The sequence below is a fragment of the Pseudomonas sp. NBRC 111119 genome (assembly GCF_001320125.1).
Taxonomy (GTDB): domain Bacteria; phylum Pseudomonadota; class Gammaproteobacteria; order Pseudomonadales; family Pseudomonadaceae; genus Aquipseudomonas; species Aquipseudomonas parafulva.
This window is the reverse complement of record NZ_BCAV01000032.1, coordinates 1-57,524: the sequence shown is the minus strand read 5'-3', so window position 1 is coordinate 57,524 and position 57,524 is coordinate 1. Positions and strand designations below refer to the sequence as shown.

The 57,524-nt window shown below is 64.2% G+C and carries 48 protein-coding genes and 1 pseudogene (1 of these 49 running past the window's edge); 18 read left to right on the top strand and 31 right to left on the bottom strand.

Going from position 1 to position 57,524, the window contains the following annotated elements; translation table 11 throughout:
- The 4 genes from APH25_RS13765 to APH25_RS13750 form a co-directional block, all read left to right on the top strand.
- On the top strand, positions 1-1,373 hold the 3' portion of the coding sequence (locus tag APH25_RS13765; RefSeq protein ID WP_060482311.1) for a sigma-54-dependent Fis family transcriptional regulator. Its footprint begins 544 nt before the window's first position; only the last 1,373 of its 1,917 coding nucleotides appear in the window; the start codon falls outside the window, past its left edge; its stop codon occupies positions 1,371-1,373.
- Positions 1,374-1,439: 66 nt separating this feature from the next.
- Positions 1,440-2,789, top strand: coding sequence for a UDP-N-acetylmuramate:L-alanyl-gamma-D-glutamyl-meso-diaminopimelate ligase (gene mpl / locus APH25_RS13760; RefSeq protein ID WP_060482310.1), 1,350 nt, complete (start codon positions 1,440-1,442; stop codon positions 2,787-2,789).
- Positions 2,786-3,415 (top strand): flavin prenyltransferase UbiX, encoded by a 630-nt coding sequence (gene ubiX, locus APH25_RS13755; RefSeq protein WP_028633021.1) that lies wholly within the window; start codon positions 2,786-2,788, stop codon positions 3,413-3,415. Before mpl ends, ubiX begins: the two co-directional genes overlap by 4 nt.
- Entirely contained in the window at positions 3,412-3,699 is a 288-nt protein-coding gene (locus APH25_RS13750; protein ID WP_060482309.1) for a YceK/YidQ family lipoprotein, read from the top strand. The genes ubiX and APH25_RS13750 overlap by 4 nt, the downstream gene beginning before the upstream one ends.
- A 3-nt stretch (positions 3,700-3,702) precedes the next feature.
- Here the strand turns inward: APH25_RS13750 and APH25_RS13745 are convergent, their stop codons facing one another.
- The 5 genes from APH25_RS13745 to APH25_RS13725 all read right to left on the bottom strand — a co-directional run bounded on the left by APH25_RS13745 (position 3,703) and on the right by APH25_RS13725 (position 9,450).
- Positions 3,703-4,347 carry an oxidoreductase gene (locus tag APH25_RS13745; RefSeq protein WP_060482308.1) on the bottom strand — a complete coding sequence of 215 codons (645 nt, stop codon included), beginning with the start codon at positions 4,345-4,347 and terminating at the stop codon, positions 3,703-3,705.
- Positions 4,348-4,374: 27 nt separating this feature from the next.
- Positions 4,375-6,108, bottom strand: coding sequence for a C13 family peptidase (locus APH25_RS13740; RefSeq protein WP_060482307.1), 1,734 nt, complete (start codon positions 6,106-6,108; stop codon positions 4,375-4,377).
- 205 nt (positions 6,109-6,313) lie between these two features.
- A complete protein-coding gene (locus APH25_RS13735) occupies positions 6,314-7,420 on the bottom strand; it encodes an acetoin dehydrogenase dihydrolipoyllysine-residue acetyltransferase subunit (RefSeq protein ID WP_060482306.1) in 1,107 nt (368 codons plus the stop codon).
- Positions 7,417-8,439, bottom strand: a complete 1,023-nt coding sequence (locus APH25_RS13730) for an alpha-ketoacid dehydrogenase subunit beta (RefSeq protein ID WP_028633016.1) — start codon at positions 8,437-8,439, stop codon at positions 7,417-7,419. Before APH25_RS13730 ends, APH25_RS13735 begins: the two co-directional genes overlap by 4 nt.
- Positions 8,440-8,472: 33 nt before the next feature.
- On the bottom strand, positions 8,473-9,450 hold the full coding sequence (locus APH25_RS13725; RefSeq protein ID WP_060482305.1) for a thiamine pyrophosphate-dependent dehydrogenase E1 component subunit alpha: 978 nt from the start codon (positions 9,448-9,450) through the stop codon (positions 8,473-8,475).
- 321 nt (positions 9,451-9,771) lie between these two features.
- Between APH25_RS13725 and APH25_RS13720 the strand changes: the two genes are divergently transcribed.
- Positions 9,772-11,625, top strand: coding sequence for a sigma-54-dependent Fis family transcriptional regulator (locus APH25_RS13720; protein ID WP_060482304.1), 1,854 nt, complete (start codon positions 9,772-9,774; stop codon positions 11,623-11,625).
- A gap of 70 nt (positions 11,626-11,695) precedes the next feature.
- Here the strand turns inward: APH25_RS13720 and accC are convergent, their stop codons facing one another.
- From accC to APH25_RS13690, 6 genes are all read right to left on the bottom strand, one after another.
- Positions 11,696-13,051, bottom strand: coding sequence for an acetyl-CoA carboxylase biotin carboxylase subunit (accC, locus tag APH25_RS13715; protein ID WP_060482303.1), 1,356 nt, complete (start codon positions 13,049-13,051; stop codon positions 11,696-11,698).
- A gap of 17 nt (positions 13,052-13,068) precedes the next feature.
- The gene (gene accB / locus APH25_RS13710; RefSeq protein ID WP_060482302.1) at positions 13,069-13,530 is read right to left on the bottom strand and encodes an acetyl-CoA carboxylase biotin carboxyl carrier protein; all 462 of its coding nucleotides are present in this window, start codon (positions 13,528-13,530) and stop codon (positions 13,069-13,071) included.
- A 95-nt stretch (positions 13,531-13,625) separates the two neighbouring features.
- Entirely contained in the window at positions 13,626-14,081 is a 456-nt protein-coding gene (gene aroQ / locus APH25_RS13705) for a type II 3-dehydroquinate dehydratase (protein ID WP_028633011.1), read from the bottom strand.
- Between the two features lie 180 nt (positions 14,082-14,261).
- A complete protein-coding gene (locus APH25_RS13700) occupies positions 14,262-16,046 on the bottom strand; it encodes a protein-disulfide reductase DsbD (protein ID WP_060482301.1) in 1,785 nt (594 codons plus the stop codon).
- Between the two features lie 73 nt (positions 16,047-16,119).
- Positions 16,120-17,967: a methyl-accepting chemotaxis protein gene (locus APH25_RS13695; RefSeq protein ID WP_371262509.1), complete on the bottom strand. Its 1,848-nt coding sequence runs from the start codon at positions 17,965-17,967 to the stop codon at positions 16,120-16,122.
- Between the two features lie 242 nt (positions 17,968-18,209).
- Entirely contained in the window at positions 18,210-19,568 is a 1,359-nt protein-coding gene (locus APH25_RS13690; protein WP_060482299.1) for a diguanylate cyclase, read from the bottom strand.
- A gap of 249 nt (positions 19,569-19,817) precedes the next feature.
- On the opposite strand from APH25_RS13690, the gene APH25_RS13685 reads away from it, so the two are divergent.
- The 4 genes from APH25_RS13685 to speA all read left to right on the top strand — a co-directional run bounded on the left by APH25_RS13685 (position 19,818) and on the right by speA (position 24,081).
- Positions 19,818-20,885, top strand: coding sequence for a DUF2333 family protein (locus APH25_RS13685; RefSeq protein WP_028633007.1), 1,068 nt, complete (start codon positions 19,818-19,820; stop codon positions 20,883-20,885).
- A 1-nt stretch (position 20,886) separates the two neighbouring features.
- Positions 20,887-21,420, top strand: a complete 534-nt coding sequence (locus APH25_RS13680; RefSeq protein ID WP_060482298.1) for an NUDIX hydrolase — start codon at positions 20,887-20,889, stop codon at positions 21,418-21,420.
- Between the two features lie 235 nt (positions 21,421-21,655).
- Positions 21,656-22,027: a translation initiation factor Sui1 gene (locus tag APH25_RS13675; RefSeq protein ID WP_060482297.1), complete on the top strand. Its 372-nt coding sequence runs from the start codon at positions 21,656-21,658 to the stop codon at positions 22,025-22,027.
- A 140-nt stretch (positions 22,028-22,167) separates the two neighbouring features.
- Entirely contained in the window at positions 22,168-24,081 is a 1,914-nt protein-coding gene (gene speA, locus APH25_RS13670) for an arginine decarboxylase (RefSeq protein ID WP_060482296.1), read from the top strand.
- Between the two features lie 80 nt (positions 24,082-24,161).
- Here the strand turns inward: speA and APH25_RS13665 are convergent, their stop codons facing one another.
- On the bottom strand, positions 24,162-25,499 hold the full coding sequence (locus tag APH25_RS13665; protein ID WP_060482295.1) for an MATE family efflux transporter: 1,338 nt from the start codon (positions 25,497-25,499) through the stop codon (positions 24,162-24,164).
- A gap of 181 nt (positions 25,500-25,680) precedes the next feature.
- Here APH25_RS13665 and APH25_RS13660 point away from each other — a divergent pair, with 181 nt between their 5' ends.
- Positions 25,681-30,573: an alpha-2-macroglobulin gene (locus tag APH25_RS13660; protein ID WP_060482294.1), complete on the top strand. Its 4,893-nt coding sequence runs from the start codon at positions 25,681-25,683 to the stop codon at positions 30,571-30,573.
- Between the two features lie 69 nt (positions 30,574-30,642).
- Here the strand turns inward: APH25_RS13660 and APH25_RS13655 are convergent, their stop codons facing one another.
- Positions 30,643-30,936 carry a hypothetical protein gene (locus tag APH25_RS13655; protein WP_028633002.1) on the bottom strand — a complete coding sequence of 98 codons (294 nt, stop codon included), beginning with the start codon at positions 30,934-30,936 and terminating at the stop codon, positions 30,643-30,645.
- Positions 30,937-31,013: 77 nt separating this feature from the next.
- On the opposite strand from APH25_RS13655, the gene pbpC reads away from it, so the two are divergent.
- Entirely contained in the window at positions 31,014-33,368 is a 2,355-nt protein-coding gene (gene pbpC, locus APH25_RS13650; protein ID WP_060482293.1) for a peptidoglycan glycosyltransferase PbpC, read from the top strand.
- 23 nt (positions 33,369-33,391) lie between these two features.
- On the opposite strand, the gene APH25_RS13645 is transcribed toward pbpC, so the two are convergent.
- The 8 genes from APH25_RS13645 to APH25_RS13610 all read right to left on the bottom strand — a co-directional run bounded on the left by APH25_RS13645 (position 33,392) and on the right by APH25_RS13610 (position 39,523).
- Positions 33,392-34,174, bottom strand: a complete 783-nt coding sequence (locus tag APH25_RS13645) for a response regulator (protein WP_371262507.1) — start codon at positions 34,172-34,174, stop codon at positions 33,392-33,394.
- A 113-nt stretch (positions 34,175-34,287) separates the two neighbouring features.
- Entirely contained in the window at positions 34,288-34,758 is a 471-nt protein-coding gene (locus tag APH25_RS13640; RefSeq protein ID WP_028632999.1) for a prepilin peptidase, read from the bottom strand.
- A gap of 183 nt (positions 34,759-34,941) precedes the next feature.
- Positions 34,942-35,511 carry a DUF4136 domain-containing protein gene (locus tag APH25_RS13635; protein WP_060482291.1) on the bottom strand — a complete coding sequence of 190 codons (570 nt, stop codon included), beginning with the start codon at positions 35,509-35,511 and terminating at the stop codon, positions 34,942-34,944.
- A gap of 19 nt (positions 35,512-35,530) precedes the next feature.
- Positions 35,531-36,154, bottom strand: a complete 624-nt coding sequence (locus APH25_RS13630) for a DUF4136 domain-containing protein (protein WP_060482290.1) — start codon at positions 36,152-36,154, stop codon at positions 35,531-35,533.
- Positions 36,155-36,174: 20 nt separating this feature from the next.
- Positions 36,175-36,924: a methyltransferase domain-containing protein gene (locus tag APH25_RS13625; protein ID WP_060482289.1), complete on the bottom strand. Its 750-nt coding sequence runs from the start codon at positions 36,922-36,924 to the stop codon at positions 36,175-36,177.
- Positions 36,921-37,226 (bottom strand): MazG-like family protein, encoded by a 306-nt coding sequence (locus tag APH25_RS13620; protein ID WP_028632995.1) that lies wholly within the window; start codon positions 37,224-37,226, stop codon positions 36,921-36,923. The genes APH25_RS13625 and APH25_RS13620 overlap by 4 nt, the downstream gene beginning before the upstream one ends.
- Positions 37,227-37,316: 90 nt before the next feature.
- The gene (locus APH25_RS13615; RefSeq protein ID WP_060482288.1) at positions 37,317-38,168 is read right to left on the bottom strand and encodes a MaoC/PaaZ C-terminal domain-containing protein; all 852 of its coding nucleotides are present in this window, start codon (positions 38,166-38,168) and stop codon (positions 37,317-37,319) included.
- Between the two features lie 2 nt (positions 38,169-38,170).
- Positions 38,171-39,523, bottom strand: a complete 1,353-nt coding sequence (locus APH25_RS13610; RefSeq protein WP_060482287.1) for a 3-oxoacyl-ACP reductase — start codon at positions 39,521-39,523, stop codon at positions 38,171-38,173.
- 117 nt (positions 39,524-39,640) lie between these two features.
- Here APH25_RS13610 and APH25_RS13605 point away from each other — a divergent pair, with 117 nt between their 5' ends.
- Positions 39,641-40,918, top strand: coding sequence for an acetyl-CoA C-acetyltransferase (locus tag APH25_RS13605; protein WP_060482360.1), 1,278 nt, complete (start codon positions 39,641-39,643; stop codon positions 40,916-40,918).
- Positions 40,919-40,978: 60 nt separating this feature from the next.
- A complete protein-coding gene (locus APH25_RS13600; protein ID WP_028632991.1) occupies positions 40,979-41,758 on the top strand; it encodes a helix-turn-helix transcriptional regulator in 780 nt (259 codons plus the stop codon).
- A gap of 58 nt (positions 41,759-41,816) precedes the next feature.
- On the opposite strand, the gene APH25_RS26275 is transcribed toward APH25_RS13600, so the two are convergent.
- The 5 genes and pseudogenes from APH25_RS26275 to APH25_RS13580 all read right to left on the bottom strand — a co-directional run bounded on the left by APH25_RS26275 (position 41,817) and on the right by APH25_RS13580 (position 47,172).
- On the bottom strand, positions 41,817-42,545 hold the full coding sequence (locus APH25_RS26275; protein WP_371262508.1) for a methyl-accepting chemotaxis protein: 729 nt from the start codon (positions 42,543-42,545) through the stop codon (positions 41,817-41,819).
- Between the two features lie 129 nt (positions 42,546-42,674).
- Positions 42,675-43,562, bottom strand: a pseudogene (locus APH25_RS26270) (sensor histidine kinase); the annotation flags it as partial.
- 313 nt (positions 43,563-43,875) lie between these two features.
- Entirely contained in the window at positions 43,876-44,337 is a 462-nt protein-coding gene (gene cueR / locus APH25_RS13590) for a Cu(I)-responsive transcriptional regulator (RefSeq protein ID WP_060482285.1), read from the bottom strand.
- Complete coding sequence (locus tag APH25_RS13585; RefSeq protein WP_060482284.1) at positions 44,334-46,733, bottom strand: heavy metal translocating P-type ATPase; 2,400 nt, start codon at positions 46,731-46,733, stop codon at positions 44,334-44,336. The genes cueR and APH25_RS13585 overlap by 4 nt, the downstream gene beginning before the upstream one ends.
- A 52-nt stretch (positions 46,734-46,785) precedes the next feature.
- Complete coding sequence (locus APH25_RS13580) at positions 46,786-47,172, bottom strand: hypothetical protein (RefSeq protein WP_060482283.1); 387 nt, start codon at positions 47,170-47,172, stop codon at positions 46,786-46,788.
- A gap of 132 nt (positions 47,173-47,304) precedes the next feature.
- On the opposite strand from APH25_RS13580, the gene APH25_RS13575 reads away from it, so the two are divergent.
- The 3 genes from APH25_RS13575 (at position 47,305) to APH25_RS13565 (ending at position 50,080) form a co-directional block, all read left to right on the top strand.
- The gene (locus tag APH25_RS13575) at positions 47,305-47,502 is read left to right on the top strand and encodes a heavy-metal-associated domain-containing protein (RefSeq protein ID WP_060482282.1); all 198 of its coding nucleotides are present in this window, start codon (positions 47,305-47,307) and stop codon (positions 47,500-47,502) included.
- Between the two features lie 96 nt (positions 47,503-47,598).
- Positions 47,599-48,780 carry a multidrug effflux MFS transporter gene (locus APH25_RS13570; RefSeq protein ID WP_060482281.1) on the top strand — a complete coding sequence of 394 codons (1,182 nt, stop codon included), beginning with the start codon at positions 47,599-47,601 and terminating at the stop codon, positions 48,778-48,780.
- A gap of 586 nt (positions 48,781-49,366) precedes the next feature.
- The gene (locus tag APH25_RS13565) at positions 49,367-50,080 is read left to right on the top strand and encodes a helix-turn-helix transcriptional regulator (RefSeq protein ID WP_060482280.1); all 714 of its coding nucleotides are present in this window, start codon (positions 49,367-49,369) and stop codon (positions 50,078-50,080) included.
- A 7-nt stretch (positions 50,081-50,087) separates the two neighbouring features.
- Here the strand turns inward: APH25_RS13565 and APH25_RS13560 are convergent, their stop codons facing one another.
- From APH25_RS13560 to APH25_RS13540, 5 genes are all read right to left on the bottom strand, one after another.
- Positions 50,088-51,035 carry an adenosine deaminase gene (locus APH25_RS13560; RefSeq protein ID WP_060482279.1) on the bottom strand — a complete coding sequence of 316 codons (948 nt, stop codon included), beginning with the start codon at positions 51,033-51,035 and terminating at the stop codon, positions 50,088-50,090.
- 85 nt (positions 51,036-51,120) lie between these two features.
- A complete protein-coding gene (locus APH25_RS13555) occupies positions 51,121-51,807 on the bottom strand; it encodes an SDR family oxidoreductase (protein WP_060482359.1) in 687 nt (228 codons plus the stop codon).
- 396 nt (positions 51,808-52,203) lie between these two features.
- Positions 52,204-52,788, bottom strand: coding sequence for a YigZ family protein (locus APH25_RS13550; protein ID WP_028632982.1), 585 nt, complete (start codon positions 52,786-52,788; stop codon positions 52,204-52,206).
- A gap of 9 nt (positions 52,789-52,797) precedes the next feature.
- Positions 52,798-53,460, bottom strand: a complete 663-nt coding sequence (locus tag APH25_RS13545; protein WP_060482278.1) for a TetR/AcrR family transcriptional regulator — start codon at positions 53,458-53,460, stop codon at positions 52,798-52,800.
- A gap of 90 nt (positions 53,461-53,550) precedes the next feature.
- Positions 53,551-54,471 (bottom strand): LysR family transcriptional regulator, encoded by a 921-nt coding sequence (locus APH25_RS13540; protein WP_177331181.1) that lies wholly within the window; start codon positions 54,469-54,471, stop codon positions 53,551-53,553.
- A gap of 115 nt (positions 54,472-54,586) precedes the next feature.
- Between APH25_RS13540 and APH25_RS13535 the strand changes: the two genes are divergently transcribed.
- Both APH25_RS13535 and APH25_RS13530 read left to right on the top strand, forming a co-directional pair.
- On the top strand, positions 54,587-55,933 hold the full coding sequence (locus APH25_RS13535) for an aspartate aminotransferase family protein (protein WP_060482276.1): 1,347 nt from the start codon (positions 54,587-54,589) through the stop codon (positions 55,931-55,933).
- A 61-nt stretch (positions 55,934-55,994) separates the two neighbouring features.
- Positions 55,995-57,488: a CoA-acylating methylmalonate-semialdehyde dehydrogenase gene (locus tag APH25_RS13530; protein ID WP_028632978.1), complete on the top strand. Its 1,494-nt coding sequence runs from the start codon at positions 55,995-55,997 to the stop codon at positions 57,486-57,488.
- Positions 57,489-57,524: the final 36 nt, after the last annotated feature.

Here is a 57,524-nt window from a genome sequence, read left to right as displayed (position 1 = left end):
CGCGGCCCGATGTTTCGCGCCAAAGCGAATTCCACACCATGGCCATGGTCACCCTGTCGGCCAAGATGATCGAGAGTTGCTATTTCCTGCGCCAGTTCGAGCAGTACTGGCTGCTGCGTTTTCATGTCCAGGCCGAATCGGTCGGGCTGTTCAGCGAAGGGCTGCTGGCGGTGGAGGGGGATGGGCGCATCTGCGCTGCCAACCAGAGCGCGCTCAACCTGCTGGGGCGCGTGCGCGGGGACGTAGTCGGCCAGTCACTGGAAGACTTTTTCACCTGCCGCCACGACGAGGTATTCAGCCGAGCCACCCCGGGCGGCAGTGCGGTGTGGCCGCTGCACACCGTCGATGGCCGGTTGGTGTTTGCCAGCCTGCGTGGTCAGGCGCCCGCGCCGGTGTGGTCGGTGCCTGCGGCTCAGCCGCTGCCGGTGCCCGAGGTGCAGCCGCAGGTGTGCCTGCTGGACCCTGCGTTGCAGAACCACTTCCGCCGTAGCGTGCGGGTGTTCGAGCGCAATGTGCCGTTGCTGCTGCGCGGGGAGACCGGTTGCGGCAAAGAGGCCTTTGCCCTCGCCGTGCACCAGGCCAGCGGGCGACGCGACAAACCGTTCGTGGCCATCAACTGCGCATCCATCCCCGAAAGCCTGATCGAAAGCGAGCTGTTTGGTTACCGCGGCGGCAGTTTCACCGGCGCACGCAAGGAAGGCATGCGCGGCAAGCTGCTGCAGGCCGATGGCGGCACCTTGTTGCTGGACGAGATTGGCGACATGCCGCTGGACCTGCAGACGCGCCTGCTGCGGGTGCTGGAGGAACGCCAGGTGGTGCCGATTGGCGGCGAGCCCCAGGCGGTGGACGTGCGGATCATCAGCGCCACCCACCGTGACTTGCTGCAACGGGTGGAGCAGGGCACCTTCCGCGAAGACCTCTACTACCGCCTCAATGGCCTGGAGGTAGCACTGCCTGCGGTACGCGAGCGCAGCGACAAGGCCCAGTTGCTGGACTTCTTGTTCCGCGAGGAGGCCAAAGGCCAGTTGATCGACATCGCACCCTGCGCGCGCCAGGCGCTGCTGGCTTTCGCCTGGCCCGGCAACGTGCGGCAGATGCGTAACGTGCTGCGCACCCTGGTAGCGCTGTGCGAGCACACCCACATCGCTTTTGCCGACCTCCCAGACATCATCCGCGAGGGCTCGCACTTGCGTGCAGGTGCTGGCTTGCCCGCGTCAGGGCCCGACGCCCTGAAAGATGCCGAATGCCAAACACTCCTGGCCGCCCTGCAAGCAAAACACTGGCACCTCACCCGGGTTGCCGAGTACTTGGGCATCAGCCGCAACACCTTGTACCGGAAACTGCGCAAGCACGACCTCAACCGACCAGCCTGAGCGAAACAGCGGGTGCGATTTATCGCGCCCTGGGCTACCCTGCCTCGATGTTTTGCGAGGTCGACCATGCATATTCACATTCTCGGTATTTGCGGCACCTTCATGGGCTCGCTGGCGGTGCTGGCCAAGGAACTTGGCCACCGCGTCACGGGCTCCGACGCCAATGTCTATCCGCCCATGAGCACCCAGCTTGAAGCCCAGGGCATCGAGCTGACCCAGGGCTACGACCCTGCGCAACTCGACCCGGCGCCAGACCTCGTGGTCATCGGCAACGCCATGTCCCGCGGCAACCCGGCAGTGGAGTACGTGCTGAACAAGGGCTTGCCCTATGTGTCTGGCCCGCAGTGGCTGGCCGACCATGTGCTGCAGGGGCGCTGGGTACTGGCGGTAGCGGGTACCCACGGCAAGACCACCACCAGCAGCATGCTGGCCTGGGTGCTGGAACACGCTGGCATGAGCCCGGGTTTCCTGATTGGCGGCGTGCCGCAGAATTTCTCGGTGTCGGCCCGCCTGGGCGCGACGCCCTTCTTCGTGGTAGAGGCTGACGAATACGACAGCGCGTTCTTCGACAAACGCTCCAAGTTCGTGCATTACCACCCGCGCACCGCCATCCTGAACAACCTGGAATTCGACCACGCAGATATCTTCCCGGACCTGGCGGCCATCGAGCGGCAGTTCCATCACTTGGTGCGCACCATCCCCAGCGAAGGCCTGGTGATTCACCCCACCTCCGAACAGGCGCTGGAGCGGGTGATTGGCATGGGTTGCTGGACGCCGGTACAGACCACGGGCGATGGCGGGCAGTGGCAGGCGCGCCTGCTTAGCCCGGACGGCTCGCGCTTTGAGGTGCTGTTCGAAGGCCAGGTGCAGGGCGTGGTGGACTGGGCCCTGACTGGCCAGCACAACGTGGCCAATGCCCTGGCTACCCTGGCGGCAGCACGCCATGTGGGCGTGGTGGCCGCCATGGGTATCGAAGGCCTCAGCGCATTCAAGAGCGTTAAACGGCGCATGGAAAAGGTCGCTGAAGTCCAGGGTGTAACCCTCTACGACGACTTCGCCCATCACCCTACCGCCATCGCCACCACCCTGGACGGCCTGCGCAAGCGCGTAGGCGAGGCGCCGATCATTGCGGTGATCGAGCCACGCTCCAATTCCATGAAGCTGGGGGCGCACCGCGACGGCCTGCCCGAAAGCGTCAATGATGCCGACCAGGTCATCTGGTACGCGCCTGCCAACCTGGGCTGGGACCTGGCGGGCACTGCCGCACAGTGCACGGTACCGAGCACGGTGGCGGATAGCCTCGAGGCGATCATCGAGCACATCAAGGGCCAGGCCCGCCCAGGCACCCACGTGGTGATCATGAGCAACGGCGGCTTTGGCGGCCTGCACGGCAAGCTGGCAGAGGCCCTGAAGTGAGCGGGCCGCAGCGCATCACCCTGGCCATGACGGGGGCCTCGGGCGCCCAGTATGGCCTGCGCCTGCTCGACTGCCTGGTGCGCGAGGACCGCGAGGTGCACTTTCTGATCTCCAAGGCCGCACAACTGGTGATGGCCACCGAGACCGACGTGCTGCTGCCGGCCAAGCCTCAGGCCATGCAGGCGTTCCTTACCGAGTACACCGGCGCCGCCGCCGGGCAGGTGCGGGTGTACGGCAAGGAAGACTGGATGTCGCCGGTTGCGTCGGGCTCCGGCGCGCCCGCTGCCATGGTGGTAGTGCCCTGTTCGACGGGCACGTTGTCTGCCATTGCCACTGGCGCCTGCAACAACCTGATCGAGCGGGCTGCCGATGTGACCCTCAAGGAGCGTCGCCAGCTGATCCTGGTGCCGCGCGAAGCGCCGTTCTCCACCATTCACTTGGAGAACATGCTCAAGCTCTCGCAAATGGGTGCGGTGATTTTGCCTGCCGCGCCCGGGTTCTATCACCAGCCGCAGACCATCGATGACTTGGTGGACTTTGTGGTGGCGCGCATTCTCAACCTGCTGGACATCCCGCAGGACATGCTGCCGCGCTGGGGTGAGCATCACCTTGGGGTGGATGATTGAAGCGAGCGTTGGCCTGCCTGATGGCAGTGGCTGCGCTGGGCGGCTGCGCCACGGTGCGTACACTGGATGCGAATGTGCCTGGGGCCCCGGTGGTGTATGCCGGGACCCGGCTGGACTGGTACGTGATCAATGGCGGCTGCTGCCCGCGGGATCGGTTCGGTGCTGAGGCGCCCTATTTTGCAAAGGCTGACCTTGTGCCCAGCATGCTCCTCGATACCCTGCTGCTGCCACTCTCCCTGCTGACCGCAGCGGGTATCGAGTACAGGGCCTCGGGCGGCCTTTGACGGCTACTGCTTGCCCAGTTTTCGCAACTCGTCCGATTCGACGACGCGCACCCCGTCCTGTTCTTCCAGCGCCAGGCGCCACAGCGCCCTGGCCAAGGTGCAGGCCTCGATACCCCGGTATTTGCCCGGTATCAGCTTGGAAAACGGCGCCGCGAGTTTTTCTGTAAGGCGCGGGTGGCTGCGCTCGCCCAGTAGCAACGAGGGGCGCACGATGGTGAGCTGTGGCCAGTCCTGGGCCTTCAATGCGTCCTCCATCTCGCCCTTGACTCGGTTGTAGAAAATCGAGGATTTCGGGTCTGCGCCCAGCGCGCTGATCACCAACAGGTGACGGGCGCCCATTTCCCGCGCCCGCTTGCTGAAGGCCACTACCATGTCCAGGTCCACTGCCCTGAACGCAGACTCGGAGCCCGCCTGTTTCAGCGTGGTACCCAGGCAGCAATAGGCGATGTCGACACGCCCACCCAGCTGTGGCAAGAACACCGCCGGGTCGCCGACGGGGTTCTCCAGGTGCGGATGTTCGGCCAGTGGCCGCCGGGTCGGTGCCAGCACCCGGGTGATGGTCGGCTCGTTGAGCAGGCGGTCGAGCAGGTGTTCACCGGTCAGGCCGGTCGCTCCGGCAAGCAGGACATGCTGAGGCGTCAAGTACATGATGTCTCTCCCTTGTTACACCCAAGCTTAGTGGTTGCGCGGCGTTTTTGCCTGGGCCCCCACCTTGGCATGCGTGGCATTGCGCAAGGCTTCTTCGGCTTGCTGGCTGCGCAGCCGCTGCCAGTGTTCCAGCACCTTGGGCGGCGCCCACAGCTGCGGTTCAGACGCCTCGAAGCCTTCCCTTCGTTCCCGTTCGGCAACACTGTCACGCGCCAGTTCAAACGCCTGTTTCAGGTCGTCGGTCTGGTTCAGTGCCTGGGCGAACAGGGCATCGCCAAAGTAGGTGAAGTCGGCTTCTTCCGAGCAGCCGAACGACACCCGGTCAGCCCGCGCTGCGGTCATGATCACGGTGCGCTCGTCCTTCAGGCCGGCGATGTAGCCACCGGAATAACAGGCAGAGATGACGATTACCTTGTCCCGGTCCTTGAGCGGTGCCAGGGCGCTGGCCAGCTCGTCGGCAGACAGGTCCGCCAGCTGCAGCCGTGGCTGGTCCAGCACCAGCTGGTGATCCTCGCTGCCGTGACTGGTGAGGTAGATGAACAGGAGGTCTTGCGGGCCGCTGCGTTCTGCCAGTGCCTGGGCCGCGCGGGTAATGCTCTGGCGGGTGGCCATGGGGCGTGTGGCCATGAAGTCGCGGTGATTGACCAGGGTGACCTGGCCACGGGCACCGAAGCGTACCTTCAGCAGGTTGCTGACGTAGTCGGCCTCATGCAGGAACACGCTCTGCTGCCCATCCCCGGCCACCACCAGGCTGTACAGCTGGATGGGCGCCAGCGAGCGCGGCACTGCCGCCAGCGCTTCGTCCAGCAGCCGGCCCTGGTTGAGCAGGGCGAGGTCGAGAGGGTCGGGCAGCAGCTTGCCGTGCTGGTCGCGCACGCGCACGCCGTTGGCCCAGACCCCGCTTTGCACCTGGCCGTTGGCCAGGGTCAGGCGCCCTTGGCCGTGGTAGGCATCGTTGAGCAGGTTACCCACGTACTGGCTGCCATCGGCCAGTTGCAGGCTGCCGTGGCCAGACATGCGCCAGTCGACGAAAGCGCCTTTGTAATGGCTGCCATCGCTGCCGAGCATTTCGCCTTCGCCCACCAGCGCGCCGTCCTTGAACTGGCCGATCCACACATCACCGTCGGCATTTTCATAGCGGCCCCGGCCTTCCAGGCGGTTGTCCTTGAATTCACCGATGTACTGCTCGCCGTCGACGCTGTCGTAAGTACCGGTGCCTTGCAATTGGCCGTCCACGAAGCGCCCGCTGAACTGGTTGCCGCTGGCGTCGCTGCGTACCCCGGCGCCGTTGGGTTTGCCTTTGGCGAACAGGCCCTGGTAGCGGCTGCCGTCGGCCAGCTCCAGCTGGCCGGCGCCTTCGTACTGGTCGTCCTTGAACTGGCCACGGTAGGTCTGGTCGGCCTGCTTGAGGGTGCCTTCACCGTCACGGCGGCCGTGGCGGAAGGTGCCGGCGTAGTGGCTGCCGGGGGTGACCAGGTCGCCCAGGCCTTCGAACAGGCCATCCTTGAACTGGCCACGGTACACCTCACCGTTCTGGCCATGCCATTCACCCTGGCCGTGCCACTGGCCATTCTTGAAGGTGCCGGCGTACCAGCTGCCGTTGGGGTAGTCGATGCGCCCTTCGCCCTGCAGAAGGCCATCGACCACCTGGCCTCGGTAGCGGCCGCCATCGGGCAGGCGGGCATCCGGCGGCAACAGGGATTCGCCATCGCCACAAGCGGTAAGCAGCAGAAGCAAGGTAAAAGGCAGCAGTGGACGCATGGCGATGACCGGGCAATAAGTTTGCCGAGTATGACGCAGATTGGGTGAGCGACGGTAGGAGAGAGGGAGGGCTTGGAGGTGCCCCCCTGATGATTTTTTTCACCGGTGAAACCGAGCGCCCCCCGCTCCTACACTGGAATAATTGCTCCCAACAAATGTAGGAGCGAGCGCAGCTCGCGATGGGCTGCATAGCAGCCCCAGTCCTTCAGGCGCTGCGCAAAAACGCCAGCATGCTGCGATTCACCGCTTCGGCAGCCTCCATCTGCACCATGTGACCAGCCTCAGGCACCAGCAGCACTTCAACATCGAGGCCTTCGGCATGGCTGGCCGGGATGATCGCGTCCTTGCCGCCCCAGATCACCAGCGCCGGCTGCTGGGCAAGTACATGGCGCAGGTCGTGGCGCTGGGTGTCGCCCTCGGCAAGGGCCGAAGCCAGCTGGCGCAAGGCACTGTCCACGCCCTCCAGCCGCTTGAACCTGAGCATGTCTTCCAGCATCTGCCGGGTCACCAGCGCCGGGTCGGCGAACAGCTGAGCCATTTGCGGTTTCAGGGCATTGCGGTTGGCGGCAGCCACGAAGCCTTGCAGGTACTGCCCATTGATACGCTCGCCCAGGCCCACGCTGGCGATCAGGCTCAGGCTTGCCACCCGCTGCGGGGCCATGCGCGCAATGTTCAGGCACACTGCGCCGCCCGTCGAGTGGCCAGCCAGGTGAGCCTTGGCGATGCCCAGGTGGTCAAGCAAGGCCAACACGGTTTCGGCCAGCTCACCCAGGTCGCCGCGTTGCAGGGCTTTGGCCGACTCGCCGTGGCCTGGCAGGTCGAGGGCGATCACCCGGCGCTCGGCGGCCAGGGCGGGGTGGTTGAACAACCAGTTGTTGAGGTCGCCGCCAAAGCCGTGCACCAGCACCAGCGGCGTACCCCCTTCGCCCAGCTCGAACCAGCGTAGCAGTTGCCCGGCCACCTCGGCCCTTTGCGGGGCGGGCCCCTGGGCTTGGTCGGCGTTGCCCTCTGCGACGAACTCGGCCTGGAACCGCTGTACCACGGCCTCGATTGCGGCCTCGTCAGCCTCGCCTTCGACCACCACCGCCAGCAGCGCCCCCACCGGCAGGGTTTCATCGGGTTTGGCCACCACGCGGCGCAGCACCCCGCTGAAAGGCGCCTCGACGCTGCTGCTGATCTTGTCGGTCTCCACGTCCAGCACTTCATCGCCCTTGCTGATCGGGTCACCTTCCTGCTTGAGCCAGGTGTCCACCCGGCCTTCGGTCATCGACAGGCCCCACTTGGGCATGGTCAGGGTATGGATCTGGCTCATGCGGCGCTCCTTTTAGCGTCGATCACCTTGCGTACGGCGGCCTCGACCTTGGCTGCGTCAGGGATGTACAGGTCTTCCAGCGCATCGGAGAACGGCACGGGGGTATGCGGTGCGGTCACCATCTCGATCGGCCCCTTGAGTGCGGCAAACGCCTTTTGTGCAACGAGCGCGCTGATGTCGGTGGCCACGGAACAACGCGGGTTGGCTTCGTCGATGACGACCAGGCGCCCGGTTTTTTCTACGCTTTCCAGAATGCTGTCCTCATCAAGCGGGCTGGTGGTGCGCAGGTCCAGTACCTCGCAGTCGATCCCCTGGCGGGCAAGGTTGTTGGCGGCCTCAAGTGCCACATGGACCATGCGGCCGTAGGTCACCAGGGTCACATCGTCACCGTCGCGCAGGTAGTTGGCCTCGCCGAACGGTACGCTGTACACCTCTTCCGGCACCTCGCCCTGCAGGCTATACAGCAGTTTGTGCTCGCAGAAGATTACCGGGTCGTTGTCGCGAATGGCCTGGATCAGCAGGCCCTTTGCGTCGTAGGGCGAAGACGGGCACACCACCTTCAGCCCAGGAATGTGCGTCCACAGCGAGGTGAGCATTTGCGAGTGCTGGGCAGCGGCACGCAGCCCGGCACCGTACATGGTGCGCATTACCAGCGGGGTGACCGCCTTGCCACCGAACATGTAGCGAAACTTCGCGGCCTGGTTGAGTATCTGGTCCAGGCAGCAGCCGGCGAAGTCGACGAACATCAGCTCGCAGACCGGGCGCAGGCCCTGGGTCGCGGCGCCCACCGCCGCCCCCACATAGCCAAGCTCGGACAACGGCGCGTCCAGCACCCGCCCGGGGAACTGGTGGTACAGGCCTTTGGTAACCCCCAGTACGCCACCCCAGGCGTCATCCTCGCCCGGTGCGCCGGCGCCGCCGGCGACGTCTTCGCCAATGATGAAAACGCTCTCGTCGCGGCGCATTTCCTGGGCCAGGGCTTCGTTGATGGCCTGCTGGTAGCTGATCTTTCTTGCCATGGTGATTCTCCTGTCGTTCTTGTTATGGGCAGCTCAGGGGTAAGCGACGTAGACGTCGGTCAGCAGGTCGGCAGGTTGCGGTTTGGGGTCGGCCTTGGCGCGCTGCACGGCGTCCTCGATCAGGTCTTCGATGCGCGCATCGATAGCGTCAAGTTGTGCGACGCTCAGCCAGCCCGCCCGCGTGGTCTTGTCGCGAAATTGCATCAGGCAGTCGCGGGTCTCGCGCAGGTTCTTTACCTCGTCGGGCGCACGGTAGGTTTGTGCGTCGCCTTCGAAGTGGCCGTAGTAGCGGGTGAGCTTCACCTCGACCAGCGAGGGGCCCTGGCCACTGCGGGCGCGTTCGACGGCGGCGCCGGCAGCTTCGTGCACGGCAAAGAAGTCGAAGCCATCAATGGTCACCCCTGGCATGCCGAAGCCTGCCGCGCGGTCGGCGATGTGCTTGCAGGCCACCGACCAGTTCGAGGCGGTGGCTTCGGCATAGCCGTTGTTCTCGGCCACGAAGATGCAGGGCAGCTTCATGATCGCCGCCATGTTCATGGCCTCGAACACTGCACCCTCGTTGGAGCCGCCGTCGCCAAAGAACACCACCGCCACATCGTCACGGCCCTTGAGCCTGGCCGCCAGCGCGGCGCCGGCCACAAGCGGTGCGCCTGCGCCGACGATGCCGTTGGCCCCGAGCATGCCTTTGCCCAGGTCGGCGATGTGCATCGAGCCGCCCTTGCCGCCGCACACACCGGTCTTCTTGCCGTAGATCTCGGCCATCATGCCGTACACATCCACGCCCTTGGCGATGCAGTGGCCATGGCCACGGTGGTTGGAAGCGATGCAGTCGCTGTCGCGCAAGTGCGCCATGACGCCGGCGGCCGAGGCTTCCTCGCCGGCATAAAGGTGGACAAAGCCGGGTATCTCGCCGGTGGCGAATTCGACATGCAGGCGTTCTTCGAACGCGCGGATGGTGCGCATCACCTGGTAGGCATGCAGCAGTTGTTCGGTGCTCAGTTGATTGGACATGTTGTTGTTCTCCGGGGTGTCTCAACGGTTCACAGCGTGCAGGCCCATCGCACGTGCTTGCCTGGGCTGGAGCAAGGCCGGTGCCAGCTTTATGCAGGCTGCCGGAAAGGCTCGTTGCAGAGCGGCCCTGCATGTATTTCGCGATCAGCCTCGCCAGGCAGGCTGAGACGCCCGGTGCCGGCGCGCGGCTGCGGCCGGTGAGACGTTGAGACGCTGCGTCTCACGCCTGCCGATAATCACCCCGTGCTTGTCGGGGCATGCCAGCGGGCGCTTAATGGCAGCACAACCATAAAAAGCTGTAACGAGAACCGGAGGGCCTGAATGCTTGCCGCGAACTCCCGAGCCCATGTCGACTGCGTCAGCCGGGTGCTGAAAAATGCCGACCGCCTGCCCCAGGCGCCGGTGCCACCGCTGATCCTGGATTCATGGCGCCGCTCCATGGAGCTATACCGCCTGGACCCTGCCTCCCAACAAGGGCCGCGGGTGCTTTCACCCAGCCTGCTGAACGAATGCCGCGAGCGTGCCGAGCTGTTTTTGCGCATTGCCAGCGATGCGGTGGCACGCCTGCATGAACGGGTGCGTGGCGCCGACTACTGTGTGCTGCTGACTGATGCCCAGGGCCGTACCATCGACTACCGTGTCGAGTCAGCCATCCGCAAGGACTGCCGCAAGGCCGGGCTCGACCTGGGCACCTGCTGGTCGGAGGGCGTGGAGGGCACCTGCGGGGTGGCCGCGGTGCTGACCAGCAGGGCCCCGGTCACGGTGCACAAGCGCGACCACTTTCGTGCGGCCTTCATCGGCCTGACGTGCACGGCGGCGCCGGTGTTTGACCCGCAAGGCGAGGTGCTGGGCGTGTTGGATGTATCGGCCCTGCAGTCGCCGGATGACCGTCGCAGCCAGCACCTGATCCGCCAACTGGTGGAGCAGACCGCGCGCGAGATCGAGAACGCGGTATTCATGCACAGTGCGCAGGGGCACTGGGTGATGCGTGCCCATGGCACCCCGGGCTACGTGGAAAGCCAGCCCGACTATCTGCTGGCCTGGGACACCGATGGGCGCCTGCAGGCGCTCAACAGCCTGGCACGAGAGCACCTGGCGCAAAGGCTTGGGCGCTTGCCGGCGCACATCGGCGAGCTGTTCGACCCTGAGCAGCTGCGGCGTGTCAGTGCCTCCAGCGCCCAGCGCCTGCCAGGCCTTGCCGGGCTGTACGGCCGGGTCAGCCCGCCCCAGCGCCGCACGCCTGCCCGGGCCGAGCAGCAAGGCCAGGACGCGCGTATCGAGCAGCACCTGCAGTTGGCCACGCGGGTCAAGGACTGTGGCCTGGCAATACTGGTGCTGGGCGAGACGGGGGCTGGCAAGGAAGTGTTCGCCCGCCAGTTGCATCGCCTGAGCCGGCGCCACCAAGGGCCGTTCGTGGCCCTCAACTGTGCGGCCATTCCGGAAAGCCTGATCGAGAGCGAACTGTTCGGGTATGCGGCAGGGGCGTTTACCGGGGCTTCCAGCAAAGGGATGCAGGGGCTGTTGCAGCAGGCCGACGGCGGCACGTTGTTCCTCGATGAAATCGGCGACATGCCCCTCACCCTGCAAACACGCCTGTTACGTGTGCTGGCAGACGGCGAAGTGGCGCCCTTGGGCGCGGCGCGGCGTGAGCACGTGGACATTCAGGTGATCTGCGCGACCCACCGGGATCTGGCGGCGAGGGTGGAGCAGGGCCAGTTCCGGGAGGACCTCTACTTCCGCCTGGCCAACGCCAGCTTCGCGCTGCCGCCGCTGCGTGAGCGTGAGGACCTGCTGGGGTTGATCCACCAGATGCTGAGTGAAGAAGCGGCCAGCTGCAGTACCGACGCCGTGTTGGCCAATGATGCGCTGCAAGCGCTATTGGTGTACCGCTGGCCTGGGAACCTGCGGCAGTTGCGCCAAGTGCTGCGCTACGCCTGCGCAGTGAGTGAAGGCGGGCACATCCGGATGAAAGACCTGCCCCAGGCGCTGCAACACGAACCCCCTGTTGCAGATGCCCCAGGGGTATCGTGCCCCGCCCGGCAGTTGCTGCTCGATGCTTTGATTCGTCACCGCTGGAAGCCGGCTGAAGCGGCGCGGGCATTGGGCATATCGCGCGCGACGCTGTATCGGCGCGTACATGAACACCGCATCGAAATGCCGCGGATGAAGGGGTGAGCACAGGCCCGGACAGGCCATAAAAAACCCCGGCACCAGGGCCGGGGTTGTTGAACATCACACTACGCGATCAATCCTGGTTCGCCAGTTTGTGCTCGAGGTAGTGAATGTTGACGCCGCCTTTGCAGAAGCCTTCATCACGCACCAGGTCGCGGTGCAGCGGGATGTTGGTCTTGATGCCATCGACCACGATTTCGTCCAGGGCATTGCGCATACGGGCCATGGCCTCGTCGCGGTCCTTGCCCCAGGTGATCAGCTTGCCGATCAGCGAGTCGTAGTTCGGCGGTACCGAGTAGCCGCTGTACAGGTGCGAATCGACACGTACGCCGTTGCCGCCGGGTGCGTGGAAGTGCTTCACCGTGCCTGGGCTCGGGATGAACTTCTTCGGGTCTTCGGCGTTGATCCGGCATTCCAGCGAATGGCCGTGGACCACGATATCTTCCTGGCGGAATGACAGCTTGTTGCCAGCGGCGATGCTCAGCATCTCCTTGACGATGTCGACACCGGTGACCATCTCCGAAACCGGGTGCTCAACCTGTACGCGGGTGTTCATCTCGATGAAGTAGAAGCGACCGTCTTCGTACAGGAACTCGAAAGTACCCGCACCGCGGTAGCCGATCTCGATGCACGCGTCCACGCAGCGCTTGAACACTTCCTGGCGGGCTTTCTCGTCGATGCCCGGGGCCGGCGCTTCTTCCAGTACCTTCTGGTGACGGCGCTGCAGCGAGCAGTCACGGTCGCCCAGGTGGATGGCGTTGCCCTGGCCGTCCGACAGCACCTGCACTTCAACGTGGCGCGGGTTGGTCAGGAACTTCTCCAGGTACACCATCGGGTTGCCGAAGGCAGCACCGGCTTCGGTACGGGTGAGCTTGGCCGAGGCAATCAGGTCCTCTTCCTTGTGCACCACGCGCATGCCGCGACCACCACCGCCACCGGCGGCCTTGATGATCACCGGGTAGCCGACTTCACGGGCAATGGCCAGGGCCATTTCTTCGTCTTCCGGCAGCGGGCCATCGGAGCCGGGCACGGTAGGTACGCCGGTCTTGATCATGGCGTCCTTGGCCGAAACCTTGTCGCCCATCAGGCGAATGGTGTCAGCTTTGGGGCCGATGAAGGCGAACCCGGATTTTTCCACCTGTTCGGCGAAGTCGGCGTTTTCCGCCAGGAAGCCGTAGCCCGGGTGGATCGCCGTGGCGCCGGTGACTTCGGCGGCCGCGATGATTGCCGGAATATGCAGGTAGGAATCCTTGGACGATGCAGGGCCGATGCAGACCGACTCGTCTGCCAGGCCCAGGTGCATCAGTTCACGGTCGGCGGTGGAGTGCACCGCGACGGTCTTGATGCCCAGCTCTTTGCAGGCACGCAGGATCCGCAGGGCAATTTCCCCACGGTTGGCGATCAGGACTTTTTCGAGCTTCCCAGACATCGTTGGCTCTCCGCGATTCAAACGACGGTGAACAGCGGCTGGTCGAACTCAACCGGCTGGCCGTCTTCTACCAGGATGGCGTCGATCACACCGCCGATTTCGGCTTCGATGTGGTTCATCATCTTCATGGCTTCGACGATGCACAGGGTGTCGCCTTTTTTCACGGTCTGGCCAACTTCAGCGAAGTTCGGCGAGGTCGGCGAAGGCTTGCGGTAGAAGGTGCCGACCATTGGCGAGCGGACCACGGTGCCTTTCAGGGCAGGGGCAGCAGCAGCGGCTTCAGCAACCGGGGCCGCGGCGGCTGCCGGGGCGGCTACTGGGGCAGCGGCCATTGGTGCAGGTGCATAGAACTGCTGGGCAGCCGGGGTCTTGCTGTGACGGCTGATACGGACAGACTCTTCGCCTTCCTTGATCTCCAGCTCGTCGATGCCAGACTCTTCCAGCAGCTCGATCAGTTTCTTGACTTTACGGATATCCATTAATCATCAACTCCCAAAGGTTCGGTCAGGGGGCGAAAGGTAAAAACGTGTCGACACGTTTCTCTCGACCCTGGCCACCGAGGCCAGGGTTTTCATTATTTGGGCTGTGCGTTGGCAGCCAGTTGTTCCAGCGCAGACTCCAGGGCCAGCCGATAACCGCTGGCGCCCAGGCCGCAGATCACACCCACTGCAACGTCGGAAAAGTAGGAGTGATGGCGGAACGGTTCGCGTTTGTGCACGTTGGACAGGTGCACTTCGATGAATGGGATGCTCACCGCAAGCAACGCGTCACGTAATGCGACACTTGTATGGGTGAACGCCGCCGGATTGATCAGGATGAAGTCCACACCCTCATTGCGCGCCGCGTGAATGCGTTCGATCAGTTCGTATTCGGCATTGCTCTGCAAATACTGCAAATGGTGGCCCGCTGCACGGGCGCGTTGCTCCAGGTCCTGGTTGATCTGGGCCAGGGTCACGGCGCCGTAGTGGCCAGGCTCGCGGGTACCGAGCAGGTTCAGGTTGGGGCCGTGAAGCACCAGTAGCGTTGCCATCTGCAGATTCCTTGGATTTGTAGGGCAATTCGACACAGCGCGGCGAGTGTGCCGTAAAGGGGTACCAAGTGTCCAGTTCCCCGAAATAGCCAGCACGATGCCCGAGGTTCGCGCGAAGTATGTGACCGGATGTTTGGATCCGGTCACTCAGCGCAGGTTTGCGCCCGGCATACGGGCGCCTCAAAGGCCTGCTGTAGCGCGTACGCGCTGAAGAATAGCGGCAAATTCATCGGCGTTTACTTCACCAATGACCCGATCAGCGGTTATTTCGCTGCCATTACCGCCAAAAAACAGGATTGCAGGTGGGCCGAACAGCCCGTACCGGTCCAGCAGGCCGCGTTGGGCGGCATCACTTTGGGTGATATCGAAGCGCAGCAGCTTGAACCCAGCCAACTGCGGGCGCACCTGTGCGGCATTCAGCACCTCGTGCTCGATCACCTTGCAACTGATGCACCAGTCGGCATACCAGTCCAGTAGCACCGGTTGGCCAGCCGCCTTGGCCTGCGCCAGCGCTGCGTCCAGGGCGGCGGGGGCGGTTAGGGTTTGCCAGGCGTCGGCCGGTACCGCAGGGGTGCCAACACCCACCTGAACAGCGGGCGGCAATGGCCGCAGCGGATCGCCCTGGCCACTGAGCGCGCCGTACCAGCACGCCAGGGCGTACACCAGCAACGCCAGGCCCAGCAGCTGTGCCAGGCGCTGGCGTGGCGACTTGACCACGAACTCAAGGGCGCCGAGAAACAGCGCCACACCGGCGCTCAGCAGGCCCACCAGCAACAACGTCAGCGGGCCGGGCAGCACGCGGCTGAGCAGGCCGATAGCCAGCCCCAGCAACAGCACGCCAATGGCATTTTTCACCGTGTTCATCCAGGCTCCGCCTTTTGGCAGCCAGGCGGCACCACCGGTGGCGATCAGCAGCAGCGGGGCGCCCATGCCCAGGCCCAGGGCAAACAACTTGAGGGCGCCGCCCAGGGCGTCGCCACTGGCGCTGATGTAGAGCAGGGCACCGGCCAAGGGGGCCGAAACGCAGGGTGAAACCAGCAGGCTCGACAGCACCCCCAGCGCTGCCGCGCCCAGCAGCGAGCCGCCTTTGGTGCGGCTGGCCACACTGTCCAGGCGGCTGCTCAGCGCCTGTGGCAGTTTCAGTTCGAACAAGCCGAACATGGCCAGGGCGAACACCACGAAGAACAGCGCGAAGGGCACCAGCACCCAGGCCGACTGCAAGCGGGCCTGCAGGTTCAGGCCTGCGCCAAACAGGCCCATCAGCGCGCCCAGGGCGGCAAAGCTTGCGGCCATCGGCAATACATACGCCAGCGACAACGCCAGGCCGCGCAACCCGCCTACCTGGCCGCGCAGCACCACCCCGGACAGAATCGGCAGCATCGGCAGCACACAAGGGGTAAAGGTCAGGCCCAGGCCGGCGAGAAAGAACAGCAGCAGTGACTTCCACGTCCAGCCCTGTTCGCTGCCAGGGGCAGAAGGGCTAGCCAGTGCGGTGCTGGCGCCTTGGCCGTCGATGCTGATGCGTTCGGTTTCCGGCGGGTAGCACAGGCCCTTGTCGGCGCAGCCCTGGTAACCCACCTGCAACGTGAATGCACGGGCGTCTGTACGCGGCAGTTCGATGTCGAGCACCCCGTGATACACCTCGACGTCGCCGAAAAACTCATCATGCTTGGGCTCGCCTTTCGGGATATTCGGCGTGCCCAGGGCGATATCTGCCGGCTCGGTACGGAACTGGAACCGGTGGCGGTACAGGTAGTAGCCATCGGTAGCCACAAAGCGCAGCTTGATGCTGTGCGCATCGGCCTGTACCAGGCTGAGCTTGAAGGCCTCGTGCACCGGCAGGAAGTCGGCATTGTTGGCCAGCGAGGCGGCGCCAAGGGTGGCGCTGGGGCGGTTGTCCAGCAGGCCGGTGGCGAACACCGGGCTGGCCAGCAGCAGGAACAACAGGAAAAACAGGCGGCGCATGGCGGACTCGCGAGGTGGAACGTGCCGCGCATGATAGCGGAGCGCCCGTGCGATGTCCCCCATGCGCACTGGCTCACACCCTGAACGCGCGTACCGCCCGGTTCAGCTCGCCACTCAGGCTCAGCAACTGTTCGCCTTGCTCGCGGCCTTCGCCTATGCGCTGCAGGTTGTCGCCGCCCAGTTCATGGATACGTTCGCTGTGGTCACGAATTTCGCTCACGGCGCCGCTCTGCTGGGCGGTGACGTCGGCGATGCGCACGGCGGTATCGGAGATGGTGCGGATGGCACAGACGATTTCATCCAGCGCGCCGTCCGCCGTCTGCGCCTGGCTGGCGGTCGCCTCGGCGTGCTCAAGCTGGGTACGCATGCCGGTCACGGCGCCTCTGGCCGCCTGCTGCAGCCGGTCGATCAGTGTCTGGATTTCGCCGGTGGCGCCCGTGGTGCGCTGGGCCAGGGAGCGCACCTCATCGGCCACTACCGCAAAGCCGCGGCCCATTTCGCCAGCGCGGGCCGCCTCGATGGCGGCATTCAGGGCCAGCAGGTTGGTCTGCTCGGCGATCGAGCGGATGACCGTAAGCACCCCGCCAATGGTGGCAGACTCCTCGGCCAATTGCTCGATCATGCGGGCGTTGCCCTGCACCTCGTCGACCAGCGTGCGCAGCCCTGACAGGCTCTGGCCAATCACCGTCTGCCCCTGTTCCACCGCACGCCCGGCATCACGGCTGGCATGGGCGGCGGCGCTGGCATCGCCGGCCACCTGCTGGATGGTAGCCTCCAGCTCGCCCAGGGCGTCGCGGATCTGGCCGGTGTCGCCGGCCTGGCGCTGGGCGCCGTCGTGCAGGGCGGCGCTCATGCCTGCCAGGGCATGGCTGCTGCCGGCTACCTGTTCGGCATTGTGGCGGATGGTACCCACCAGCTCGACCAGGTAATGACGCAGGCGGTTGAGCGATTCCTGAATATCGTGCAGTTCGCGGTTGGTCTTGCCCAGGGCGATGGCCTGGGCGAAGTCGCCTTCGGCCCAGCGCGACAGGGCCGGGGCCAGGCTGGTGAGGGTGCGGGCAAGGCGCCTTTGCAGCGTATCGATCAACAAGGCGATCAACAGGATCAGGCCGATCATCAGGCCCTGGATGATGCGCACCTCCCCTGCAATCTTGCCATGCAGGTTGCGCACTTCTGGCTCAAGGGCGGCAATGGCCTGTTGCACCGCATCCAGACGCTGGCCGGTGCTGGTCGCCAACGCGGCGCGGCGCTCGATCTGGGCGCGGGTGCGCTGCAGTTCGGCAGGGTAGCGGCCCAGCAGGCTCTGCAGTTCGCGCTTGAGAGGCACGGCCACATCTTCCTGCTGCTCGCTGGCCTGGGTTTGCAGGCCCATCATGGCGGCAAAATCATCGGCCCCGGACTCGGCGGCGCGGGTCACCCCCAGCAGCGGCAGGCCGTCGATGACCTGGGCCTGGGCGCGTATCAGTTGCAGTTCGCGCTCCACTTCATCGGCAAGCTCCGGTCGGCCACTGCTGACCAGCTTGTCCCGTGCCAGCGACAGCCGGCTCAGGTGCACGGCGGCATCCAGCAACGGTACCTGATAACGGTTGGCGTCGGGGCTGTTGCTGTCCCGGGCATAGCCGGCCAGTTGCTCAAGGTTGGCGCCCAGTTCACGCTCGGCCTGCAGCAGCAGGGCTTGTGGGTCGCCTGCCAGCTTGCCTGCCGCCAGCAGATCGCCGGCGGTGAAGGCCTGCAGCCCATCCAGGCTAGGCTGCAGCTTGTCGGCGAGTTCGCCCGGCCATTCGGCCAAGCCCGCCTGTAACTGTTGGGTGGCTTCCAGCGCGGCAGCGTGGCGCAGGGCATCGCCGCTGCCCAGGTAGGCCTGGATATTGCGCGCCGCCTGGTTCTGGAACTGCTGGGACAGGCCCAGGTAGCGCTCCATCATCTGGTAAGGGCGTTCCAGCGCCCGCTGCGACCACCACAACGTGGCCGCCAGCGCGATGCACACGGTCACCAGCAACAGCGTGTTGAAATTGGTCAGCCACTTCAGGCGCATAGCCGCACACTTCCTGCGCAGGGGGAGATAGGCGCCTGAAGTTATTGCGATTTTGTGACGTGGTGATGACGACAAAGGCCTGGCGTCAAAAAAAGTGGCAAAGTGCCGCTATTTGCGTAGGTCCCGTTTCAAGGCTCTACGCGTACCACGCAGTTACGGCCCGCGTGCTTGGCCCGGTACAGGGCTTCATCGGCGGCACTGGCCATGGTCAGTGCGTCCAGCCCGTCATCCAGTTGCACCACACCTGCACTGAAGGTGCACTGCAGGTCCCGGGGTTGGGCCGGGTACAGAATGTCGGCAAAGCGCCGACGGATCTCGTCCAGCACCTTGTGCGCCGCGTCCAGGGCGGTATTGGGCATGACGATGGCGAATTCCTCACCGCCGTAACGGCCAATGAAATCGGACTTGCGTAGCCGCTGCTTGAGAAACAGCGCCAGGCTCTTGATCACTCGGTCACCCATGGGGTGGCCGTGGCGGTCGTTGATCTTCTTGAAATGGTCGATGTCGAGCATGGCAAAGCTGAGCGGCTGGCACTCACGCCGCGCCCGGAAGCTGCAGTCTTCGAGCAGTTGCAGGATGTGCGTGTGGTTGTAGAGGCCCGTCAGGCTGTCGCGCACCATGCGTGCCTTCAGGTGCCTGGCGCGGGCGGCGCGGTTGCGCACGGTGGTGATCAGGTGGCGTGAGCGAAACGGTTTGGTCAGGAAATCGTCGCCGCCTTCACTCATGGCATCGAGCTGCTTGTCCAGGTCGTCTTCGGCCGACAGGTAGATGATCGGCACGCTGACGTAACGGTCGTTGTGACGGATGACCTTGGCCAGCTCCGGGCCCGTGCAGGCGGGCATGTACATATCCAGAATGATCAGGTCGGGCTGAAAGTCGGCCAGTTCGGCCATGGTGCGAATCGGGTCGCTCAGGCTGCGGGTAACCATGCCCGCCCCGGCCAGTACCCGTTCGGTGTACAAGGCCTGGGTACGCGAGTCATCGATGATCAGCACCCGCAGTGGGTCGTAGGGGGCGGCGTCGGTCAAGCGTTCGACCTTCTCCAGCAGGCTGGAGGCCTCCAGGGTGCCGGTGAGAAAGTCCTGGCCACCTGCCCTTACCGCAGCCAGGCGGGTAGGGGTGTCGGTTTCGTGGTGGCTGAAGAACAGCAACGGCACGGGCTTTACCAGGCTGGCCTGGATCTCGGCAGCCAGTGCCAGGCCTTGGCCGGCGCCACTGAAGTCGACATCCATGATCACCGCCGACGGCGGGCATTCACTGAAGGAGGCACGAAACGCATCAGCCGTTGGCAGCGCCTGTACGCCAAGGCCGAAGAATTCCAGTTGTTGCGCGAGGCGCTCGGCACGCTCGTGGTCCTGCAGCAGGATGTAGACCGGCCTGCGCACAGGCGCGAGCAGTACCTGGTCGAGCGGGTCATCCTTGCGCAGGCCGCTACGCGTGAGCTGCTGGGCGGGGCGCTGCGGGCTCGGCTCGACTGCTTGGCTCATGTCCTGGCTACTTTGTAGGTTGTGGTATGCAGGGGCAGTGATGGCTCTATGCTAGCACCTCTTCATGGCAGGGTGAGTGTCACATGTCAACAAAATGACCGGGATCACTATTCAGTTCATGACCGATGGGTCGCTTATGCGTAAGGCAGTGTCTGCTTTATAGTGCAGCAAGGCGGGCTTGCCGTGGCACCCTGGCGTAGGCCTGTGGTCCAAGCCCCTGAACCGTCGTGACTGATTAAGGACAAAGCCATGCTGGACTGGAAAAACCGCGAGGCGAAAGCCGAGCCCCGTGAGCGTGCCGACAGCCGCGGCGCTGCCGCCCGTAGCTACTTTGGCGGGTTGTGGAGCCGTGCGCTGCTGACCCTGGTCGGGTTGTACCTGTTGGTCTGCATTGGCCTTGGCTGGTACTGGAGCCAGGAGCCGGACCTGTTCCCGGTCCAGCAGAACGCGCAAGCGGCCGCTCAACGTAACGCCCAGCAGATGGTCGTGGGTTACACCACCATCGAAACCCTCAAGACCGTGGCCGGCACGTTGCTGGACAAACCGGGCGGTTACATTTCCAACGACCGCTTCCCACCAGGGCTGTGGATGGACAACATGCCGAGCTGGGAATACGGCGTACTGGTCCAGGTGCGTGACCTGTCCCGGGCCCTGCGCAAGGACTTCGCCCGTTCGCAGTCGCAGTCCACCGAAGACGCCGACCTGGCCAAGGCCGAGCCACGCTTCAACTTCGACAACAAGAGCTGGATTCTGCCTTCCAGCGAGTCGGAGTTCGAGGAAGGTATCAAGTCGCTGTCGCGCTACCAGGCACGCCTGGCCTCGGGTGACAAAGGTGCAATCTTCTACACCCGCGCCGACAACCTGAACAACTGGCTGGGCGATGTCGCCACCCGCCTGGGTTCGCTGTCCCAACGCCTGTCGGCCAGCGTTGGCCGGGTCAAGCTCAACACCACGTCCAAGACCGACTCGGTGGTGGCTGGCCAGGCGCCGCAGGTGGACGAGGAAGTGGTGGAAACCCCTTGGCTGCAGATTGACAACGTGTTCTACGAGGCCCGTGGTCAGGCCTGGGCACTGTCGCACCTGCTGCGCGCCATCGAGGTGGACTTCGCCGACGTGCTGGCGAAGAAGAATGCCACGGTGAGCGTGCGCCAGATCATTCGTGAACTGGAAGCCTCGCAGGAACCGCTGTGGAGCCCAATGGTGCTCAACGGCAGCGGCTTTGGCATGTGGGCCAACCACTCGCTGGTCATGGCCAACTACATCTCCCGCGCCAACGCTGCCGTCATCGACCTGCGCCAGTTGCTGTCGCAGGGCTAAGGTGAGCATCACTGCCCGCGAGGCCGCCCACCGGGCGGCTTCAGACCGCGAGCTGGTGAGCTGGGTGGATGAAGCCGACCAGGTGCAGGGGGCTTTGCCCCGGGCGCAGTTACGCGAACGCGGCCTGATCGGCCGCTGCACCTTCATCCTGCTGTTCAATACCGCCGGTGAGTTGTGCGTGCACAGGCGCACCTTGAGCAAGGCGCTGTACCCAGGTTACTGGGACGTCGCGGCAGGGGGTATGGTCGCAGCGGGCGAGGGCTATGCCGAGTCTGCGGCCAGGGAGCTGGCCGAGGAGCTGGGGGTGGAGGGCGTTGAACTGCGCTTTCATGAGCGGTTCTACTTTGACCAGCCTGGCAACCGCTTGTGGTGTGCAGTTTATTCGGCGGTGTCCGATGCGCCGTTGCGCTTGCAGCCGGAAGAGGTGATGGAGGCGCGGTTCATGGGCTTGGAGCAGGCTGAGGCGCAGAGCCTGAGCGAACCTTATTGCCCGGATTCGTTGGCGGCGTTGCAGCGCTATAAAGCCAGCCTTTGAGTGCTTGCGTGTTGTTCAGGAAGTGGGGCTGGCCAATGACCCCGTTCCTATGCAAATACTTCGCTCGCGATCGCGGCGCGCCTACACAATAGCCAGATTTATCGTTACACTGCGCGCCCTTTTCAGGCTGCCGCAACACCTTGCGGCAGTAGCGCTGCCCCTGCCAGAGTGGGGCTTTGCGGTCGGCCTTGTCCCAGGCTCGACCAGTTTTTGTCCTCAGCGCAGAGGAACAAAAGTGGCCAAGAAAGCTTCTTCCTTTTCCGCCCTTGGCGGTCTCGTTTACTCCACCGATGCCGGTCGGCATTGCCCCGACTGCGGCCAGCCGGTGGATGCCTGCACCTGCAAGCAGCAGGCTATCCCCGAAGGGGATGGCATTGCCCGCGTGCGCCGTGAAAGCAAAGGCCGCGGCGGTAAGACCGTAACCACCGTCACCGGGGTGCCGCTGCCGCTGGATCAGCTCAAGGAGCTGGCCACCACCCTCAAGCGCCGCTGTGGTACCGGTGGTGCGTTGAAGGATGGGGTTATCGAAATTCAGGGCGACCATGTGGAACTGTTGATCGCCGAACTCATCAAGCAGGGTTTCAAGGCGAAGAAGTCCGGCGGCTGAGTCTTTTTGCCCGGTGCTTTCTAAACTCGTTGCTGTGACCAGGGTCTACCCAGGCAACAGACGAACCGTCACTTTTGGCTTTTACACTGCGCCCGCCAGCTGGCAGGGCCGTGTTTACGACTTATTTATAGGGGACTTGAATGTCCGTACGACGCACACGCAAAGACGATGGTAGCCAATGGACCGTGGCCGACAGCCGCAGTGTGTATGGCATCCGCCATTGGGGCGCTGGTTATTTCGCCATCAATGATGCCGGGCGCGTCGAAGTGCGCCCCAATGGGCCGGACAGTGCCCCGATCGACCTGTTCGAGCAGGTGGACGAGCTGCGCCAGAGTGGGCTGTCACTGCCGTTGCTGGTGCGCTTCCCTGATATTCTGCAGGACCGCGTGCGCCAGCTGACCGGTGCTTTCGATGCCAACATTGCACGCCTGGAATACCAGAGCCAGTACACCGCGCTGTACCCGATCAAGGTTAACCAGCAGGAAGCGGTGGTGGAAAACATCATCGCCACGCAGAACGTGTCCATCGGCCTGGAAGCCGGCTCCAAGCCTGAGCTGCTGGCAGTGTTGGCACTGGCGCCCAAGGGCGGCACCATTGTCTGCAACGGCTACAAGGACCGTGAGTTCATCCGCCTGGCGCTGATGGGCCAGAAGCTGGGCCACAACGTGTTCATCGTCATCGAGAAAGAGTCGGAAGTGGCGTTGGTGATCGACGAGGCCGCCGAGCTCAAGGTCAAGCCGCAGGTAGGCCTGCGGGTGCGCCTGTCGTCGCTGGCCTCGAGCAAATGGGCCGACACCGGTGGCGAGAAGTCCAAGTTCGGGTTGTCGGCCGCGCAGCTGATTTCGGTGGTACAGCGTTTCCGTGATGCGGGGCTGGACCAGGGTATCCGCCTGCTGCACTTCCACATGGGCTCGCAGATCGCCAACCTGGCCGACTACCAGCATGGGTTCAAGGAAGCCATCCGCTATTACGGCGAACTGCGGGCCCTGGGCCTGCCGGTGGACCATATCGATGTGGGCGGTGGCCTGGGCGTTGACTACGACGGCACCCACTCGCGCAATGCCAGCTCGATCAACTACGACATGGACGATTACGCCGGCGTGGTGGTGGGCATGCTCAAGGAGTTCTGCGACGCGCAGGGCCTGCCGCACCCGCACATCTTCTCGGAGAGTGGCCGCTCGCTGACCGCGCACCATGCCATGCTGGTGATCCAGGTGACCGACGTCGAGAAACACAACGACCAGGTGCCGACCATCGAGAACAAGGCAGCTCTGCCCGAGACCGTGCAGTGGCTGGTCGACCTGCTGGGCCCTACCGACATCGAGATGGTGACCGAGACCTACTGGCGCGCCACCCATTACATGGGTGACGTGGCGGCGCAGTATGCCGACGGCAAGCTGACCCTGGCCGAGAAAGCCCTGGCCGAACAGTGCTACTTTGCCGTGTGCCGCCGCCTGCACAACTCGCTGAAGGCTCGCCAGCGCTCCCACCGCCAGGTGCTGGACGAATTGAATGACAAGCTTGCCGACAAGTACATCTGCAACTTCTCGGTGTTCCAGAGCCTGCCCGACACCTGGGCCATTGGCCAGGTGCTGCCGATCATCCCGCTGCACCGCCTGGACGAAGAGCCCCTGCGCCGCGCCGTGCTGCAGGACCTGACCTGCGATTCCGACGGCAAGATCAACCAGTACGTGGATGAGCAGAGCATCGAGACCAGCATGCCGGTGCATGCCTTGAACGAGGGCGAGGACTACCTGCTGGGTGTGTTCCTGGTGGGTGCGTACCAGGAGATCCTGGGCGATATGCACAACCTGTTCGGTGATACCGACTCGGTGAACATCTACCAGAACGCTGATGGCAGCGTTTACCACGCCGGTATCGAGACTCACGACACCATCGAGGACATGCTGCGCTATGTGCACCTGTCGCCGGAGGAGCTGATGACCCATTACCGCGACAAGGTGGCCAGCGCCAAGATCACCGCACGCGAACGTACCCAGTACCTGGATGCGTTGCGCCTTGGGTTGACCCGGTCTTCGTACTTGTCGTCGTAAGCGGCGGCCTATCGCTCGCTTCTACCCTCCCATAGGAGCGAGCGCAGCTCGCGATGCGCCGCAACGCGGCGCCACCCCCTTCACCCCACCCAACCCCCCCGCACCTGCAACCGCCACCCCACCCAACCCAGCGTCACCGCCCGCAACGCCATGAAGCCGAGAAAGGCCAGCCACAACCCGTGGTTGCCAAACCCGCTCATCACCACGCCGAAGGGCAGTGCCACCAACACCGACAGCAACATTGCATTGCGCATCTCCCGTGCCCGGGTCGCGCCGATGAACAGCCCGTCCAGCAGGTAGCTCCACACCGCAATCAACGGCAGCACCGCCAGGTAGGGCAGGTACGGGTACGCCGCCATGCGCACGCTTTCGATGTTGGTCTGCAGGTTGATGAACAGGTGCCCACCCAGCAGGAACAAACCGGCAAAACCCAGGCTGACGAACAGTGACCAGCCACCGGCTATCACCAGGGAACGCCGCAAGGTGTCTCGGTCCCGTGCACCAATGGCATGGCCGCACAAGGCTTCGACTGCATGGGCTAGCCCATCCAGGGCGTAGGCCGTGAGCAGCAGGCCGTTGAGCAGCAGCGCATTGGCCGCCACGGTCGCCTCACCCAGGCGAGCGCCTTGCACCGTAATCAGCAGAAACACCCCTTGCAGCGCCAGGCTGCGCAGGAAAATGTCGCGGTTCACTGCCAGCAAAGGCCGCCAGGCCTGCCAGCGGGTGAGTGCCCGCCACGCCACTTGCCCAGGGTGGGCTCGCAAGGCTGGGCGGGTGAGTGCCAGGCCGAGCAGGGCAGCGCTCCACTCGGCAATCACCGACGCCCGCGCCGACCCCAGCACCCCCCAGTCCAGGCCCAGTACGAACCATAAATTCAGCGCGATGTTCAGCAGGTTGGTGGTCAGCAGGATCGCCAGCGGCGCCCTTGCATTTTGGGTGCCCAGGAACCAGCCAACCAACGCGTAGCTGGCCAGCGCCGCCGGCAAACCCAACAGCCGGGTGTGAAAGAATGCCTCGGTGGATTGCAGCAGCGCGACGCTGGGCTGCATCGCATGCAGGGCCAGCTGGCTGAAGGGCAGGGCCACCAGGGCGATCAGCATGGCCAGGGCGAGGGCCAGCAGCAGCCCCTGCACCAGCACCTGGCGCAAGGCCGCGCCGTCGCCCCGCCCGGCTGCCTGGGCAGCGAAACCGGTAGACCCCATGCGTAGAAACCCCAGCAGGCCCACCATGAAGGTGAAAAGCGTGCCGCCCACGGCCACGGCCCCCAGCTGATGGGCGTGGGGCAGGTGGCCGATCACCGTGCTGTCCACCAGGGTAACCAGCGGCACGGAAATGTTGGACAGGATCATCGGCGCGGCCAGCGCCCACACCTTCAGGTGGGTGGGGCGGTGCCGCCAGTCGGTAAGCATCGAGGTCATCGGGGGCCTGGAAAGTCGGGGTTGCAGCACAGCCATATGGCAATGCAGCAACAGAGTGTACCGGCCAGGCAACCAATTAGCGCGAACAGGGTCTCACTTGCCGCGTCGCGCTGGGTGCCATGCCTACGCGTGCGCTATAGTTGCAGCCCTCACCTACATACTGCCCAAGAGTTTGTACTCCATGTTCAACAAAGGATTGTTGCTGGCCTGTGCGCTGGCCCTGCTTAGCGCCTGTGACTCTTCCACGCCGGACAAGCCGGCACCCGCCCAAAAACCGACGGCCGCCGCAAGCCAGCCCGTCAAGCGCGAAGATCCGGCGCTGCTCGCCGAGCGTTACAAGGGCCGCGAGCTGACCGTGCTGGACGCCTCGGAGGTGCAACTCGATGGCGCAGCCACGCTGTCGCTGAGCTTCTCGGCGCCGCTGGACGCCAAACAGGACTTCGCCAGCAAGGTGCACCTGGTCGATACCGTGAAGGGCAAGGTTGATGGCGCCTGGGAGCTGTCCGAAAACCAGATGGAGCTGCGTCTGCGCCACCTGGAGCCCAAGCGCAAACTGGTGCTGACCGTGGACAAGGGCTTGCTGGCAGTCAACGGTGAGCAGTTGCAGGACGAGTCCATTACCCGCCTCGAAACCCGTGACATGCAGCCGACCATCGGCTTTGCCAGCCGGGGTTCGCTGCTGCCGACGCGCGTTGCCGAAGGCCTGCCGGTCATTGCCTTGAACGTGGACAAGGTGGATGTGGAGTTCTTCCGGGTCAAACCGGACATGCTCTCGTCGTTCCTCGCCAACTGGGGGAGCCGCAGCAGCCTGGAGTACTACCAGTCCAAAGATACCCTGAGCATGGCCGAGCTGGTGTACAGCGGTCGCTTCGACCTCAACCCTGCGCGCAATACCCGCGAAACCGTGCTGCTGCCGATTGCTGGCATCAAGCCCTTGCAAGCGCCAGGCGTGTACCTGGCAGTGATGCGCGCATCGGGTACCTATGACTACTCGCAGCCGGCCACGATGTTTACCTTGAGCGACATCGGCGTGTCTGCCCATCGTTACCGTGACCGTATCGACGTGTTCGCCCAGGCCCTGGAGGGTGGCAAGGCACTGAACGGCGTCAACCTCGAAATCCATGACGAAAAAGGCAAGCTGCTGGCGCAGGCCAGCACGGATGGCAAGGGCCATGCCCAACTGCCGATCACGACCAAGGCCGATACCCTGATCGCAACCCAGGGTGTGCACACCACGCTTCTGCGCCTCAATACCGCAGCCCTGGACCTGGCCGAATTTGACATCACCGGCCCCCAGGCCAACCCGCTGCAGTTCTTCATCTTCGGCCCGCGCGACCTGTACCGGCCTGGTGAAACGGTGCTGCTCAACGGCTTGCTGCGCGACCAGGACGGCAAGCCGGTGAAGGCCCAGCCAGTGAATGTGGAAGTGCGGCGCCCGGATGAGCAGGTGAGCCGCAAGTTCGTCTGGGAGGCCGACAGCAATGGCCTGTACCAATACCAGCTGCAGTTGGCGACCGAGGCCCCAACCGGCCGCTGGCAGTTGCTGCTCGACTTGGGTGGCGGGCGCAAGCAGGTGTATGAATTCCTGGTCGAGGATTTCCTGCCCGAGCGGCTGGCGCTGGAGCTCAAGGGCAGTAGCAAGCCCCTTGCACCCGACGAAGATGCGCGCATCCAGGTGGCCGGCCGCTACCTGTACGGTGCACCGGCGGCAGGCAACCGCCTGAGCGGTCAGGCCTATGTTCGCCCGCTGCGTGAGGCGGTGCCTGCGCTGCCCGGCTACCAATTTGGCTCGGTGACCGAAGCCGAGCTGAGCCAGGACCTGGAACTGGATGAAGTCACCCTCGACCAGGCGGGCAAGGCCGTACTCGACATCCCCAGCCGCTGGAGCGAAGCGCATTCGCCACTGCAACTGACCGTGCAGGCCAGCTTGCAGGAGTCCGGTGGCAGGCCGATCACTCGGCGCCTGGAGCAACCCGTCTGGCCCGCCGAGCGCCTGCCTGGGCTGCGTGGGCTGTTTGACGGCGAAGAAACCAACAGCGATGGCCCTGTCGAGTTCGAATTCGTGGTAGCCGACCGCGAAGGCAACAAGCTTGCGGCCAACGACCTGAAAGTGCGGCTGATTCGCGAGCGGCGCGATTATTACTGGAACTACTCCCAGAGTGACGGCTGGAGCTACGCCTATAACGAAAAACTCCTTACCCAGAGCGAGGAAACCCTCAGCGTCAAGGCGGGCTCCACCGCCAAGATGAACTTTCAGGTGGAGTGGGGCCCGTACCGCGTGGAGGTGGAAGACCCACAAACCGGTGTGGTGTCGAGCGAACGCTTCTGGGCCGGTTACCGCGCCCAGGATAACGCCGACGGTGGCGCCGTACGGCCAGACCAGGTCAAGCTGGCGCTGGACAAGCCGTCCTATGCCGACGGTGCGACCGCCAAGGTCACGGTTACCCCGCCTGCCGCAGGCAGTGGCTACCTGATGATCGAATCCAGCGATGGCCCGTTGTGGTGGCAGGAGATCGATGTACCTGCCGAGGGCAAAACCTTCGAGGTGCCGCTGGACAAGGCCTGGGCGCGCCACGACCTGTACCTGAGCACCCTGGTGGTTCGCCCGGGTGAGCGCAAGGCCAATGCCACGCCCAAGCGTGCGGTGGGTGTGCTGCACCTGCCGCTGGACCGCGCCGAGCGCAAGCTGGCGGTGAGCTTGCAGGCACCGGAGAAAATGCGCCCCAAACAGCCGCTTACCGTGAAGATCAAGGCTGCCAGAAGCAATGGCAGCGTGCCCAAGCAGGTGCATGTGCTGCTGTCGGCGGTGGATGTGGGCATCCTCAACATTACCGACTTCAAAACCCCAGACCCCTTCGCCAGCCTGTTCGGGCGCAAGGCCTATGGCGCCGACCAGCTGGACATATACGGCCAACTGATCGAAGCCGGGCAAGGTCGCCTGGCCAGCCTGGCATTTGGTGGCGATGCGGCCATGGCCAAAGGCGGCAAACGCCCCAATACCACGGTGACCATCGTCGCCCAGCAAAGCCTACCGGTGACCCTGGATGACAACGGCGAAGGCCAGGCCAGCGTCGATATCCCCGACTTCAATGGTGAGCTGCGCGTGATGGCCCAGGCCTGGGCCGACGAAGACTTCGGCATGGCTGAAGCCAAGACCGTGGTCGCTGCGCCGCTCATTGCCGAATTGTCCGCCCCGCGCTTCCTGGCGGGTGGCGACCGCACTCGCCTGGCGCTGGACCTGGCCAACCAGTCGGGCCGTGCCCAGCAGTTGAACGTGGAGATCACCACAGAGGGGCAAGTCAGCCTCACGGCCAGTGCCGTGCAGGCTGTATCGCTGGCTGAAGGCCAGCGCTCCACGCTGATGATTCCTGTGCAAGCTCAAGGCGGGTTCGGGCAGGGCAAGGTCCATGTGCGTGTCACGGGCCTGCAATTGCCGGATGAGCCAGCGGCTGCGTTCGAGCGTGAATGGATGCTGGGCGTGCGCCCTGCCTATCCGGCCATGCTCAAGCATTACCGCGTGGCGCTGTCAGACCAGCCCTGGACCTTGCCCGAAGCAGACCTGGCGGCCTATGAACCGTCGGGTCTCGAAGCGATACTGGCGCTGTCGAGCAGGCCACCGCTGAACCTGGCCGAGCAGATTCGCGCGTTGGAGGCCTACCCCTATGGTTGCCTGGAACAGACCACCAGCGGCCTCTACCCATCGCTGTACGCCGATGCCGACAGCCTCAAGCGGCTGGGCATCAAGGGCGAACCGGCAGACGTGCGCAAGCACAAGATCGAGATGGGCATCGAACACCTGCTGGGCATGCAGCGTTACAACGGCAGCTTCGGCCTGTGGAGTTCGGACAGCGAGGAGGAGTACTGGCTGACCGCCTATGTGAGCGACTTCCTGCTGCGGGCCCGTGACCAGGGTTACGGGGTGCCGGCCGAAGCCTTGAAGAAGGCCAACGAACGCCTGCTGCGCTACCTGCAGGAGCGCAACCTGATCGAAGTGGACTACAGCGTCAACGCCGATCACACCCGCTTTGCCGTCCAGGCCTATGCCGCCCTGGTATTGGCGCGCAGCCAGCAGGCACCGCTGGGCGCGCTGCGTGGCCTGTTCGAACGCCGGGCCGATGCCCGCTCTGGCCTGCCGCTGGTGCAACTGGCCGTGGCCTTGGACAAAATGGGTGACAAGCCCCGTGCACAGCAGGCGCTGCAGGCTGGCCTTGCAGTCAGCCGTGGCAAAGGCTGGATGGACGATTACGGCAGCGCCCTGCGCGACCAGGCGCTTATTCTTGCACTGCTGCAGGAGAACAACCTTGCCAGCGGCCAGGTCGATCAACGCCTGTTTGCGCTGTCGGATGAGCTGGCTGCCAACCGCTGGCTCTCTACCCAGGAGCGCAATGCGCTGTTCCTGGCAGGCCGTGGCTTGCTCGGTAAGCCAGAAAAATCATGGAAAGCGCGGCTGGACAGCGCGGGTGAAATCCGCGAATTCGACAACGCCGATGCGGGCATGAAGCTGGAGGGCCCGCTACTGGCCTCCCCGCTGACCGTGCAGAACCAGGGCGGCGAGACGATTTATCAGCAACTGACGATTTCGGGTTACCCCCGTCAGGCCCCAGCGGCCAGCAGTAATGGTATGCAGATCCGTCGTGAGTACCTGGGCATGAATGGCCAGCCGCTGGACCTGGGTAACCTGCGCAGCGGTGACCTGGTGCTGGTACACCTGGCGCTGAAGGCCGAGGACCGTGTGCCTGATGCGCTGGTAGTCGACCTGCTGCCAGCCGGTCTGGAGCTGGAGAACCAGAACCTGGCGCAAAGCGCTGCCAGCCTGGACAACGCCAGCAGCGCGGTGAAGGAGTGGCGTGTCTCGATGCAGAACGCGAATGTGGTGCACCAGGAATACCGCGACGACCGTTACGTCGCGGCCGTGAAACTCGACGGCTACGGCACCACCCACCTGCTGTACCTGGCCCGTGCAGTCACCCCGGGCACCTATCGGGTGCCGCCGCCGCAGGTTGAGTCGATGTACCGCCCGAACCTGCAGGCTGTGGGTGACGGGCAAGGGGAAATGACAGTCAAGCCGCGTTAGGCAGCGGTAGTGCCAGGCAGCGGGGCGATGTGCCCGCCTGCCTGGCGCCCACCACCGGCAGCCCGGCGCTTAGTGTATGACCCAGCTCATCACCCACAACCCCAGCACCAGCCAGATGATCCCGAGGATGATCGAGGCACGCATGAACGCGCGGATTGCCGAGTACAGCAGCATCAGGCCGACGATCAGCGCCAGGATGCTGACCAGCGAGGTGTCCATGCCCAGGGTGCGTGCAAGGCCGTCGACAAAGTTGCCACCGGCATTGGCCAGCAGGTTGAACAGGCCGCTCAACGCGTCGACGATGATACGGATCAGCGACCCCAGCGCCTGGCCCAGCCACTCGAAAAAACCTTCTACATGCATAGTTGCTTCCTGATGATCGACTCGGCGATTGTGCCGTCCCCAACACTTTGGCCATTATCTGGCCAGGTCGGTTCCCGATGCCAAGCTTAGCGTGGCTGCGCACCCGTGCGGGCAAGCTGCTGCGCGCTGCGTTACTCGGCAGCCTGGTTGTGGTTGGCCTGCTGTGGCTGGCTGATCGCCTATGGCCGCTGCCGATGCCCCAGGACGACCTGGCGCGCGTGGTGCTTGCGGAAGACGGTACGCCCCTGTGGCGCTTTGCCGATGCCGACGGTGTCTGGCGTTACCCGGTCAGCCCCGAGCAGGTGTCGCCGCTTTATCTGGAGGCGCTGCTCACCTACGAGGACCGCTGGTTCTATCGCCATCCGGGGGTGAACCCGCTGGCGCTGGCCAGGGCGGCCTGGCTGAACCTGAGCGGCGGGCGGGTGGTGTCGGGGGGCAGTACCCTGTCGATGCAGGTGGCACGGCTGCTCGACCCGCATGACCGTACCCTGGCAGGCAAACTGCGCCAGCTGTGGCGCACGCTACAGCTGGAGTGGCACTTGCCCAAGCGCGAGATCCTGCAGATATACCTGGACCGCGCGCCGTTCGGCGGCACGTTGCAGGGCGTTGCCGCCGCGAGCTGGGCCTACCTGGGCAAGTCGCCCTTGCACCTGACGCCCGCCGAAGCCGCGTTGCTGGCCGTGCTGCCCCAGGCCCCCAGCCGGCTGCGCCCGGACCGCCACCCAGAACGCGCACAGCGCGCCCGTGACAAGGTGCTGCAACGCCTGGCGCAATACCAGGTATGGCCTGCGCAGCGCATCCGCGAGGCGGCCGAGGAACCGCTGTTGTTGGCGCCACGCCAGGAGCCGGCGTTGGCCCCACTGCTGGCCCGGCGCCTGAATACGGCCGGTAGCCCACCCCTGATACGCACTACGCTGGACGCCGCCCTGCAAAGGCGCCTTGAGGACCTGCTGCTGGGCTGGCGCGCCCGGCTGCCCGAACGTACCTCAGCGGCCATCCTGGTGGTCGAGGCGCAGAACATGGCCGTGCGTGCCTACCTGGGCTCGGTCGACCTGGCGGATGACAGGCGCTTCGGCCATGTCGACATGGTGCAGGCGTTGCGCTCGCCAGGCTCCACGCTCAAGCCTTTCCTGTATGGCATGGCGCTGGACGATGGCCTTATTCATTCCGAGTCGTTGCTACAGGATGTGCCGCGCCGCTACGGCGATTATCGCCCCGGCAACTTTTCGTCCGGCTTCAGCGGCCCGGTGTCGGCCAGCTCGGCGCTGGCGCTGTCACTCAACCTGCCAGCGGTGCAGCTGCTGGAAGCCTACGGTCCCAAGCGCTTTGCCGCACAGCTACGCATGGCGGGCTTGCCGCTGGTATTGCCGCCGCTGGCCGAACCGAACCTTTCGTTGATTCTGGGCGGAGCCGGCAGCCGCCTGGAAGACCTGGTGGGGGGCTATGCGGCACTGGCCCGTGAGGGCAACACGGCCCAGATACGTTTGCAGCCTCAGGCTCGGTTGGTAGAGCATCGCCTGATGTCGCCGGGTGCTGCCTGGATCATCCGCCGCATCCTCAGTGGCCAGGCCCGGCCAGACCGCGACCCTCATGCCGAGTGGGTGCAGCGCCCGCAGCTGGCCTGGAAGACCGGCACCAGCTACGGTTTTCGGGACGCCTGGTCGGTCGGGGTGGGGCCTCGCTACCTGATCGGTGTGTGGATCGGCCGGCCCGACGGTACGCCGGTGCCCGGGCAGTTCGGCCTGGCCTCTGCAGCGCCACTGATGCTGCAGGTGCATGATCTGTTGACCAACCGTGATCGTCAGCGGGGGCTGAGCATGCCGATACAGCCTGTACCGGCGAGCGTGGGGGTGGCTGCGATCTGCTGGCCACTCGGCCAGCCTCTGCAGCGGCAAGCCCCGAACTGCCGGCGTCAGCGCTTTGCCTGGACGCTGGACGGCACCATCCCTCCGACCTTGCAGGCGGCGGATCAACCGCTGGGCCTGGGGTTGCACGAAAACGTGTGGGTCAATGACCGTGGGTTGCGGGTAGACGGCAGTTGCCCGGGTGCCCGGCAGCGCGATATCGCGTTATGGCCGGCGCCGCTGGAACCCTGGCTGCCGCGGGCAGAGCGCCGTGCCGCCCTGCTGCCTGCCATCGACCCTGGCTGCCCGCCACAGGTTGCGGCCAGCGCGCCACCGCTGTCCATCGTCGGGGTACGACCGGGTGATAACCTGCGTCGTCCCGCCAACAGCGCTGAGCCATTGCAGCTTGATGTGTCAGCACTGGGCGGTGCCGGCCGGCGCTGGTGGTTCCTCAATGGCCAGCCGCTGGGTGAGACCCAGGGCCAGGACAGCCTGCCGTTACGCCTGCCGCAGGCAGGGCGGGCCGAGCTGAGCGCACTGGACGAAAGCGGTGAAACAGCCCGCGTAACGTTCCAGGTCAGCCAGTGAGGTAGCCCGGCAGGTGTCGCCCGTCAGTGGGCGGTGAAGCGCTGATGCACGGGCGCGGAGCCTGGGGTCAGCGCCAATGCCAGTTGGGTGCGGTTGTGCATGTGGGTCAGGCGCAACACCTGGGAGACATACAGCTTGACCGTGTTTTCGGTGATGCCCAGTTCGCAGGCAATCTGGTAGTTGGTCTTGCCCTTGCCCACCAGGCGGGCGACCTCAAGCTGGCGCGGCGAGAGCTTGTCGAACACTGCAGGCAACTCGCCCTCGGTATCCTCGGCATCCCCTGCGCGACGGTGCGCGCCCTGGCCTCTGGCTTTCTCCAGGTCCTGGTACAACTCGTCGACAGAGTCAGCCAGCTCCTGCAGCCGCTGGTTCAACCCGCCGAGGTCGCTGAGATTGCGTTGACGTTCCACCAACACCTCTTCCTGCCGGCGCACGCCTTCGAGCAGTTCGTCCAGGTCCATGGGCTTCTGGTAGTAATCGGCAAAGCCTTCACGCAAGGCGCGAATCACGTCCTGTTTCTCCGCACGCCCGGTCAGCATGATGGCCTCGAACATGCGCTGCCCCGGGTTGATCTGCTTGAGCGCCCGTACCAGCTCGATGCCGTCACGTTCAGGCATATGCAGGTCGCAGATGACCAGGCCGATGGCAGGGTCGGCCATGTAGCGTTCGATCGCTTCGTTGGTGGAAAGGGCCGATGTGCACGCGTAGCCCTTGGCTTTGAGGAATTCGCACAACTGTTCAACGATGGCCGATTGATCATCGACCACCAACACCTTTACTTCACTCACTGGTCTGAACACGATCAACTCCCTGTTCGTATACGGCCCTGCTCCCGGGCTAGACGCTCTGGCAGTTTAAAAGTAGCCGTACCTCTGAAATATGTACAAGGCACGTACACATCTTCGGACCGCCGGGATGTTCATTGGATCCATACAGCTGTCAGGAGGAAGCCTGCCAGTACATAAGGTACGAACGCCTGCTTGTCGCCCATGGCCTCGGTTAGGGCTTGCAGGCGCTTTTTCACCTTGGCATCGAGCAGTGCCCACAAGCGCCTGCGGGTCATCAGCCAGATCAGCAGGCTGATGCCGGCCCCGATGAAGGTCCCCAGTACGTACTGGGGCCCTGTGGCCAGTGCCAGGGCGCCCATCAGCTTGACGTCGTCCGCACCGAAATGGCCGAGCATGTACACCGGCAGGGTAAGCAGCATCACAATCGCCAACGCCCAGCCCGCATCGCCGGGGTCTGCCCCCAACCAGGTGTGGCCGGTTGCGAATAGCCAGAATAGCGCGCAGACGGCCACGCCGAGGGTGAGTACATTGGAGATCTGACGCTGGCGCACGTCCTGTTCGGTGCACAGGGCAAGCCATAGGAGAAGCACAATGCTTTGCATCGACAGCCCACCTTCCCTTGAAGTTGAACACTACCTGTTCAGTCAGGTTTCACAGTCAAGATAGACCGGAACCTGGGAGCGGGCGGGGTGTGGGCAGGGAAAAGGCGTGGCCGGAATGGATTTTGTCGCAGGTGACACAGGGGCCGTCGGGCGGCCCCGCTTCAGCGCTGTTCAATCATTCGATTACCTCCGGCTACCCGGCGGGTAATTCCCCAGTACCTGCGCCACCGTTTTCTGAATGGCGCTGTTACGCTCATCCGGCCCAGGCGGGTAGTTGTTCATGATCTGCTCGGCGCTGCCGCGCCACACCAACTTGCCATCGCGTCCGTCGAGCAGGTCCACCTGAATCGTCGCCACCTTGTAGTCGACGCTGCGGGTTTCGTTATACATCGGCCCGCCCCAGTAACCGCCCCAATAGCCCCCCCAGCCGCCGCCGTAGTTGGTGGTGATCTGTTGTTGGCGCTGTTCGACGATCAGATAGGTACGCACCTTTACATCAGCCTGCTTGCCGGGCTGCACCGGGCGCAGGCCGCGCTGGTCGAGCTGATCGGCCACGGCCTGGCGAATACGCTGCTCGGTCAGGTCGCTTTTGATGCGCGGGTCGTCCGGGCGGTACTGCAACCCAGGTTCTTGCCAGGCCCAGCTGCGGTAGGCGGCAAAATCGCGACTGGCGTCGTAATCCTGCTGCACGTTGTTGCTCGAGCAGGCACCCAGCAACACGGCAAACGACAGTAGAAACAGACGGCGCAACATGGTGGTTCTCCGTTAAGCGTTAACTGGGAGGATAGCCGCTGAGTGCCTTGCTGACGGCCTGGCGCACAGCACTTTCACGATCACGGGGCGACCCCTGGTCGCTGCCGCTTTCGGCATTGCCGCTCCACACGGGCTGGCCACTGCGCCCGTCATACAGATCGACGCGTACCACCATCACTTCCACTTGGTAAGTGCGCACTACCGGTACGCTGGCATAGCCACCGTAACCGTTGCGGTACCCACCGTAGCCGACACTGCTGTAGGGGTAAGGGTCATAACTGTCGTAATCACGGACTTGGCGCAGGCGTTTTTCCAGATGGATGTTGGCGCTTACCAACAAGTCTGGCGAGCCATTGCGTGCGGGGCGTAGCCCGTGCTGGTCGAGGGCGGCGCTGACGGCATCGGCCAATTGCGCCGGGTCGGCATTTGCCGAGCCGGTGGGCAACTGCCCATTGCGCCAGCCCCAGCTCTGGTAGTGCCCGTAATCCCGGGCAGGGGTGGGGTAGGCACTGGCATCAAAGGTATTTGCCGCCTGCGCCGGCGCCGGCGGCAATGGCCGGCTACTGGCCACATAGGGGTTGGTGCCCTGACAGCCCGCGAGGACCAGCGGCAGCAGGGCGAGGCGAAACAGACGATACGGCATGCTTCCTCCAGCCTGGCAGATCAACGTGGGCGGCAAACCCAATGCAGGTAACGACCAAGCCCGGCAAAACTTGGGTGGCGACGGTGGGCCAGCTCCATTTCCAGCAGGTCGAGCAGCTCCGCCTTGTCCTGGAAGTCCTTGGGCATATAGTCGTGGAACACCCGGATCCCGCTTTCACTTTCGACCTGCCACATGGGCTCAAGTTGCGCTTTGAGGTGGCGGGGATCAAGGGGTTTTTGCGGGGTGAGGCTTTGCTTTTCACCTTCCAGCCGGTTGCTGCGCAACTTGCGGAAATGCCCTTTGAGCAGGTTCCGGTACACCAGGGCATCACGGTTGTAGAACGCCAGCGACAACCAGCCTTGGGGCGCTGTGAGCTGGTGCAGTACCGGCAGGATGCTTTCTGGTTCGGCCAGCCACTCCAGCACGGCATGGCACACCACCACATCGTAGGGTTCGGTCAGCTCACCGAGCAGCGCCTGCCAGGGCGCATGAATGAATGTCGCGGCCTGGCCGGCCTCGGCAAACCGTGCCCGGGCGCCATCTAGCATGGGGGCGGCAGGTTCGGCCAGGGTGACATGGTGCCCGCGCTGGGCCAGCCACAAGGCCATGTGGCCCAGCCCTGCGCCCACGTCGAGGATACGCAGCGGGCGGTCGGGCAGTGCCTCGGCCAGGTCGGCCTGCAGCACGGCAAGGCGGATCGCACCCTTGGCTCCGCCGTAGATTTTTTCGGCGAAGCGGGTGGCCAGTTCATCGAAGTGACGGTCGTTCATCGGGCAAAGCGCCTCTCGCTGTCAGCAAGCTTGGCCCGCACGACCTGGTCCATGTCCAGGCCAAGCTCGCTGCACAGCAGCAACAGGTACAACACTACATCACCGACTTCCTGGCCTGCGTGGGCCAGTTTGTCAGCAGGCAGCTGGCGCGATTCGTCTTCGCTCAGCCATTGGAATATTTCGACCAGCTCGGCCATTTCCACACTGGCGGCCATGGCGAGGTTCTTGGGGCTGTGAAAGCGCTGCCAGTCATTGTTGTCGCGGATCTGGTGCAGGCGTTGGGTGAGTTCTTGCAAGTTCATCGGGGCCTCCTGATGCCGCATAGCTTCTGCGCAGGGCCGCTGCAAAGCAAGGGCCCCACACAAACGTACGGTCAACAGTGCCCCGGTTGGCTACAGGCGTGACCAGTGGCCAGCCATGTGCAGCACCCCAGCATGGCCATCCAGCCGCACAGCGCCAGCGGGGCCAGCTTCACTGGCGCTGAGTATCACCTCTGAGGGCAAGCGCACGGGCTTGTGGAACGCCACTTCAAACCCATACCCACTGTGGGGCAGGTGCCCACGCAATGCCGCCATCGTCATTGCCTTGCTCCACATGCCATGGGCGATGGCGGTGGGGAAACCGAACAGCCGCGCACTGGCAGCGCTCAGGTGGATGGGGTTGTAGTCGCCGCACACCTTGGCGTAACGCCGGCCAATGTCACGGTCGGCATACCAGCGCGTGGCTTCGGGCAGGTCTACGGGCTCGTCCGGGGGCGTGGGGGTGGCGGCGCCTTCGAGCTTTAGCCCGCGTACCAGCATGCGGCTGGTCTCCCGCCACAGCGGGCCTATGCCGTCCTGGGCCTCGGTCACCAGGTCGAACGTACCGCCTTTGGCATGGGGTTGCAGGTTATCCGCGTACACGGCCATATGCAGCCCTTCAAGCCCACCGAGCGGGCGCAGCACTTCGATGCGGTTGTGCAGGTGCACCAGCCCCAGCAACGGGAACGGAAAGTCATGGCCGGTCATCAGTTGCAGTTGCAGGTTGAACGCCATGATGTGCGGGTACGTGGCCGGCAGGCGGCCGTCTTCGGCGAAGTGACAGAGCCGCCGGTAGGCCTGCAGGTTTTGCTGCTGCAGGGGGACGTAGCAGCGCAGGCCTGCTTCCGGCAGGCGGTCACCGGTGATGCTGCGCTTGCCAGCGGCGCGCAGGTACAGGCTGGCGCGGCCAGCTGGGCGGTGCACGTGGTGCCAGGTTCGTTTCATGTTCAAGCCCCCATCAGTGCCTGGCCACAGACCCGCAGCACCTGGCCGTTGACTGCACCGGTACAGGGCTGGCTGAGCCAGGCGATGGCTTCGGCCACGTCTTGGGGCCGCCCGCCCTGGCCGAGCGAGCTAAGGCGTCGACCGGCCTCGCGCAGGCCCATGGGCATGGCGGCGGTCATGTGGGTTTCGATGAAGCCCGGTGCTACAGCATTGATGCTGGCACCCCGTTCGGCCAGTGTGGGCGCCCAGGCCTGTGCCAGGCCGATCAGCCCGGCCTTGCTGGCGGCGTAGTTGGCCTGGCCACGGTTGCCGGCTATACCGCTCACCGACGCCAGCAGTGTGATGCGGGCGTGCTGCCCGAGTGCGCCATTGTCGATCAGCGCCTGGGTGAGTACCTGAGGCGCCTTGAGGTTGACCGCCATCACAGCGTCCCAGTACTCCGGGGTCATGTTGGCCAGGGTCTTGTCGCGGGTGATGCCAGCGTTGTGCACCACGATGTCGAGGCCATCGGGCAGGGCAGCGAGCAGCTGCGTTGCTGCGTCGCTGGCGCAGATGTCCAGGGCCAGGGCCTTGCCACCCAGGCGTGCGGCAAGGGCATTGAGCTCTTGGGCGGCCTGGGGCACATCCAGCAGCAGCACGTCGGCACCATCGCGCACCAGGGTTTCGGCAATGGCAGCACCGATACCGCGTGCCGCGCCGGTCACCAGGGCCCGCTGGCCGCCCAGCGGGCGGGTCCAGTCCTGCACGTGCGCAGCGCAGGCCTGCAGGCGCAGCACCTGGCCAGACACGAACGCGCTTTTCGGCGACAGGAAGAAGCGCAGTGCACCCTCCAGCTGGTCGTCGGCACCTTCTCCCACATAAAGCAGCTGCGCAGTGGCGCCATTGCGCAATTCCTTGGCCAGCGAGCGGGTGAACCCTTCAAGGGCTCGCTGCGCCACGCTGGCCAACGGGTCTGCCAGCGACTCGGGAGGCCGCCCGAGTACCACCACATGAGCACAAGGTGCCAGGCTGCGTAACAGCGGCTGGAAAAACTCGCGCAACTGCTTCAAGGCATCGCTGTCGGACAAATGACTGGCGTCGAACACCAGCGCCTTGATTTTCGGCCCAAGGCCGGCCACCCAGGGCTGTGCCTGCAGGTGCTCGCCATTGAAGCTGTACACGGCATCGGTCAGGCGCGGCGCCACTGTTTCAACCTGGCCCGCCAGTGGCCCACCGCCTACCACCAATGCACCTTCCACCGGGCGCAGGCGGCCGGACTGCCAGCGCTCCAGAGGTGCCGGGCGCGGCAGGCCCAGGGCATCGACCAGGCGACGGCCCAAGCTGGAATTGGCGAAACCAAGGTAGCGATCGCTCATGAGGAGTCCTCCAGAAGGCAAGCTTGAGAGTGTGGACCAACTTTGCGGCACGGTCGTTCGAATGCGGTAAAAACACCTAGGCTGTACGGATCAAATTGTTTCAGGAGGAACATGCGCATGCGTTCACTACGTCGGGTCGCGATTCTGGGCGGCAACCGAATCCCCTTTGCCCGTTCCAATGGCGCCTACGCCACGGCCAGCAACCAGGCCATGCTGACCGCTGCGCTGGAAGGGCTGATAGAGCGTTATCGGCTGCACGGGCTGCGCCTGGGTGAGGTGGTGGCCGGTGCGGTGCTCAAACACTCCCGCGACATGAACCTGACCCGTGAATGCGTGCTGGGCTCGCGCCTCTCGCCGCTCACGCCCGCCTATGACATCCAGCAGGCTTGTGGCACCGGGCTTGAGGCCGCTTTGCTGGTGGCCAACAAGATCGCCCTGGGGCAGATCGACTGCGGCATTGCTGGCGGCGTGGACACCACTTCCGATGCGCCCATCGCCGTGAACGAAGGCCTGCGCCAGGTACTGTTGCAGGCCAACCGTGGCAAAAACCTGATGGGCCGGCTGCAACCCTTCCTGAAACTGCGTCCTCATCACCTCAAGCCTGAATTGCCGCGCAATGGCGAGCCGCGCACCGGCCTGTCGATGGGCGAACACTGTGAGCGCATGGCCAAGACCTGGCATATCGGCAGGGCAGAACAGGACGCGCTGGCCCTGCGCAGCCATCAGGCCCTGGCGGGTGCCTATGCCGAAGGCTGGCAGGACGACTTGCTGACCCCGTTCATGTCGCTTGCCCGGGACAACAACCTGCGCCCGGACCTTACCCTGGAGCAACTGGGCCGCCTCAAGCCGGCTTTCGACCGTACGGACGAAGGCACGCTGACCGCGGGCAATTCTACGCCGCTCACCGACGGTGCTTCGCTGGTGCTGTTGGGCACCGAAGAGTGGGCGCAACAGCAGGGGCTGGAGGTGCTCGCCTATTGGGTGGACGGTGAAACCGCTGCGGTTGACTTCGTCACGGGCCGCGAAGGCCTGCTGATGGCACCGGTGTATGCCGTGCCACGGTTGCTGGCGCGCAATGGCCTGACCCTGCAGGACTTCGATTACTACGAAATCCATGAAGCCTTCGCCGCCCAGGTGCTCTGCACCCTCAAGGCCTGGGAAGATGCCGACTATTGCCGTGAACAGCTGGGCTTGAGCGCACCGCTGGGGGCTATCGACCGCGCCAGGCTCAACGTCAAGGGCAGCTCGCTGGGGGCAGGCCACCCGTTCGCGGCTACCGGGGGCCGTATTGTGGCCAACCTGGCAAAACTGCTGTCGGTGGCGGGGAAAGGGCGCGGGCTGATTTCGATCTGTGCAGCGGGCGGGCAGGGTGTGACGGTGATCGTCGAGCGGTAAGGTAACGTCGGTGTCGCCGTAGCTGTTAGGCTTGTCTGCTCAGAACCATAAGACACCACCATGCCGACCACCGGACACCCCCGCGCCATCCCGGCGCTGGACCACCTGCCAAGGCCCCTGTATGCCCGTGCCGAGCGCTTGGGCGCGGGGTCATGGACCACTCGCCATCAGCATGACTGGGTGCAGTTTTCGTACGCCATCAGTGGCGTGTTGGGGGTCTACACCCGGGACGGCAGCTATTTCGCGCCGCCCCAGTGGGGGGTGTGGATACCTGCGCAGGCTGAGCACGAAGTGGTGACTTCGATGCAGGCGGAAATGCGCAGCCTTTACATCCGCCGCGACGCCTGCCCGTGGGCGACCGAAGAATGCCGGGTGCTGGAAGTGACGCCCCTGGCGCGGGAACTGATCAAGCAGTTCTGCCTGTTGCCCCCGCAGTACCCTGAACACGACAGCGCCGAGTCGCGGCTGGTGGCGGTGTTGCTCGACCAATTGCGTACCCTGCCAGCGGTAGGTTTTTCGTTACCCCTGCCGCGCCATCCCGGGTTGCTTGCCCTGTGCAATCGCCTGATCGCTACCCCCGAGCGGAGCCAGACCTTGCAGCAATGGGCGCTGGAGCTTGGGTGTTCGGAAAAGACCCTCATGCGCCTGTTCCAGCGCGAAACCGGGTTGAGCTTCCGCAACTGGCGCCAGCGCATGCGGCTGTTGTCGTCGCTGGCCATGCTGGAGGCCGGCGAGAGTGTTACCGATGCGGCGCTGGGCTGCGGGTATGACTCCACCTCCGCCTACATCGCCGCGTTTAAGCAGCTGTTTGGCGCAACGCCGGGTGAACTGAAGCTGTAAGCCGCGCCTGCCGGCACCTGCGTCTACCGCCCTGCAGGCGGCAGGCACAGGCGGGGCATCAGGTGCGGAACCTGCGCACCAGGGTATCCAGTTCGTTGGACAGCCCCGCCAGGCTTTCCGAGTCCTGACGGGCGGCCTGGGCCAGCTCCGCCACCAGCTGTGCATCGCCGTGGATCTGGCTGATGTGCCGGTTGATGTCCTCGGCCACCTGGTGTTGTTCCTCGGCGGCTGTGGCGATTTGCGTATTCATGTCGCGTATCACATCCACCGACTCGCGAATCTGCCCAAAACTGTCACGCGCCAGGCCAATGCGGCTCACCGACTGCTGCGACACCTCCAGGCTGGCGTGCATCTGTGCGGCCACTTCGCTGGTGCGCCCAGCCAGGTTACCCAGCAGGCCATCGATTTCGGCAGTGGAATCGGCGGTACGCTTGGCCAAGGCCCGCACCTCGTCAGCCACCACCGCAAAGCCCCGGCCTTGTTCGCCGGCACGGGCCGCTTCAATCGCCGCGTTCAGGGCCAGCAGGTTGGTCTGCTCGGCAATCGAGCGGATGGTGCCGAGGATTGACTGGATAGCGTTGCTGTCACGCTCCAGTTGCTGGATCGACTGCGCCGACTGTTCGATTTCGTGGCTCAGGCGGTCGACGCTGCTGACCGCGGCATCGATCTGCTGCTGGCCTTCGCGCGCCTGTTGCTGGCCACTGTCGGCCGACTGCGCTGCCTGGCTGCATGAACGCGCCACCTCGTTGGCTGTGGCCACCATTTCGTGGAACGCGGTGGAGACCATGTCCACTGCTTCACGCTGGCGCCCTGCAGCCTCGGCCATGTCGCTGGATACCCGGGTTGAACGGGTGGAGGTGTTGAGAATGTTACCGGCTGCCGCGCCGATGTGCTGAATGAGGCTGCGGATGGCCCCCAGGAACTGGTTGAACCAGCTGGCCAGTTGCGCGGTTTCGTCGCGGCCTCGGATCTCCAGGTTGCGGGTAAGGTCGCCTTCGCCTTGGGCAATGTCTTCCAGGCCGCTGGTCACGCTGTTGATCGGGCGCACGATGAGTTTGGCGAAGGTGGCGCCCACCACGGCGAACACGGCGGCCAGCACCAGCGCGACGATGCCGATGAGCCAGGTCAGGCGGGTGGTGGTTTGCATCACTTCACCTTGCTCGATCAGGCCGATGAGGGTCCAGCCCAGTTTTTCGTCCGGGTAGATATTGGCCATGTAGCGCACGCCGTTCAGCTCGACTTCGGCCAGGCCCTTGCCGTGTTTGGCCAGCTCGGCGTAACCGTCGCCGAAGCTCGCCAGCGGTTTGAAGTTGTGCGTGGTATCACGTGGGTCGACCAGTACGTTGCCGTTGTTTTCAATCAGCAGCAGGTAGCCACTTTCGCCCAGCTTGATCTGCTTGACGATCTCCGTCAGGCCTTTGATCGAGACATCGACGTTGACCACGCCACCCGGGTTGCCCAACTGGTTGGCAACGGCGCGCACCGTGCTGACCAGCACCGCGTCATCGGCAGCCCAGTAGTAGGCACTGGTGCGCAGGGTCTTGCCGGGGTTGGCCATGGCCAACTGGTACCAGGGGCGCGTGCGGGGGTCGTAGTTGACGAATTTCTGCCCGGCGGGCCACCCCACGTAGCCGCCGTCTGCCACCCCGTAAGACAGGTAGGCGTAGCCCGGGTGGGCATTGGCCAGGCTGGTCATGAAGGCCAGGATATTGCTCGCTTGCGGCCCCAGTTCGTAGGACGGCGTCGCGCTCATGTACTTGCTCAGTTCACTGCCAGTGGCCGCGACCAGCGGTTGCGAAGCCATGTACTCCACGTTCTGGCTGATGCCCTGGAAGAAGATATTCATGGCGTTGCTGACCTGGCGGATTTCCCGGCTGCTGCTGTCCAGAAAGCCGTCCCGGGCTTCGCCGCGCAGGTTGAGAACCACCAGGGTGGCCACGAGTACGATGGGCAAGCCGGCGATCACCGCGAATGCCCAGGTCAGTTTCTGTTTGATGCTCATAGGCGCTCCCGGATTATTATTGTCGACACATGAGGCAGATCACCTATGCATCGGCAGCACCCGGGTTTTATGTAGGCAAACGCCCGTAAATATTGGATGAAATCGCAGTGGGTGACTATTCGGTCACGTTCGGACGCTTATGGCGTGTCGGGCTGCCGGGTGGTGCCTGGTGGCAGCAACTGGCAGCCTCGCCAGTGGCCAGTTCTTTCAGGATCGGGCAGTCCGGGCGGTCATCACCCTGGCAATGGGAAACCAGTTCACCCAGGGTGTCGCGCAGGGTGACCAGTTCTTTGATACGGGTGTTGAGTGCATCGATGTGCTGCATGGCCAGCGCCTTCACGTCAGCGCTGGCGCGTTGCCGGTCCTGCCACAGGGTCAGCAGCTTGCCGACCTCTTCGAGGGAAAAGCCCAAGTCTCGTGAGCGCTTGATGAATGCCAGGCTGTGCAGATCTGCGTCCTGGTACAACCGGTAACCACTGTCGCTGCGCGTGGCGGGCTTGAGCAGGCCGATGGCTTCGTAGTAACGAATCATCTTGGTGCTGAGCCCGCTGCGGCGGGCGGCCTGGCCAATGTTCATGGCGCCTCCTGGGTGCGCGTGTCGGGTTTCCAGGCCTTGAGCAGGAGCGCGTTGCTGACCACGCTGACACTGGACAGGGCCATGGCGGCGCCGGCGAGTACCGGGTTGAGATAGCCCAGCGCGGCCAACGGGATGCCGACCAGGTTGTAGATGAATGCCCAGAACAGGTTCTGGCGGATCTTCGCGTAGGTCTTGCGGCTGATTTCCAGCGCCGCCGGCACCAGGCGCGGGTCGCCGCGCATCAGGGTGATGCCGGCGGCCTGCATGGCCACGTCGGTGCCGCCACCCATGGCAATGCCGATATCGGCTGCGGCCAAGGCGGGCGCATCGTTGATGCCGTCGCCAACCATCGCCACCACGCCGTCCTGCTTGAGCGCGGTGACCGTGGCGGCCTTGTCGGCAGGCAATACTTCAGCGTGCACATCGGCGATGCCGAGGGTGTCGGCGACGACCTTGGCGCTGCCGCGGTTGTCGCCGGTCAGCAGGTGGCTGCTGATGTGCTGCTCACGCAAGGTTTCCACAGCTTGCGCGGCTCCAGGCTTCAGGCTGTCGCCGAAGGCGAACAGGCCCAGCACGCGCGGCTGCTCGCCCCGTTCGACCAGCCACGACAGAGTGCGGCCTTGCGCTTCCCAGGCCTGCGCCTTGGCGGCCAGGGCCCCGGGTTGCAAGCCACTGTCCTGCAGCAGGCGGCGGTTGCCCAGGGCCAGGTCCCGGCCGTCCACGCAGCCGGCGATACCCCGGCCGGTCAGCGACTGGCTACCCGTTACGCTGGGTACCTCAAGCCCTTGCTCGGCGCAGGCGTCCAGCACTGCCCGTGCCAGCGGGTGTTCACTGCCGCGCTGCAGGGCACCGGCCAGCCGGTGCAGGCTGGCGCTGTCGCCATCCACCGCCTGGCTGTGGACCACACGCGGGCTGCCGGAGGTGAGGGTGCCGGTTTTGTCGAACACCACGCGGTTGACCGCATGCGCCCGCTCCAGGGCCTCGGCGTCCTTGATGAGGATGCCGTGCCGGGCGGCCACGCCAGTGCCGGCCATGATCGCGGTGGGGGTGGCCAACCCCAGTGCACAAGGGCAGGCGATGACCAGTACGGCCACGGCGTTGATCAGTGCCGTTTCCATTGCAGCCCCCGCCAGCCACCAACCGACCAGGGTGACCAGGGCCAGTACCAGCACCGCCGGTACGAACACCTGGCTGACACGGTCGACCAGCTTCTGGATGGGCGCCTTGGCGGCCTGGGCGTCTTCCACCAGGCGGATGATGCGCGCCAGCACGGTTTCGGTCCCCAGCGCCTGGGTGCGTACCAGCAGCCGGCCTTCCCCGTTGATGGCACCCCCGGTGACCGAGTCGCCGGGCTGCTTGGGCACTGGCAGGCTCTCGCCGCTGATCAGGGCTTCGTCAGCATGGCTGCTGCCGTCCTCGACAATCCCGTCGACTGGGTAGCGCTCCCCGGGCTTGACCAGCACCAGGTCGCCCACACGCAGTTGGGCGATGGCCACGTCTTCCTCGCGGCCGTCCACAACCCGCAATGCCCGCTCCGGTCGCAAAGCCTCGAGGGCGCGGATGGCACTGGCGGTCTGGCGCTTGGCGCGGCTCTCCAGGTACTTGCCCAGCAGCACCAACGCGATTACCACGGCAGACGCTTCGAAATACAGGTGAGGGGCCATGCCTGCCGGTGCCTGCGCCCATTGATAGAGGCTCAGGCCGTAACCGGCGCTGGTGCCCAGCGCGACCAGCAGGTCCATGTTGCCAGCGCCGGCACGCACGGCTTTCCAGGCGGCAACGTAGAAACGGGCACCCAGAATGAACTGCACCGGCGTTGCCAGCAGGAACTGCGCCCACGCCGGCAACATCCAGTGCAAGCCCAGCGGCTGTACCAGCATCGGCAACACCAGCGGCAGGGCCAGCAATACGGCAGCGCCTACGGCAAGCCGCTCGCGGTGCAGGCGGCGCTGGGCCAGCCGGTTTTCGTCCTCGGCGGCCTGCAGCAGGCTGGCGGTATAACCGGCCTGTTCCACGCTGGCGATCAGCATTGAATCGTCCACCCCGGTCAGCATTTCAACGTGCGCACGCTCGCTGGCGAGGTTGACCGACACCTGCTGTACTCCTGGCACCTTGGCCAGGGCCCGTTCGACACGGCCGGCACAACTGGCGCAGGTCATGCCGCCAATCTGCAGCTCCAGGCTGCGCACGGGCACTTCGTAACCGGCGTCGCGCACGGCATCGACCAAGGCCGGCAGGCTATCGCCGGGCGCCTGGACGCGCGCCTGCTCGGTGGCCAGGTTGACGCTGACCTGTTCAGCACCAGGGACCTTGCGCAGGGCACGCTCTACCCGGCCGGCGCAGCTGGCGCAGGTCATGCCGGAAATGGGCAGGTTGTACGTAGTGGATGCGGGCATGGCTCTCCTCCTTGGACAGGTCCCAAGCATCAACCTTGCCACGCGGGGAAGGTCAATAGTCCAGCGGTGTGGCTTTCAACTCCAACCCATACTGGCCCATGGCGATGCGGTACTTGTTGATCTGGCCCGCCTGCAGCGTCAACCGGATGCTGCGCTGGTCCTCAAGGCCCGGCGCACAGCCGGGCATCTGCCCTGGCAGCAGGCGCAAGCGCACATCCACCGGCCCTGGCGGCAGGTTGAACGAGGTGGACTGTTCCTGGAACAGGCGCCCGGAGAGCTGATCATTGAGGTAAACGCCAATTTCGCAACTGGTGGCCACTTCCAGGCGCTCACGGGAAATGATCAGCACGCTGTACGCCGCGTTGCCCTCGGCACTGGCCGGTGGCACTGCAGTGGCAACAGCCAACAGCCCGACGATGCCCAATGTTGCCCTGAACATGAAAACCCCCTGCTTGCCTGATCGTCAAAGCCGCAGCTTGGCCGAGCCCGGCTTGGATTGCCACCCCACCGTGTTGACTTTGCCCCTGTGGCAAGGTTGAAACTGGTGCAAAACCTGAAGGAGGTACCCCCGATGCAAGTATTCAACGTACAGGGCATGACCTGCGGCCACTGCGTAAAAGCCGTGACCCGCGCCGTACAGGCGCTGGATGCCGGCGCCAAGGTGGACGTCGACCTGGCTGCAAAACAGGTGCGCGTTGACAGCGCGCTGGCACAGGAACAGGTGCTGGCGGCCATCCGCGAAGAAGGCTATCAGGCCGAGGCTGCCTGAGCCTTTGTAGGAAGGCTCTTTGTTTCAAATGTTTTCTCCTGACGGCGTCCACAGCAGGTAGAATCGTTCACTTGCTTAGCCTGCTATGGATTCCTGATGAACCTGCGAATGGTGCTCATCCTGGGCGCACTCAGTGCGTTCGGGCCGTTGGCGATCGACTTCTACCTGCCTGCCTTCCCGGCCATGGCGCAGGCGTTCGCCACAGACGAACAACACGTCCAGGCCACCTTGGCCGCCTACTTCCTTGGCCTGTCCATGGGGCAGTTGCTCTATGGGCCGGTCGCCGACCGCTTTGGGCGGCGCAAGCCGCTGATGTTCGGCGTGACGCTGTTCACCCTGGCCTCGCTGGCGTGCGCCTACGCCCCCAGCCTGGACGCCTTGGTACTGGCGCGCTTCGTTCAGGCGCTGGGTGGCTGCGCGGGCATGGTGCTGTCCCGGGCCATTGTCAGTGACAAGTGCGACCCGGTGGCCTCGGCCAAAGTGTTCTCGCAATTGATGCTGGTCATGGGCCTGGCGCCGATACTGGCCCCGATGCTGGGTGGCGTGCTGGTGAACCTGGTCGGGTGGCAGTCGATCTTCCTTGCGCTTAGCCTGTTCAGTGCCGGCTGCCTGCTGGCGGTCAGCCTTGGGTTGCCTGAGAGTATGCCCGCCCATGTACCGCGTCAGCCGCTGTCCGGGGCCCTGCGCCAGTACCTGCGGCTGGCGGGCGACCGGGTGTTTCTGGGGCATGCGCTGACGGGCGGCATTGCGATTGCGGGCATGTTTGCCTACATCGCGGGCTCGCCATTTGTATTCATCAAACTCTACGGTGTACCTGCCGAGCATTACGGCTGGTTTTTCGGCGCCAATGCTGCTGGTTTCATTCTGGTCGCGCAGGTGAACGCACGCCTGCTGGCACGGCGCGGGCCGGCATTTTTGCTGGCCCGTGCGGTATGGGTGTACCTGGCGGCGGGGGTGGCCTTGCTGGGCGTGGCGGTGGTGAAGCCGACCGCGCTGTGGCCACTGCTGGTGCCGTTGTTCGTGTGCATCGCCAGCCTGGGGTGCATCCTGCCCAATGCTTCGGCCTGTGCCATGAGCGGCCAGGGTGCCCGGGCCGGCAGTGCCTCCGCCCTGATGGGCTGCGTGCAATTCAGCGTCGCGGCTGGCGCCGCGGCACTGGTGGGCGTGCTGCATGATGGCAGTGCGGTACCAATGGCCTTGGTGATGAGCCTGTGTGGTGCCTTGGTGGTCAGTGCCGCGCTGTTGACCCGGCGCCTGCAGGCCAGTCGGCCCGCCTGAGCGGGTGAGGCGCCTGCAGGCGCGTTTCCAGTGTGGCCACAAAGGCGCGGGCCGCGGCCTCGCTGCAAAAACCTACCCTGTGCTGATCGAGCTGAACCTGCCATGGCCGTGCAGGGTTGCTGCTCGACGCACTGATGACAATCTTCATCGCTGCATACCTCCGGAGGGGAGCCGCTCAAGTTTAGCGCGGCCTTACCCGCCTGCCACAGCAACGTCCTACCAAGCTGACTGACGGTTGGCGCGCTGTGGAACCTTCGACTGTGATCGCGCTACTTGAAGAAGACCGCTGTCGGTTTCGTCCGAAGTTGTGCGGGTGGATTCGCGTATTCAAGCCTGGCCGCCTGCCATCGCACGTGTGAAATCAGCGGTGCGGGGGGGCTTTTGAAGCTTCGCGGCCTGTTCAGCAGTTCGCCATGGGTAGCCCTACCCAATGCTATTGAGCGAGCAATAGCGCTGGGGGAGGGCTGCATGATCGGCTGTTTCTGCGGCTTATACTGACGAACCAGGCCACCGCCATCGGCACGCGCTTCCCGGCCAGGGTTGGCCATTGCATCTACACAGTGAACTTGCAGGGAGTCACAGGGACATGAACGCAGCCAGCAGCATCAGCCAGATCGCCAGCCTGATGGCCGATCCCAAACGTAGTGCCATGTTGTGGGCATTGATCGACGGTACGCCCCGGTTGGCCAATGAACTGGCCATCATGACGGGAGTCAGTTCGTCGTCAGCATGCGCACATCTGTCGCTGCTGTCGTCGGCCGGTTTGCTACGGCACGAGGCCAGGGGCCGCAAGCGCTATTTTCGCTTGGCAACGCCACAGGTGGGGGCCGCTGTCGAGGCCCTGGCCAGTGTCCAGTTGGAGAGCGCCAGGGGCCAGCGCCCCACCGCACCGCTACCGCCGTTGCCCCTGTCCATGCGACGGGCCCGGCGCTGCGGCGATCATCTGGGTGGCGAGCTGGCCGCAGAGCTGTACCACCGGCTGGTGGTAGCCGGCTGGCTGGAGGGCAGCGGCCGGTACCTTGTGGTCAGTGACGAAGGGCGCGCACAACTGGCCCTGGTAGGCGTATACATCGATGCCCTGGCGCCGCGTCAGCCGAGCGCCTGCGTGATCTGCCGGTGCACCGAATGGCACGACAGCCAGCCGCACCTGGGCGGTGTACTGGGCCAGGCGCTGTTCCGTTTGTTCCTGCAGTCAGGCTGGATGCGGGAGGCGGAAGACACCCGGGCGTTGCACATCTCGCCGCTGGGTATCCAGCAGATCAATCGCATCGCCCGTGTGAAGACCTTGCAGGTGGGCTGAACAGGCCTCAGGCCAGCCTTGCGTCCAGGCTGTTCTGGGCCAAGCGACGAGCCTGGTCTTCGGTCATGCCCAGGTGAGTATGCAGGGCATGGAAGTTTTCCGTGACGTACCCGCCGAAGTAGGCAGGGTCATCGGAGTTCACCGTCACCTTCACACCCCGTTCCAGCATGTCGAGGATGTTGTGCTGGCTCATGTGGTCGAATACGCACAGCTTGGTGTTGGACAGCGGGCACACCGTCAGCGGGATCTGCTCATCGATGATGCGCTGCATCAGGCGCTCGTCTTCGATGGCGCGTACACCGTGGTCGATGCGTTTGATGTGCAGCAGGTCCAGGGCTTCCCAGATGTATTCGGGCGGGCCTTCTTCGCCGGCATGGGCGACAGCAACGAAGCCTTCGCTGCGGGCTCGGTCGAACACACGCTGGAACTTGCTCGGTGGGTGGCCCATCTCCGAGCTGTCCAGGCCAACGGCGATGAAGGCATCGCGGAAAGGCAGTGCCTGGTCGAGGGTTTTGTGCGCTTCGTCTTCGCTCAGGTGGCGCAGGAAGCTCAGGATCAGCCCGCTGCTGATGCCCAGTTGCTGGCGGCCGTCCTTGAGCGCCTGGTTGATGCCGTTGAGTACCACTTCGAAGGGTATACCGCGGTCGGTATGGGTTTGTGGGTCGAAGAACGGTTCGGTGTGGATAACGTTCTGCGCCTTGCAACGTTGCAGGTAGGCCCAGGTAAGGTCGTAGAAATCCTGCTCGGTGCGCAGCACGTCTGCGCCCTGATAGTAGAGGTCGAGAAACTCCTGCAAATTGTTGAAGGCATAGGCCCCACGCAGGGTTTCGACATCAGCCCAGGGCAGGGCGATCTTGTTGCGCTCTGCCAGAGCGAACAGCAACTCGGGCTCCAGCGAGCCTTCAAGGTGCAGGTGCAGCTCGGCCTTGGGCAGGGCGTTCAACCAGTCATACATATAAGGTGTTCTCAATCAGGTACGGTTGTTGCCATTCTACAGGGCCTGGCCCGGCAATGCGCCGGCCAGGCTGCAAGCCGGGGCATCACCAGACCAAGGGTTCACCTTTGTAGTTGATGAAGTGCACGCCGGCGTGGCCGCTTTGCGCCTTGACCTGCTCGACCATGCCTCGGGTACTGGTGAGTACGTCGATCTCGGCGTTTTCGCCACCCATGTCGGTTTTCACCCAGCCTGGGTGCATGGCGAGCACGCAAAGGTCGGTGCGCTGTTGAGCGACTGCGAAGCTGTTGATCATGGAGTTGAGCGCGGCCTTGCTGGCCTTGTACAGGCAGATTTCACCGCCATCGGGGGTAGCTACGCTGCCAAGCCCCGAACTCATGAACGCGAGCACGCCGGTACCTTCGCGTACCTGGCCCACCAAGCGGCCTGCCAGGCGAATGGGTGCGACGGCGTTGGTCATGAACAGGTCGCCGATCGCCTGTGGCGTGACAGCCTCCAGGTCTTGTGGCAGCGGGCCCATAACCCCGGCGTTGATGAATATCAGGTCGAATACCTGCCCTGCCAGCCGCTGTTTCAGGCTGTCCAGTTGGGCGGTATCGTTCATCTCCAGCTGTTCGATGCGTACCCCGTGGGTATCTGCCAGTGCGCCAGGCTGTTGCGGGTTGCGCACAGTGGCGGTAACGGCCCAGCCGTCTTCGTGCAGGCGATTTACCAGGCCGAGGCCGAGGCCGCGAGAGGCGCCAATGACCAGGGCAGTTTTTGCTTGAGTCATGCTCAGGTGCTCCCATTGATAAGGTTGGAGGAAGGCCATGAGAATAATCCACAGCCCCATTACTTGGGCAGGGCATTTGCCCGCTGACGTGGCAGATGAACCACTGAACAAATAATGATCAGTTGCTTGCATGCCACGTCAAGCGTGGCCTGGCGCCAGTTGACGCACTGCTTATCCACAGGCTGCTCCACAGTAAATGTGTGCAACCGCGTTTCCCACGGGCCCTAGCTGCTGCGCGGAGGGGTGGGGATAACTGGCCATGAATCATGTACTTACCGCTGTCATCATAGTGTGATCAAAATATGATCAATGCCCTCTAGGCCTTGCTGGCAAAGGGCTGCAACAGAATGCCCCAAGGTTATCCACAGCCCGGCCCACAGTTGTTGTGGGCAACCCTCAGCGCCTGGCCAGCAGAATTCGCCCGCGGCTGAGGTCCGCCAGGTGCTGCTGGAGCGCACCGAGGTGGGCATCCCCAATGGCCACCTGCAGATCTACGCCGTTGGCGGTGAACTGCTCGTCCACAACCAGGCCGTCAACCTCTGCGATACGCAATTTCACCAGGGCTAGCTCGCTGAATGTGCAACTGCAGGTGAAATCGCTGCGTTGTACCAACAGCCTTTTGGCCGCCTGCTGCAAGCACTTGTTGGCGCCCCCGCCATAGGCACGGGCCAACCCCCCCGTCCCAAGCTGAATGCCGCCGTACCACCGAATCACCAGCACCACCACCTGGTCGCAGTCCTGCGCTTCGATGGCCGCCAGGATAGGCCGCCCGGCTGTGCCGCCTGGCTCGCCATCATCGCTGCTGCGGTACTGCTGGCCCAGTTTCCAGGCCCAGCAGTTGTGCGTAGCGGCGAGGTCACTGTGGCGCTCGATGAAGCTCATGGCCTCGGCAGCGCTGGTGATCGGCGCGGCGAGGGTGATGAAACGGCTTTTACGAATTTCTTCGCGGTATTCGCAGAGGTCTAGCAGGGTAGAGGGCATAGGTGAAGATCAGGCAGCCGGCGCAATGCCGCACCCCTTGAGTATGATGTGGATAAGGTTGTCGCTGGCGGTTTCCATATCCTGCTTGGTCAGCCGGCTGCGGCCAGTGACCTGGCAGATCTGGGTGGCGAAGTCGGCATAGTGCTGGGTGCTGCCCCACAGCAGGAAGATAAGGTGCACCGGGTCGACCGGGTCCATCTTGCCGGCAGCAATCCAGGCCTCGAATACCGCAGCGCGGCCCCTGAACCATTCGCGGTAGTCGGCGCTGAAGTATTCGGTAAGGCACGAGCCGCCGCTGATCACTTCCATGGCGAAGATCCGCGAGGCTTGCGGGTTGCGCCGCGAGAACTCCATCTTGGTGCGGATGTACTGGCTCAGGGCCTGGCCTGGGTCGTCATCCACACTGAGGGCATTGAAGGTGCTGTCCCACAGTTCGATGATGTTGCTGAGTACCGCAATATATAGGCCCAGCTTGTTGGTGAAGTAATAATGCAGGTTGGCCTTGGGCAAGCCGGCATTGAGGGCGATGGTGTTCATGCTGGTGCCCTTGAAACCGTGCCGGGCGAATTCGTCTTCGGCGGCCTGGATGATGGCGTGCTCGTTCTTCTGGCGTATGCGGCCCGCGGGTTTGCCCGAGGCGGGGAGGCGATGCGCAGGGACTTCTAGGGTCATGGACGATTCCGTGCGTTTATAGGGCTGCGACTGTAGGACAAGATTACCTTCCTGCGCTCAAGTAACAAGCATTTGCGGTACAGACTGGCATCAGCGTGTCGCAGCCAGGCTTTCGAGAAAGCTTTCCAGTACCAGGTTGGGGCGCCGGCCTTTGCGCGTCACCCAGCTCAGGCTCAGATCATAGAAGCGTTGCCGCGGCTTGAGGGCACGCAGGCGGCCTTGCTGTACCCAGAACGCCGCGTAGTGGTCAGGCAAGTAGCCGATGTAGCGCCCGGTGAGGATGAGAAATGCCATGCCTTCACGGTCCGAGGCGCTGGCCGTGCAGTTCAGTGCCTGGTAGTGCGCCTGGATTTCGGCGGGCAGGCGAAAGGTGGGGGTGATGGCTTCCTGGGTGTTGAGGCGCTCATCGTCGATCTGGTTGTCGTCAGCGTAAAACAGCGGGTGGCCCACGGCGCAGTACAGCAGCGAGCGTTCACTGTACAGCGGCTGATACTCCAGGCCTGAAAGCGGGCTGGTCTGGGGCACCACCCCCACATGCAGGCTGCCGTCGAGTACGCCATGCTCCACCTGGCTTGGCGCGACCATGCGTATCTGAATGCGCACGTCCGGGCCGCGGTCCTTCAATTCGGCAAGGGCGTGGGTAATGCGCATGTGGGGCAGGGTGACCAGGTTGTCGGTAAGGCCGATGTTCAGCTCGCCACGCAAATGCTGGTGCAGCCCGTTGACCTCGGTGCGAAAGCTTTCCAGCGCACTGAGCAACTGCAAGGCCGAGTGGTAGACCTCACGGCCTTCCTCGGTCAACGAAAAACCGGCGCGGCCCCGTTGACACAGGCGCAGGCCAAGGCGCTGCTCCAGGTCGTTCATCTGCTGGCTGATGGCCGAGCGGCCGATACCCAGCACGTTCTCGGCGGCCGAGAAACCACCGCACTCGACCACACTGCGGTAGATCTTGAGCAGGCGAATATCAAAATCGCTGACTTGGGCGAGGGGATCGGGGCGTCGGCTCATCAGTTTAGTCGCGGCCTGTGTAAAGGTTAGAAATGCAGGGTTTTTCAGACTTTATAGCCGTGCCAAGTTAGCTGCAACAACATCCATCGTTGCCTAATCGCTCCCCGAGGAACCGCCGATGAACATGCTCGAAACCGCACCCGCCGGTATGGCCAGCCAGCTCAAGCTGGATGCCCACTGGATGCCCTACACCGCAAACCGGAATTTCCAGCGCGACCCGCGGCTGATCGTGGCGGCTGAAGGCAACTACCTGGTGGACGACAAAGGGCGCAAGATTTTCGACGCACTGTCCGGCCTGTGGACCTGCGGCGCGGGGCATACCCGCAAGGAAATCACCGAGGCGGTTTCGCGCCAGGTGGGCACGCTCGACTATTCGCCAGGCTTCCAGTTCGGCCACCCGTTGTCGTTCCAGCTGGCCGAAAAAATCGCCGAGCTGACCCCAGGCGACCTGAACCATGTGTTCTACACCAACTCCGGTTCCGAGTGCGCAGATACCGCGCTGAAGATGGTGCGTGCGTATTGGCGGTTGAAGGGCCAGGCTACCAAGACCAAGATGATCGGCCGCGCCCGTGGCTACCATGGCGTGAATATCGCGGGTACCAGCCTGGGTGGCGTGAACGGTAACCGCAAGATGTTCGGCCAGTTGCTGGACGTCGACCACCTGCCGCACACCGTGCTGCCGGGCAACGCCTTCACCAAGGGCATGCCGGAAGAGGGCGGCATCGCCCTGGCTGACGAAATGCTCAAGCTCATCGAACTGCACGATGCGTCCAACATCGCCGCTGTGATCGTTGAGCCCCTGGCAGGTTCGGCCGGTGTACTGCCCCCGCCGAAGGGGTACCTGAAACGCCTGCGTGAAATTTGCACCCAGCACAACATTCTGCTGATTTTCGACGAAGTGATTACCGGCTTCGGTCGCATGGGCGCGATGACCGGCGCTGAGGCGTTCGGCGTTACCCCAGACCTGATGTGCATTGCCAAGCAGGTCACCAACGGGGCCATTCCTATGGGGGCGGTGATCGCCAGCAGCGAGATCTACCAGACCTTCATGAACCAGCCGACGCCGGACTACGCTGTGGAATTCCCCCATGGCTATACCTACTCGGCCCACCCGGTAGCCTGCGCGGCAGGCCTGGCGGCGCTGGACCTGCTGCAGAAAGAAAGCCTGGTGCAGTCCGCAGCCGAGCTGGCACCCCACTTCGAGAAACTGCTGCACGGCGTGAAGGGCACCAAGAACATCGTCGACATCCGCAACTACGGCCTGGCCGGCGCCATCCAGATTGCCGCCCGGGACGGCGATGCCATCGTGAGGCCCTACGAGGCCGCCATGAAATTGTGGAAGGCAGGTTTCTACGTGCGCTTTGGCGGCGACACCCTGCAGTTCGGCCCAACCTTCAATACCCGGCCCGAAGAGCTGGACCGCCTGTTCGATGCGGTTGGCGAAGCGCTGAACGTGGTTGACTGATCTTTCTGATTTCAACGGCAGGCCCGCGCCTGCCGCTCCCCTCTTTAATCTGGAGTGTTTCATGAGCATTGTTCAGCACCTGATCGACGGTGACCTGGTAACCAAGGGTGACCGCACCACAGATGTGTTCAACCCGTCCACTGGCCAGGCTGTGCGCAAGGTCGAACTGGCCAGCCGCGCCACGGTGCAAGCCGCCATCGATTCGGCCAAGGCTGCATTCCCGGCCTGGCGCAACACTCCGCCTGCCAAGCGTGCGCAGGTGATGTTCCGCTTCAAGCAACTGCTGGAACAGAACGAAGCCCGTATTGCCCAGTTGATCAGCGAAGAGCATGGCAAGACCTTGGAAGACGCCGCCGGCGAGCTGAAGCGCGGCATCGAGAACGTCGAGTTTGCCTGCGCGGCCCCTGAAGTGCTCAAGGGTGAGTACAGCCGTAACGTGGGCCCCAATATCGACGCCTGGTCCGACTTCCAGCCGCTGGGCGTGGTGGCGGGTATCACGCCGTTCAACTTCCCGGCCATGGTGCCCCTGTGGATGTACCCGTTGGCCATCGCCTGTGGTAACGCGTTCATTCTCAAGCCGTCCGAGCGCGACCCCAGCTCTACCCTGTTCATTGCGCAACTGCTGCATGAAGCAGGCTTGCCCAAAGGCATCCTCAACGTGGTGCACGGCGACAAGGAGGCGGTGGACGCCCTGATCGAGGCACCGGAAGTCAAAGCGCTGAGCTTTGTCGGTTCGACCCCGATCGCCGAATACATCTATGCCGAGGGCACCAAGCGCGGCAAGCGTGTGCAGGCACTGGGCGGGGCGAAGAACCACGCGGTGCTGATGCCAGACGCCGACCTGGACAACGCGGTCAGTGCACTGATGGGCGCAGCCTACGGTTCATGCGGTGAGCGCTGCATGGCTATTTCGGTGGCGGTGTGCGTGGGTGACCAGGTGGCTGATGCGCTGATCGCCAAGCTCGAACCGCAGATCAAGGCGCTGAAAATTGGTGCCGGCACCTCCTGCGGCCTGGACATGGGGCCGCTGGTAACAGCTGCTGCCCGCGACAAGGTCGTAGGCTACATCGATGACGGCGTGGCGGCGGGTGCCAGGTTGGTGGTCGACGGCCGTGGCTTCAGTGTGGCCGGCAATGAGGATGGCTATTTCGTGGGCGGTACCCTGTTCGACAAGGTGACCCCTGAAATGCGCATCTATAAAGAAGAGATCTTCGGGCCGGTACTGTGCGTGGTGCGGGTCGACAGCCTTGAGCAGGCCATGCAACTGATCAATGACCATGAATACGGCAATGGCACCTGCATCTTTACCCGCGACGGCGAGGCGGCACGGCTGTTCTGCGACGAGATCGAGGTGGGCATGGTGGGTGTGAACGTGCCTCTGCCTGTGCCGGTGGCCTACCACAGCTTCGGCGGCTGGAAGCGTTCGCTGTTCGGCGACCTGCATGCGTATGGCCCTGACGGGGTGCGCTTCTACACCCGTCGCAAGGCGATTACCCAGCGCTGGCCGCAGCGTGCCAGCCATGAGGCGTCGCAGTTCGCGTTCCCGAGTTTGTAACCCCTCCCTCAGCGCCGCCAGTGGCGGCGCTGTTTT

Bases quoted from the DNA above. Each gene is read 5' to 3' on its own strand.
- mpl (WP_060482310.1), top strand. From the start codon at position 1,440: ATGCATATTCACATTCTCGGTATTTGCGGCACCTTCATGGGCTCGCTG.
- APH25_RS13745 (WP_060482308.1), bottom strand. From the start codon at position 4,347: ATGTACTTGACGCCTCAGCATGTCCTGCTTGCCGGAGCGACCGGCCTG.
- APH25_RS13740 (WP_060482307.1), bottom strand. From the start codon at position 6,108: ATGCGTCCACTGCTGCCTTTTACCTTGCTTCTGCTGCTTACCGCTTGT.
- APH25_RS13735 (WP_060482306.1), bottom strand. From the start codon at position 7,420: ATGAGCCAGATCCATACCCTGACCATGCCCAAGTGGGGCCTGTCGATG.
- APH25_RS13730 (WP_028633016.1), bottom strand. From the start codon at position 8,439: ATGGCAAGAAAGATCAGCTACCAGCAGGCCATCAACGAAGCCCTGGCC.
- APH25_RS13725 (WP_060482305.1), bottom strand. From the start codon at position 9,450: ATGTCCAATCAACTGAGCACCGAACAACTGCTGCATGCCTACCAGGTG.
- APH25_RS13720 (WP_060482304.1), top strand. From the start codon at position 9,772: ATGCTTGCCGCGAACTCCCGAGCCCATGTCGACTGCGTCAGCCGGGTG.
- accC (WP_060482303.1), bottom strand. From the start codon at position 13,051: ATGTCTGGGAAGCTCGAAAAAGTCCTGATCGCCAACCGTGGGGAAATT.
- accB (WP_060482302.1), bottom strand. From the start codon at position 13,530: ATGGATATCCGTAAAGTCAAGAAACTGATCGAGCTGCTGGAAGAGTCT.
- aroQ (WP_028633011.1), bottom strand. From the start codon at position 14,081: ATGGCAACGCTACTGGTGCTTCACGGCCCCAACCTGAACCTGCTCGGT.
- APH25_RS13700 (WP_060482301.1), bottom strand. From the start codon at position 16,046: ATGCGCCGCCTGTTTTTCCTGTTGTTCCTGCTGCTGGCCAGCCCGGTG.
- APH25_RS13695 (WP_371262509.1), bottom strand. From the start codon at position 17,967: ATGGAGCGCTACCTGGGCCTGTCCCAGCAGTTCCAGAACCAGGCGGCG.
- APH25_RS13690 (WP_060482299.1), bottom strand. From the start codon at position 19,568: ATGAGCCAAGCAGTCGAGCCGAGCCCGCAGCGCCCCGCCCAGCAGCTC.
- APH25_RS13685 (WP_028633007.1), top strand. From the start codon at position 19,818: ATGCTGGACTGGAAAAACCGCGAGGCGAAAGCCGAGCCCCGTGAGCGT.
- speA (WP_060482296.1), top strand. From the start codon at position 22,168: ATGTCCGTACGACGCACACGCAAAGACGATGGTAGCCAATGGACCGTG.
- APH25_RS13665 (WP_060482295.1), bottom strand. From the start codon at position 25,499: ATGACCTCGATGCTTACCGACTGGCGGCACCGCCCCACCCACCTGAAG.
- APH25_RS13660 (WP_060482294.1), top strand. From the start codon at position 25,681: ATGTTCAACAAAGGATTGTTGCTGGCCTGTGCGCTGGCCCTGCTTAGC.
- APH25_RS13655 (WP_028633002.1), bottom strand. From the start codon at position 30,936: ATGCATGTAGAAGGTTTTTTCGAGTGGCTGGGCCAGGCGCTGGGGTCG.
- pbpC (WP_060482293.1), top strand. From the start codon at position 31,014: ATGCCAAGCTTAGCGTGGCTGCGCACCCGTGCGGGCAAGCTGCTGCGC.
- APH25_RS13640 (WP_028632999.1), bottom strand. From the start codon at position 34,758: ATGCAAAGCATTGTGCTTCTCCTATGGCTTGCCCTGTGCACCGAACAG.
- APH25_RS13635 (WP_060482291.1), bottom strand. From the start codon at position 35,511: ATGTTGCGCCGTCTGTTTCTACTGTCGTTTGCCGTGTTGCTGGGTGCC.
- APH25_RS13630 (WP_060482290.1), bottom strand. From the start codon at position 36,154: ATGCCGTATCGTCTGTTTCGCCTCGCCCTGCTGCCGCTGGTCCTCGCG.
- APH25_RS13625 (WP_060482289.1), bottom strand. From the start codon at position 36,924: ATGAACGACCGTCACTTCGATGAACTGGCCACCCGCTTCGCCGAAAAA.
- APH25_RS13620 (WP_028632995.1), bottom strand. From the start codon at position 37,226: ATGAACTTGCAAGAACTCACCCAACGCCTGCACCAGATCCGCGACAAC.
- APH25_RS13615 (WP_060482288.1), bottom strand. From the start codon at position 38,168: ATGAAACGAACCTGGCACCACGTGCACCGCCCAGCTGGCCGCGCCAGC.
- APH25_RS13610 (WP_060482287.1), bottom strand. From the start codon at position 39,523: ATGAGCGATCGCTACCTTGGTTTCGCCAATTCCAGCTTGGGCCGTCGC.
- APH25_RS13605 (WP_060482360.1), top strand. From the start codon at position 39,641: ATGCGTTCACTACGTCGGGTCGCGATTCTGGGCGGCAACCGAATCCCC.
- APH25_RS13600 (WP_028632991.1), top strand. From the start codon at position 40,979: ATGCCGACCACCGGACACCCCCGCGCCATCCCGGCGCTGGACCACCTG.
- APH25_RS26275 (WP_371262508.1), bottom strand. From the start codon at position 42,545: ATGGTCTCCACCGCGTTCCACGAAATGGTGGCCACAGCCAACGAGGTG.
- cueR (WP_060482285.1), bottom strand. From the start codon at position 44,337: ATGAACATTGGCCAGGCCGCCCGCCGCAGCGGGCTCAGCACCAAGATG.
- APH25_RS13585 (WP_060482284.1), bottom strand. From the start codon at position 46,733: ATGCCCGCATCCACTACGTACAACCTGCCCATTTCCGGCATGACCTGC.
- APH25_RS13580 (WP_060482283.1), bottom strand. From the start codon at position 47,172: ATGTTCAGGGCAACATTGGGCATCGTCGGGCTGTTGGCTGTTGCCACT.
- APH25_RS13575 (WP_060482282.1), top strand. From the start codon at position 47,305: ATGCAAGTATTCAACGTACAGGGCATGACCTGCGGCCACTGCGTAAAA.
- APH25_RS13570 (WP_060482281.1), top strand. From the start codon at position 47,599: ATGAACCTGCGAATGGTGCTCATCCTGGGCGCACTCAGTGCGTTCGGG.
- APH25_RS13565 (WP_060482280.1), top strand. From the start codon at position 49,367: ATGAACGCAGCCAGCAGCATCAGCCAGATCGCCAGCCTGATGGCCGAT.
- APH25_RS13560 (WP_060482279.1), bottom strand. From the start codon at position 51,035: ATGTATGACTGGTTGAACGCCCTGCCCAAGGCCGAGCTGCACCTGCAC.
- APH25_RS13555 (WP_060482359.1), bottom strand. From the start codon at position 51,807: ATGACTCAAGCAAAAACTGCCCTGGTCATTGGCGCCTCTCGCGGCCTC.
- APH25_RS13550 (WP_028632982.1), bottom strand. From the start codon at position 52,788: ATGCCCTCTACCCTGCTAGACCTCTGCGAATACCGCGAAGAAATTCGT.
- APH25_RS13545 (WP_060482278.1), bottom strand. From the start codon at position 53,460: ATGACCCTAGAAGTCCCTGCGCATCGCCTCCCCGCCTCGGGCAAACCC.
- APH25_RS13535 (WP_060482276.1), top strand. From the start codon at position 54,587: ATGAACATGCTCGAAACCGCACCCGCCGGTATGGCCAGCCAGCTCAAG.
- APH25_RS13530 (WP_028632978.1), top strand. From the start codon at position 55,995: ATGAGCATTGTTCAGCACCTGATCGACGGTGACCTGGTAACCAAGGGT.